Source organism: Erythrobacter sp. WG (assembly GCF_026586795.1).
In the GTDB taxonomy this organism is placed as follows: Bacteria; Pseudomonadota; Alphaproteobacteria; order Sphingomonadales; family Sphingomonadaceae; genus Erythrobacter.
In genome coordinates, this window is sequence record NZ_JAPFGY010000012.1 from 52587 (window position 1) to 94371 (window position 41785).

General features: G+C 67.6%; 35 protein-coding genes and 1 pseudogene (1 of these 36 running past the window's edge). 15 read left to right on the top strand and 21 right to left on the bottom strand.

All coding sequences use genetic code 11. The annotated features are described in order from the left end of the window. The 5 genes from OPU67_RS08130 to OPU67_RS08150 all read right to left on the bottom strand — a co-directional run. On the bottom strand, positions 1–449 hold the 5' portion of the coding sequence (locus OPU67_RS08130; RefSeq protein ID WP_267619036.1) for a 6-phosphogluconolactonase. Its footprint begins 166 nt before the window's first position; the window shows 449 of its 615 coding nt (coding positions 1–449); its start codon is at positions 447–449; its stop codon lies beyond the left edge, outside the window. A gap of 55 nt (positions 450–504) precedes the next feature. Beyond that, on the bottom strand, positions 505–987 hold the full coding sequence (locus tag OPU67_RS08135; protein ID WP_267619037.1) for a Dps family protein: 483 nt from the start codon (positions 985–987) through the stop codon (positions 505–507). Between the two features lie 123 nt (positions 988–1110). Beyond that, positions 1111–1674, bottom strand: a complete 564-nt coding sequence (locus OPU67_RS08140) for a hypothetical protein (RefSeq protein ID WP_267619038.1) — start codon at positions 1672–1674, stop codon at positions 1111–1113. A 14-nt stretch (positions 1675–1688) separates the two neighbouring features. Then, on the bottom strand, positions 1689–3053 hold the full coding sequence (locus tag OPU67_RS08145) for an alkaline phosphatase PhoX (RefSeq protein WP_267619039.1): 1365 nt from the start codon (positions 3051–3053) through the stop codon (positions 1689–1691). A gap of 10 nt (positions 3054–3063) precedes the next feature. Then, complete coding sequence (locus OPU67_RS08150; RefSeq protein ID WP_267619040.1) at positions 3064–4107, bottom strand: phytase; 1044 nt, start codon at positions 4105–4107, stop codon at positions 3064–3066. 144 nt (positions 4108–4251) lie between these two features. On the opposite strand from OPU67_RS08150, the gene OPU67_RS08155 reads away from it, so the two are divergent. The 5 genes from OPU67_RS08155 to OPU67_RS08175 all read left to right on the top strand — a co-directional run bounded on the left by OPU67_RS08155 (position 4252) and on the right by OPU67_RS08175 (position 10779). Then, positions 4252–5046: an SDR family oxidoreductase gene (locus OPU67_RS08155; protein WP_267619041.1), complete on the top strand. Its 795-nt coding sequence runs from the start codon at positions 4252–4254 to the stop codon at positions 5044–5046. A 338-nt stretch (positions 5047–5384) separates the two neighbouring features. Then, the gene (locus OPU67_RS08160; RefSeq protein WP_267619042.1) at positions 5385–6386 is read left to right on the top strand and encodes a DUF6733 family protein; all 1002 of its coding nucleotides are present in this window, start codon (positions 5385–5387) and stop codon (positions 6384–6386) included. Between the two features lie 311 nt (positions 6387–6697). Beyond that, entirely contained in the window at positions 6698–7672 is a 975-nt protein-coding gene (locus OPU67_RS08165; protein ID WP_267619043.1) for a TorF family putative porin, read from the top strand. Between the two features lie 129 nt (positions 7673–7801). Beyond that, entirely contained in the window at positions 7802–10066 is a 2265-nt protein-coding gene (locus tag OPU67_RS08170; RefSeq protein ID WP_267619044.1) for a penicillin acylase family protein, read from the top strand. Beyond that, on the top strand, positions 10063–10779 hold the full coding sequence (locus OPU67_RS08175) for a haloacid dehalogenase type II (protein WP_267619045.1): 717 nt from the start codon (positions 10063–10065) through the stop codon (positions 10777–10779). The genes OPU67_RS08170 and OPU67_RS08175 overlap by 4 nt, the downstream gene beginning before the upstream one ends. Before the next feature lie 38 nt (positions 10780–10817). On the opposite strand, the gene OPU67_RS08180 is transcribed toward OPU67_RS08175, so the two are convergent. Both OPU67_RS08180 and OPU67_RS08185 read right to left on the bottom strand, forming a co-directional pair. Further along, positions 10818–12188: a sensor histidine kinase gene (locus tag OPU67_RS08180; RefSeq protein ID WP_267619046.1), complete on the bottom strand. Its 1371-nt coding sequence runs from the start codon at positions 12186–12188 to the stop codon at positions 10818–10820. Next, a complete protein-coding gene (locus tag OPU67_RS08185) occupies positions 12185–12910 on the bottom strand; it encodes a response regulator (RefSeq protein WP_267619047.1) in 726 nt (241 codons plus the stop codon). Before OPU67_RS08185 ends, OPU67_RS08180 begins: the two co-directional genes overlap by 4 nt. Before the next feature lie 158 nt (positions 12911–13068). Between OPU67_RS08185 and OPU67_RS08190 the strand changes: the two genes are divergently transcribed. Genes OPU67_RS08190 through OPU67_RS08200 form a run of 3 tightly spaced genes read left to right on the top strand, consistent with a single transcriptional unit; the run spans position 13069 to position 16735 of the window. Further along, complete coding sequence (locus OPU67_RS08190; protein WP_267619048.1) at positions 13069–15729, top strand: TonB-dependent receptor domain-containing protein; 2661 nt, start codon at positions 13069–13071, stop codon at positions 15727–15729. A 59-nt stretch (positions 15730–15788) separates the two neighbouring features. Further along, positions 15789–16337, top strand: a complete 549-nt coding sequence (locus tag OPU67_RS08195) for an aspartyl protease family protein (protein ID WP_267619049.1) — start codon at positions 15789–15791, stop codon at positions 16335–16337. Continuing rightward, on the top strand, positions 16334–16735 hold the full coding sequence (locus OPU67_RS08200) for a hypothetical protein (RefSeq protein ID WP_267619050.1): 402 nt from the start codon (positions 16334–16336) through the stop codon (positions 16733–16735). The genes OPU67_RS08195 and OPU67_RS08200 overlap by 4 nt, the downstream gene beginning before the upstream one ends. A gap of 57 nt (positions 16736–16792) precedes the next feature. Here the strand turns inward: OPU67_RS08200 and OPU67_RS16375 are convergent. The 8 genes and pseudogenes from OPU67_RS16375 to OPU67_RS08235 form a co-directional block, all read right to left on the bottom strand. Beyond that, positions 16793–16936, bottom strand: a pseudogene (locus tag OPU67_RS16375) (DUF6538 domain-containing protein); the annotation flags it as partial. 1136 nt (positions 16937–18072) lie between these two features. After that, a complete protein-coding gene (locus tag OPU67_RS08205; protein ID WP_267619051.1) occupies positions 18073–19218 on the bottom strand; it encodes an ABC transporter permease in 1146 nt (381 codons plus the stop codon). Then, positions 19218–20369, bottom strand: coding sequence for an ABC transporter permease (locus tag OPU67_RS08210; RefSeq protein ID WP_267619052.1), 1152 nt, complete (start codon positions 20367–20369; stop codon positions 19218–19220). Before OPU67_RS08210 ends, OPU67_RS08205 begins: the two co-directional genes overlap by 1 nt. After that, positions 20366–21367, bottom strand: coding sequence for an HlyD family secretion protein (locus OPU67_RS08215; protein ID WP_267619053.1), 1002 nt, complete (start codon positions 21365–21367; stop codon positions 20366–20368). The genes OPU67_RS08210 and OPU67_RS08215 overlap by 4 nt, the downstream gene beginning before the upstream one ends. Continuing rightward, on the bottom strand, positions 21364–22647 hold the full coding sequence (locus tag OPU67_RS08220) for a TolC family protein (RefSeq protein ID WP_267619054.1): 1284 nt from the start codon (positions 22645–22647) through the stop codon (positions 21364–21366). Before OPU67_RS08220 ends, OPU67_RS08215 begins: the two co-directional genes overlap by 4 nt. A gap of 423 nt (positions 22648–23070) precedes the next feature. Next, the gene (locus OPU67_RS08225) at positions 23071–24156 is read right to left on the bottom strand and encodes a C45 family autoproteolytic acyltransferase/hydolase (RefSeq protein WP_267619055.1); all 1086 of its coding nucleotides are present in this window, start codon (positions 24154–24156) and stop codon (positions 23071–23073) included. A gap of 23 nt (positions 24157–24179) precedes the next feature. Continuing rightward, a complete protein-coding gene (locus tag OPU67_RS08230) occupies positions 24180–25361 on the bottom strand; it encodes a CobW family GTP-binding protein (RefSeq protein ID WP_267619056.1) in 1182 nt (393 codons plus the stop codon). 139 nt (positions 25362–25500) lie between these two features. After that, entirely contained in the window at positions 25501–26379 is an 879-nt protein-coding gene (locus OPU67_RS08235) for a LysR family transcriptional regulator (RefSeq protein ID WP_267619057.1), read from the bottom strand. Between the two features lie 278 nt (positions 26380–26657). Here OPU67_RS08235 and OPU67_RS08240 point away from each other — a divergent pair, with 278 nt between their 5' ends. The 3 genes from OPU67_RS08240 to OPU67_RS08250 all read left to right on the top strand — a co-directional run bounded on the left by OPU67_RS08240 (position 26658) and on the right by OPU67_RS08250 (position 28603). Then, on the top strand, positions 26658–27257 hold the full coding sequence (locus tag OPU67_RS08240; RefSeq protein ID WP_267619058.1) for a phosphoribosyl-AMP cyclohydrolase: 600 nt from the start codon (positions 26658–26660) through the stop codon (positions 27255–27257). A gap of 67 nt (positions 27258–27324) precedes the next feature. Continuing rightward, positions 27325–28287 (top strand): sodium-dependent bicarbonate transport family permease, encoded by a 963-nt coding sequence (locus OPU67_RS08245; RefSeq protein WP_267619059.1) that lies wholly within the window; start codon positions 27325–27327, stop codon positions 28285–28287. A 1-nt stretch (position 28288) separates the two neighbouring features. Beyond that, positions 28289–28603, top strand: coding sequence for a P-II family nitrogen regulator (locus tag OPU67_RS08250; protein WP_267619060.1), 315 nt, complete (start codon positions 28289–28291; stop codon positions 28601–28603). Between the two features lie 44 nt (positions 28604–28647). Here OPU67_RS08250 and OPU67_RS08255 read toward each other — a convergent pair whose 3' ends face one another. The 5 genes from OPU67_RS08255 to folE all read right to left on the bottom strand — a co-directional run bounded on the left by OPU67_RS08255 (position 28648) and on the right by folE (position 36416). Next, positions 28648–30738: an alpha/beta hydrolase family protein gene (locus tag OPU67_RS08255; protein ID WP_267619061.1), complete on the bottom strand. Its 2091-nt coding sequence runs from the start codon at positions 30736–30738 to the stop codon at positions 28648–28650. 46 nt (positions 30739–30784) lie between these two features. Beyond that, positions 30785–31459, bottom strand: a complete 675-nt coding sequence (locus OPU67_RS08260; RefSeq protein WP_267619070.1) for a superoxide dismutase — start codon at positions 31457–31459, stop codon at positions 30785–30787. A gap of 75 nt (positions 31460–31534) precedes the next feature. Further along, positions 31535–33652, bottom strand: coding sequence for a M3 family metallopeptidase (locus OPU67_RS08265; RefSeq protein ID WP_267619062.1), 2118 nt, complete (start codon positions 33650–33652; stop codon positions 31535–31537). Between the two features lie 54 nt (positions 33653–33706). Next, complete coding sequence (locus OPU67_RS08270) at positions 33707–35794, bottom strand: TonB-dependent receptor (protein ID WP_267619063.1); 2088 nt, start codon at positions 35792–35794, stop codon at positions 33707–33709. Between the two features lie 19 nt (positions 35795–35813). After that, positions 35814–36416: a GTP cyclohydrolase I FolE gene (gene folE, locus OPU67_RS08275; RefSeq protein ID WP_267619064.1), complete on the bottom strand. Its 603-nt coding sequence runs from the start codon at positions 36414–36416 to the stop codon at positions 35814–35816. A gap of 132 nt (positions 36417–36548) precedes the next feature. On the opposite strand from folE, the gene cysS reads away from it, so the two are divergent. Genes cysS through OPU67_RS08290 form a run of 3 tightly spaced genes read left to right on the top strand, consistent with a single transcriptional unit; the run spans position 36549 to position 39574 of the window. Further along, positions 36549–37946 carry a cysteine--tRNA ligase gene (cysS, locus tag OPU67_RS08280; protein ID WP_267619065.1) on the top strand — a complete coding sequence of 466 codons (1398 nt, stop codon included), beginning with the start codon at positions 36549–36551 and terminating at the stop codon, positions 37944–37946. Beyond that, complete coding sequence (gene hisI / locus OPU67_RS08285) at positions 37943–38428, top strand: phosphoribosyl-AMP cyclohydrolase (RefSeq protein ID WP_324255358.1); 486 nt, start codon at positions 37943–37945, stop codon at positions 38426–38428. Before cysS ends, hisI begins: the two co-directional genes overlap by 4 nt. Before the next feature lie 18 nt (positions 38429–38446). Next, entirely contained in the window at positions 38447–39574 is a 1128-nt protein-coding gene (locus tag OPU67_RS08290; protein ID WP_267619066.1) for an iron-containing alcohol dehydrogenase, read from the top strand. 6 nt (positions 39575–39580) lie between these two features. Here the strand turns inward: OPU67_RS08290 and OPU67_RS08295 are convergent, their stop codons facing one another. Beyond that, entirely contained in the window at positions 39581–40078 is a 498-nt protein-coding gene (locus tag OPU67_RS08295; RefSeq protein WP_267619067.1) for a Fur family transcriptional regulator, read from the bottom strand. 216 nt (positions 40079–40294) lie between these two features. Between OPU67_RS08295 and OPU67_RS08300 the strand changes: the two genes are divergently transcribed. Then, a complete protein-coding gene (locus tag OPU67_RS08300) occupies positions 40295–41359 on the top strand; it encodes a linear amide C-N hydrolase (RefSeq protein WP_267619068.1) in 1065 nt (354 codons plus the stop codon). The last annotated feature ends 426 nt before the right edge of the window (positions 41360–41785 follow it).

Consider the following 41785-nt stretch of genomic DNA (forward strand, 5'->3'; position numbering starts at 1 on the left):
GTCAGCGTGATGCGGTCGAAGGGCGCATGGGCGGGCAAGGGATCGGGGGTCAGGCGGCGCACCGCCCGGGCATCGCCGATCTGCGGATCGGTGTTGGGGAACAGCGAGGCGATGTGCCCGTCCGGTCCCATGCCGAGCCAGGTGAGCGCGAAATGCGGCGGATCGGCATCCTCGGCGAGCGCGACCACATCGGCGCCCTCGGGCGCAAGCAGCGCGCGGATCTTCCCCGTGTTCGAGGCCTCATGATCCTCGGGCACGATGCGGTCATCGTTCGGCCAGACCGCGCGGCCGATCCACTCCACCTCGCCGGTGGCGATCAGCGCCGAGAGGATGGGGAACGGGGTCGATCCGCCCGGGATGGTCACGGCGCCCGGAGCAACCAGGCGCCCCGCGAGCCAATCGGCGATGGCATCGACGCCCGCGCCCTCGATGATCGTGATGTCGGCCATGGCCTCGTGCATAGCAAACGGGCCGCTCCCGGCAACGGGAGCGGCCCGCGCGAGATCACTGTGCGTCGACGTGACGCTCGTTCAGGAACGAGCTCAACATCCACACGCGCTCTTCGGCGAAGTCGGTCCAGTCGTCGAGCAGACCGTCGGTGGCGTTGTCGCCCGCTTCCTCGGCGAGTTCCTTGAGCTTCTTGAGGCGAGTGATGACCTTGACGTTGTCGTCGCGCAGCTCGTTGATCATGTCCTCGGCCTTCAGCGCGGTGCTGTCCTGGTCCTTGATCTGGCTGTGCTTCGACACCGAGCCGACCGAGGTCAGCGTATCGCCGCCCTGCTTGCGCACGCGCTCGCCGATCACGTCGATCTGGCCCTGGATCTGGTCCGCCTGCTCGTCGAACAGCAGGTGCAGGTCGCGGAAGTGGCGACCGATGACGTGCCAGTGGAAGTTCTTGGTCTTGATGTAGAGCGCGAAGTGATCGGCAAGCAGGCCGTTGAGCTCGTCGATCAGCGCGGCCTTCGAATTGTCCTTGGTGTCTGCCATTACAGGTCTCCGTCAGGGGGTTGTTGAGAGGGTTCTTGATTCGCCGATATATCGTGGTTTGCGGGCCGCACGAACATGGGTTGGGGTCGCAAAAATCATGCTGTCCGTGATCGGCGGCGGCGATCAGACGGGCGCAAAGCGCGCGTCGAGCCCGACGAAGAGGCCCGCCACCAGCAGCAACGCGGCGAGCACGCGGCGCAGGGGGCGCAGAGGCCAGCGGGCGAGCCCCCCGGCGCCGAGCGCCCAGCCGACCGTCACCGCCCCTGCCCCGCCGAGCGCCCCGCCCAGTCCCGCTGCGACCGGCGCACCGCTCCATGCAGCAAGCGCGACGATGCCGAAGCGCGCGCCGTCGCCGATCTGGCGGGCGAGGAGGACGATCAGCACCGGGAACAGCGACCGCGTCGGCTCGCGCGGGGGCCTTGGCGCGAGGGGCCAGGCGAGCTCCACCGCCGCCGCCACGAGCGCGAAGGCGACGAGCATCTGCCGCGCCCGGCCCGGCAGCAGCGCGGCGAAAGCGGCGCCCGCCCAGGCCATCGCGGCAGCGGCAAGGCAGGCAGAGAGGATCGCCACCACAAGCAGCGCCCCGCTGCGCCCCAGCGCATCGGCCCAATGCGCCACCATCCACTGATCGCGCCCGCCGCTCGCCAGCGCGAGGACAAGCAGGAAGGCGAGCAGGAAGCCGTCCACCCGCGTGCCCGGCCTCAGGCCGTCCAGGGCCCGGTGATCGCCAGCGTCATGGCGGGCGAATAGACGTTGACGAACAGCCACTTGCCGTCGGGCGAGAAACACCCGCCGGCCAGCTCCGTCTGCGCCTTCAGCAGCGCGAGGGTGTAGGCGCGCCCGTCCGGGGTGATGCCGCGGATATGGTTCTCCTTCACCTCGGTGTACTGGTCCTCGCACACGATCAGGTGGCCGCTGGGGGCGACGGTGAGGTTGTCGCCGAAGTTGAACTGCTCGGTGCTCTCGCTCTCGAAGAACAGCTCGATGGTGTCGGGCTTGCCGGCCACCCCGGGGGAAAGCCTGAAGATCTGGCCGAGCTGCTTTGCCCCGCCGCTGGTGCAGCAGGCATAGACCTCGGCCTGCCCGCGCTTGATCCCCATGTGGAGCCCCTCGCCCCGCGCCACCAGCGCCGCGCCCTTGGCCGCGGCGCGCAGGCGCAGATCGTCCTGCGGGGCTTCGACATCGTCGCAATCGATCCACGAGACCCGGTAGGGCTTGCCCACCGGCATGGCGGGAGAGGTCCAGTTGCGGGTGTCCGCCAGCCCCTCGATCACCATCGCCTGCAACCGCCCGCCCTCGGCCAGCTTGCCGGGGGTGCGGGGGAGGAAGCGGTAGAGCACCGAATCGTCGCGGTCCTCGGTCATGTAGACGATGCCGGTAGCCGGATCGACGCAGGCGGCTTCATGGTTGAAGCGGCCCATCGCCTTCAGAGGCACCGGATCGACGAGGCCGCGCGCGCTCGCCGGAACCTCGAAGACCCAGCCGTGGTTCTGCTCGAGCCCCTCGCCGTAGCGCTGGCCGGGGCCGGTCGGCGCCTCCTCGCAGCTCAGCCAGCTGCCCCACGGGGTGACTCCGCCCGAACAGTTGCGGATCGTGCCCCCAAGGCTGCGGAACTGGCGCTTCACCGCAAGGCTCGCCGCGTCGAGGACGATGGTGGTGGTGCCGCCGGGCACTAAGACGCCGTCCTTCCTTCCGAAGCCCTTGGCAATCGGCCCGCCCGCGTCGTGCTGCGGCTGGAGCTCGTGGTTGCGCACCAGCGCCAGCTCGCCCCTGCCGAGGTCGAAGCAGCCCATCCCGTCGGCGCGGTCGGGCACGGTGCCGCCGTCGTCCATCCGGTCGCCGAGGCGCGAGAGGACGCGGTAGGTGAAGCCCTCGGGCAGGTCGATCAGCCCGGCCGGATCGGGCCGCAAGGGGCCGTATCCGGCGAAGCTGCCCGGCTTCGCCGGCGCGCGGGCAAGGCGGCCCTCGCCCGAGGTCATGCAGCCACTGGCGGCGAGCCCGGCAAAGGCGGAGGCGGTGGCGCCGAGGAAACGGCGGCGGTCGGGCGTGGGGAAGCGCTGGATCATGCCTGCGCCTCTAACGACCTTCGCCGAGCGCCGCCAGCACCTCGTCCCAGCGCACGAATTTGAAGTTCTGCGCGCGCGGGGCGTTCATCCCGTCCTGGGCGATGAACAGGCCGCCGGGAAAATCGGGGCCGAAGGCGCGGTTGTCGAGCTCGATCCCGTCGGTCTCCTCGACACTGCCGAAGGTGCCCGCAGCGATGCGGAAGCGGCCGACCGGCGTCATGCCCGGCAGGCGGAACAGCGCATAGGCGTTGTCCCCTTGCGAGGAGGCGACGAGGTAGCCGCCGTCGGCGCCCTCGGGCGCGAGCGCAAGGCCCTCGACATCGGCGACCAGCATCTTGTTGTCGACGCGCGCCACCATGCGCTTGGCGCCGCTGGTCATGTCGATCGCCCAGATCCCGGCGTCCTCCTCGCCGATGTAGAGCGTGCCCGTGCGCGGGTCGGCGACGCAGCCTTCGACCTGGGTCGGCACCTTGGCGAGCACGGTGGTCTGGCCGCTGGCATCGAATGCGCCATCGGCCTCAAGGATGCGGGTCCGATAGATGATACCCTCCTTGGGCGCGCTGAAGGCGATCACGCCGTCACTTCCCGCAGGCTTGACGAGGCAGATGCCGTAGCCCTCACCCGGGCCGACTGCGATCCTGCCCGCCTCGCTCAGCGTGCCCGTGGCCGGGTCAAGGAGGGCGATGAACAGCCGCACCATCGCAAGGTCGCTGCGGTCGCTTGCCACCACCAGCACGCGGCCATCGGCAAGGTCGACAAGATCGACATTGTTGAGGCCGGGCCCGGCGAGGAAGCTCTTCTGCGCGCCCTTCAGATCGTAGACGTAGAGCCCGCCCTTCTTGTCGGTGCCGACGATGAGGCTGGCGGCGGGATCGGCCGGATTGCGCCAGATCGCCGGGTCATCGGCGGCATCCTCGCGCGCGGTGCCGACCGGCGGGGTCTCGGCGACGGCGGTGACGGTCACGGCCGGATCGCCGGTGATCGCCGGCACCGTGGCGCAGGCGGCGGTCAGCCCGAGCGCGACGGGCGCGAGGCCGCGAAGGGATCGAATCATGTGTAACGGGCCCCCGTGGAGTTGCGTCGCCGCCGCCTAGGCATGGCGCATGACAGAAAGACGACACGCCGCATCGGACGGCTGGCACCGCGCGCGCGATGCGCCTAGCCTTGCGGCAAGGACCAACAGGGAGAGGAACGGGCGATGCGGATCGAGGCGGGCATGGCGGCGGTGGTCACCGGCGGGGCAAGCGGGCTCGGCAAGGCGAGCGCGGCGGCCTTCGCGGCAGCGGGCATGAAGGTCGCAATCTTCGACATCAACGACGAAGCGGGCGAGGCGCACGCGCGCGACATCGGCGGGACCTTCCACCATGTCGACATCATGGACGAGGCCAGCGTCGAGGCAGGTTTCGCCGCCGCGCGCGCCGCGCACGGGCAGGAGCGCGTGACGCTCCACTGCGCGATGGCGTCGCGCCGCGGCAAGACGGTCGGCTGGGACAAGGAGGCCGGCGCCTACAAGCGCCTTTCCACCGAGGACTATGCCTTCGGAGCCGAGGGCATTCTCATCGCAAGCTACCGGGTGGCGAGCATCTCGGCGCTGGGCATGGCCAACGCCGATCCGGTCAATGACGATGGCGAGCGGGGCTGCATCATCCTCACCGCCAGCGTCGCGGCGCAGGACGGGCAGATCGGGCAGGTGATCTATGGCAGCTGCAAGGCCGGGGTGAACGGCCTCGTCCTGCCGATGGCGCGCGATCTGATGGACCTCGGCATCCGGGTCAATTCGGTGATGCCGGGGATCTTCGCCACCCCGCTGATGCTGGGAATGAAGGACCGCAATCCCGCCATGTGGGCGCAATTGAACGCCAGCGTGCCCTTCCCCAAGCGCCTCGGCGAGCCCGAGGAGTTCGCCTCGCTGGTGCTCGAGATCGCGCGCAACAGCTACATCAACGGACACCAGTTCCGGCTGGACGGGGCGATCCGGATGCCGCCGAAATAGCGCACGCCGATGGGCGGACATAGCTGGCGCGATCACGCGCCAGGGCGGTGCCGGCACCGCCCCGGGGTGCGCCCGGACCTCGGAATTCCGACTTCTGTATCTAAGAATATTCTAAGGTTCATACCCTTGATGAAAGTAAATATGCAATAGTTGCATTTGTCTCCCGCGTGCAACACCAATGAAACAATGAGGTGCGCGCACAAACATTGGGAATTGTGCGATGTTCCCGTTCGTCTATTGGCTTTTGTTGCTATGCAACAGGCGCAGCGGAAACAATAGAACGGCCGGGCACAGCACGCAGGCGGAACGATCCCACCTCTCTTTCAGGAGCGTTCCATATGACCATTCGTTTTGCTTTCGCCGCTCCGGCGCTGACCCTGGGATGTGCCCTGTCGGCCCCCGCGCTCGCACAGGGACCGCAAAGCGCCGCGATCGATGCTGCGGCCACCAACATCGTGGTGACGGGTGCGGGCAAGAGCACCGGGGGCGATATCGCCACTCTCGACCTGACCAGCCCCGCCGCAGCCGCCAGCACTGCGGCGATTCCGGTCGGCAACGGAGCGGGCGCTGTCGATATCGGCGTGTCGAGCGTCGTCGCGGTGGCCGCTGCGGCAGCGGCGCAGGGCGCACCGCCAGCGCGCGACGAGCGGTTCTCCGTGGTGCTCAACCAGGACAGCTTCTTCGGCTTCTACCCCACCTTCAACGGCCTCATCCCGGTGAGCGAGAAGGTCGATTTCAGCTTCTACGGCATCATGTGGACGACCTCGGACTTCTCGAGCGCGACCGGCTTCGGCTCTGACCTGTGGACCGAGTTCGGCATCGGTGCGAACTTCTATGCCGCCGACGGCAAGCTCCAGATCAAGCCGCAGGTCGGCATCACCAACGGCGCGCTGCTGTCGCGCGGCAATCTCGGCCGCGGGCCGCGCAACACCACCACCACCCTCAATGGCGGCAACACCTTCGACGGCATCGTGCCCAGCCTCACCGTCAACTACAGCGACGACAAGTTCGAGGGCGAGTTCTACGCCGGCTACTACGCCGCGCTGCGCAACCGCTCCGAGAACGTCGGGGCGCTCGACTTCCTGCACACCTGGATCAACGCGGGCTACAAGTTCTCGAAGAACTTCTCGGCCGGCGGACACATAGAGTTCCTCGCCAACACCCGCGTCGACCTGCCGCGCGCGCGCGCCCCGAACGTCTACCAGTGGTTCGGACCCTATGTGCAGTTCTCCGCCAAGAACGGCTTCTTCGCCCGCTTCACCGGCGGCGTCGAGGAAGGTGGCGGCGCGGGCGGCAACCGGGGCGATTTCTACAAGCTCGCGGTCGGATTGTCGTTCTGACCCACTGACCCTGCGGCGCTGAAGGGGCGCTGTCGCCGGACATCGGCGGCAGCGCCCTTTTGCATGGGCATGAGGCGGACTGCGGCGGGGCGACAGACGCCTACGCAAAATCAAATATATCTATCTGCGACGTGTTGCAGCAATGTCACGCAACAAGATGATAATTTGCAGCGCTTCCACATTCACTTTGTGCGCGCAGCAGAGCTGGATGATCTTGCGGCCCGACGTGACGGGGACCCGATTCTATCGGAGAAGAAATCCTGCACGCCGCGCAGGTGGAACGATCCAAACCTCTTCATGGAGCGTTCCTTATGTTCATTCGTCTCGCCCCGGCCCTCTCGGTCGCCGCGCTCGCCACCTGCCTTGCCACTCCCGCTCTCGCGGCCGAGACAGACGCCGCGATTCCCGGCCCGGTCGATGCCACGGCGAACCCCGCCGACGGCGCGGAGGATACCGCCGCAGCGCCGCTCATCCGCGCGATCCCGCCGATCGATTACGACAAGGCCGCCCGCGCAGAGGACGCGGAGCCCGCCTTCACCGTCTCCGGTTCGGCGACGATCACCACCGACTACCGCTTCCGCGGGGTCTCGCAGAGCGACAACGGCTTTGCCGTGCAGGGCGGCCTCACCGTCTCGCACACCAGCGGCGCCTATGTCGGCCTGTGGGCCTCGAACCTCGCCGGCTGGGGCACCTTCGGCGGCCCCAATCTCGAGCTCGACCTGATCGGCGGCTTCAAGTTCCCGGTCGGGCAGGGCACCGCCGACGTCGGCCTCGTGTGGTACATGTACCCGGGCGGCGCGGCGACCACCGACTTTGCCGAGATCTACGCGAAGCTCTCGGGCGCTGTCGGACCGGTCTCGCTGACCGCCGGCGTCGCCTATGCGCCGCCGCAGGAAGCGCTCGGCAACGTCTACCCGACCGGCGCGCGCTTCGTCGCCGGCCGGCCGCGCAAGCCCGGCGATACCGAGCCCAACCTCTACCTCACCGGCGATGCGGTCTATGCCATCACCGACACGCCGGTGAGCCTCAAAGCGCATATCGGCTATTCGGACGGCAACCCGGGCCTCGGTCCCAACGGCACCAGCGTGGCCCCGACCGGCACCTATTTCGACTGGCTGCTCGGGGTCGACGTCACCCCGATCGAGCACCTCACCTTCTCGCTGGCCTATGTCGATACCGACATCAGCCGGGCGCAAAGCGCCTACCTGCTGCCCAACTTCGCGGCGCTCGACGGGGATTCGATCGCGGGCGCCACGGTGGTCTTCTCGGTCACCGCTGCGTTCTGATCGGCACCCGATCCATCGGGAGGGGCGCTCCGCCAGCCGGCGGGGCGCCCCTTTTCATTTGCCCCGCGCACCGATAGGTTTCGCTTCGCACACCCGAAAGGGGGCGAAGGGAGAGGGACGATCATGCGCATGGCAACACTCGCGGCGGCCACCGCCGCGCTGGCTCTTATGGCAGCGGCGGGGGCGGCGGCCGCCCCGCGCTATGCGGCGAGCATCACCCGCACCACCTACGGCATCCCCCATATCCAGGCAAAGGACTGGCGCGGCGTCGGCTACGGCGTCGCCTATGCCTATGCCGAGGACAATGTCTGCATGCTTGCCGAGGAATTCGCCACGGTCGCGGGCGAACGCTCGCGCTTCTGGGGCCCCGAAGGCACGGCGACGCTCGGCTTCGACACGGTCGACAACCTCTCCTCGGACGTGTTCTTCCGCGCCGTGGTGGATCTTGCGGCCCTGCGCGCAGGGATACCGAAGCAGCCCGCGCGCGTGCAGCAGCTCGTCGAAGGCTATGTCGCGGGCTACAACCGCTTCCTGAGGGACAAGGGCGATGCCGGCCTCCCCGCCGAATGCCGGGGCAAGCCCTGGGTGCGCCCGATCACGGCCGACGATTTCCTGCGGCTGAACGAGAAGCAGATCCTGCTGGCAAGTTCGCTCAACCTCGCCGCCCCCATCGCCAACGCCGCGCCCCCGGGCAAGGCGGCGCCCAAGGTGTCCCTCACCCTGCCCGATCCCAGGGAACTCGGCGTCGGCAGCAACGGCTGGGCGTTCGGCGGCGATGCGACCGCGAACGGGCGCGGCATGGTGATCGGCAACCCGCACTTCCCGTGGAAGGGCCCGAGCCGCTTCTGGCAGATGCATATCACCGGCCCCGACGGCTACAACGCGATGGGCGTCGGCATCGCCGGCACGCCGATCGTGACGCTGGGCTTCAACAAGGACGTCGCCTGGACCCACACCGTCACCGCCGCGCGGCACTTCACGCTGTTCCAGCTCGCGCTCGATCCGGCCGATCCGACCCGCTACATGATCGACGGGCAGAGCGAGGCGATGACCCCGGTGACCGTCACCGTGCCGATGCCCGATGGCGCCGCGCCGGTCACCCGCACGCTCTACACCACCCGCTTCGGCCCGGTCTTCACCGTGCCTGCGCGCGGCATCGCCTGGAGCGCGCAGACCGCTTTCGCCCTCAAGGACGCGAACCGCGGCAACCAGCGCGGGCTGGAGGCATGGCTGCGCATCGGCACGGCGAAGAACGTGGGCGAGGTGAAGACGGCGGTGAGCGAGACGCTCGGCATTCCCTGGGTCAACACCATCGCCGCCGACCGCTACGGCGACGCGCTCCATGCCGACGTCACCGCCGTCCCGAACGTATCGGCCGACAAGGCCAAGGCCTGCGCGACGCCGCTCTCGGGCCTGTTCGCCGAGCTTGCGGTGCTGCTCGACGGGAGCAAATCGGCCTGCGACTGGGACAATGCCCCCGGCACGCCCGCACCCGGCCTGATGCCCGCGAGCGACCAGGCGGCGACCACCGTGAGGAGCTGGCTCACCAACTCCAATGACAGCTACTGGATCAGCAACCCCGCCATGCCGCACCCGCGCTTGTCGCCGGTGCTGGGCGCGTGGGGCACGCCGCTGTCCTTGCGCACGCGGTCTAACTTTCTCGAGACCCCCGCAGCGCTCGGCGGGGGCAAGCTCGACCATGCACGGGCCGAAGCGCTCGCCTTCGCCAACAAGAGCCTCGCCGCCGACATGGCGGTGGAGCCGCTGCTGGCGCTGTGCGGCGGGGCTGCGGCGGGAAGCCCGGCGGCGCGCGGGTGCGCGGCGCTCACCGGGTGGGATCGCCGCTTCGAGAACGCAAGCCGCGGCGCGGCGCTGTTCCGCGCCTTCTGGAGCCGCGCGGCGCGGGTGCCGGGCCTGTGGAGCATACCCTTCGACCCCGCCGATCCGGTCAACACCCCCCGCGACCTTGCCACAGGCAAGGTGGGCGACAAGCTGCTCGCCGCGCTCGGCGAGGCGGTGGAGGAATTGGACAAGGCCGGGATCGCGCTGGGCGCCCCGTGGGGCGAGGTGCAGCGCTTCATGTCCGGCAACGCGGCGATACCGGTCCACGGCGGCCCCGGCGCGGCGGGCGTGCTCAACGTGATGGAATCGCTGCCCGCCCCCGCCGGCCTCGCCCCGCGCCACGGGACGAGCTACATCCAGGTGGTCGGCTTCGATGCGAAGGGGCCGGTGGCGGACGCGATCCTCAGCTATTCGCAGTCCACCGATCCCGCCTCGCCCCACCACGCCGACCAGACCCGCGCCTATGCCGAGAAGCGCTGGGCGCGCCTGCCCTTCACCCCGGCCGAGATCAGGGCGCAGGCGATCGGCAAGACCCGGCGCATCGCGGAGTGACCCTGCCGCAGGCGCTCGCCTTCGACGTATTCGGCACGGTGGTCGATTGGCGCACCGGCATCGCTCGGCAATCGGCCGGCTTCCTCGCCGAGGTGGGCCTCGGCGCACGCGATCCTGCCGCCTTCGCCGACGCGTGGCGCGCGCAATACCTCGCGGCGATGGCAGGGATGAGAGCATCGGGCCGCGCCTTCGTGCCGCTCGATGTGCTCCACCGCGAGATGCTCGAGACGGCCCTTCGCGATTGGGGCATCGATCCGGCTGCGTGCAAGGAGACGCTGCTCGCCGAGTGGACCCGCGCCTGGCACCGGCTCGATCCCTGGCCCGACGCGGTCGAGGGCCTGACCCGGCTCAAGGTGCGCTTTCCGATCGTCACCCTGTCGAACGGCAACGTCGCGCTGCTGATGAACATGGCCCGCCGCGCGGGCCTGCCGTGGGACGCGATCCTCGGCGCGGAGGTGAGCGGGGTCTACAAGCCCGATCCCCGCGCTTATCTCGCCACCGCCGAACTGCTGCAAATGGAGCCGGGCGCGCTGTGCCTCGTCGCCGCGCACCACAGCGATCTCGCCGCCGCGCGCGCCTCGGGGCTACTTGCCGCCCATGTCGCGCGCCCGCACGAATATGGCGGCGCCCCGGCGCCCGACGCGCATCACAGGCAGGCATGGGACTGGTCGGCGACGAGCCTCACCGACCTCGCAGACCAGCTCGGCTGCTGAGCTGAGGCCGCCGCCGGGACGAGGCGGTCATGGCGGGCTCATGCCAGCGGCAGGCGCAGGGTGGCGATGGTTCCGCCGCCGGGTGCATCGCCAAGGACGAAGCTGCCGCGCTGCTGCACGGCAAAGTCGCGCACGATGCTCAGCCCCAGACCCGCCCCGCCCGTGTCGCGGTTGCGCGAGCCTTCGCCGCGTTCGAAAGGGCGCATCAGCCGCTCGCGCTCGGCAGCCGGAATGCCCGGCCCTGCATCCTCGACCGAGATCAGCACATCGGTTCCCGCCAGCGCGGTCGTGACCGTCCCGCCGCCGGCATAGGCGATGGCGTTGCGCAGGAGGTTCTCGATCGCCCGGCGCAGGGCCGGTTCCGGCACGCGCACCTGCGCATCCGCGCCGGGCGCCAGACGGAGGCCCCGCGTTCCGGCATTCATCTCCTCGACGATCAGTGCAAGGACGGAGCGCACATCGACGAGCGCGGCAGGCGCGGCGGCATCGCGGGCGAAGTCGAGCACCTCGCCGATCATCGCCTGCATCCGCTCGACATCGTGGACCATCCGCGACCGTTGCGGTTCCGGCACGCCCTCGATGCGAAGGCGCAGGCCCGTCAGCGGGGTGCGCAGATCGTGCGCGATGGCGGTGAGCATCCGGGCGCGCTCGCTCGCCTCGTCGGCGAGGCGTTGCTGCATCGCGGCGATTGCAGCCGCGGCCTCGCGCAGTTCGCGCGGCCCCTCCTGCGGGATCGGCGCAGCAGCATTGCCGAGCGCCCCCGCCAGCGCCCGGAAGGGGCGCGTCAGCCGCCGGGCATAGAACCACGCCAGCGGCGTCAGCAGCAGCAGGCTGACGAACAGCGCGATGAGAATGCTGCGTTGCCATCCGCCCAGAAACGGCAAGGCAGGCTGCACCACCAGCCAGCGACCGTCGGCCTGCCTGAGGCTCGCCGCATAGGCCGGCAGCGGCAGATCGAGCAGCACGTGGCGAAAGGCCCCGGTCGCAGCGCCGGCTTCGACCACCTGAAGCTTCGCCGTATCGCGCTCGCGCAAGACAATTGTGCCGGGCAGCCCCTTGCCGAACATCCGCTCCGCCTCTGCCCTCGGCATGGTGCGGACACTGAGCGCGACCGATGGTGCCGCATCGAGCCGGGTCGCACGCACATCCCGGGCAGGTCTGCCGATTTCGGCGGCCAGCAGGTTTTCGATCAAGGGGATGCGTGGCCCATCGGGCGGTGCGGCGGCGATGCGCCGTTCGAAGCCGGGCGCCGGCGCGCGCAGCGCCATGATCGCCTCGGATGCAACGGTCCGCGTTGCCGGGGGCGGCGGCGCGGCGAGCACGATGACGGCCGTCGCCGCGACGCTGAGCGCTGCGACCGCGATGCCGAACCCGCCGATCGAAACCAGGGCGCTGGGCGTGCGCTTCACAGGCGCTGGACCGCCGGGAGGAACCGGTAACCGGCGCCGCGCACGGTCTCGATCAGCGGGGCCGGATCGGCATTGGCGAGCTTGCGGCGAAGCCGGCTCACGGCGATGTCGATGGCGCGGTCGTAGGGGGCGGCATCGACCCCGCGCGCCAGATCGAGCAGCACGTCGCGCGAGAGGATGCGTCCGGGCCGCCGGGCGAAAGCGGCGAGCAGCGCGTGCTCGCCCTCGGTCAGCACCAGCGCGCGGCCGGCGGGATCGCGCAGGTGCCGCTGCTCGATGTCGAACCGCCACCCGGCGAAAGTCAGCGCGTCGCCGCTGCCGCCGGACTGTGCCGCTCGCTCGGCCACCGGTCGGCGCAGCAGTGCGCGCACCCTAGCCAGCAACTCGCGCGGCTCGAAGGGCTTGGTCATGTAGTCCCACGCGCCGACCTCCAGCCCGACGATCCGGTCGGTCACCGCATCGAGCGCGCTCAGCATCAGGATCGGCGTGCCGCCGGCGCCGAGCCGTCGGCACAGCGACAGCCCGTCCTCGCCCGGCATCATCACGTCGAGCACGATGAGATCCGCAGGCGCTGCCGCCAGGGCACGGTCGCACGCCGCGGCGTTCTCGGCTGCCTGCACGGCAAAGCCATGCATCCCCAGGAAATCGGCGATCGCATCGCGGATGCTCGCATCGTCATCGACCACGAGGATGGTCGGCAGGGAATCGGTCCGGGAAGTCATGGCAGCAGCAGATAGCCGGGCTTTGTAGCATTACCGTATCACGGTCCGATACAAGCGCGCCATCCGGTCGATACGCAAGGCTGCTTGTGTCCCCGCCAGGTTTGCGAACTTGGAGGAACCCGGTGACAGGAAAGTGGTTTGGCCTTGCTGCAGGGCTATTGGCGAGCACAGCGCCCGGCGCGCTGGCGGCGCAATCGGCCGAGGAGACCGACGCGCCGCCCGCGGCGCGCGAGGCACGCGATGCACAGGCCGGCGCAGCGCCGGCCGCGCCGCCCAAGCGCGTCATCTACGGCGCCGATGGCAAGCCGCTGCCGCCCGAACTCGCCCGGCAGGTCGAGGAGCGGCTGAAGGATCAGTTGCCCCCCGCTGGTAGCCCCGGCGCCAGCGGCGCGCAGCCATCGGTCCGGGTGCAGACCATCGACGGCAAGCCGCTGCCGCCCGAGCTTGCCCGCAAACTGCTCGAACAATATGGCGACGCGCTCCCCCCCGAGGCGCGCCAGGCTGCGCTCGAGGCGGCCGGCGCGGCGCCTGCGGCCGACGGGGCGCCCGCCGGCGGCGGGGCGGAGGCGGCAAAGGATGCGCCGCCCAGGTCCGACGGCATCGTCGTTTCCGGCGAGCGCCCGCGCGGGTCGGTGAACAGCGACATCCCGCCCGAACGCAGCTTCAGCCAGCTCGATATCCGCGCGTTCGGGGCGGAGAACATCGGCGCGCTCTTGGACACCATCGCCCCCCAGACCGCCAGCAACCGCGGCCGGGGTGACGCCCCGCCGGTGACGCTGCTCAACGGGCGGCGCGTGTCCGATTTTTCCGAGATCGCGCGCATCCCCTCCGAAGCGATCGAGCGGATGGAGATTTTCCCGGAGGAACTGGCGCTGCAATATGGCTACCGTGCGGACCAGAAGGTGGTGAACATCGTCACCTTCCCCCGCTATCGGGCCCGCGTCGGTCAGGCCGGCCTGCTCCTCCCGAGCGAAGGTGGGCGCGAGACCGGCAGCGCCAATGCCGATTACCTCAGGATCGCGGGCGACACGCGCATCGCGCTGGGGGCGACCTATTCGCGCGCCGACCGCCTGCTCGAAAGCGAGCGCGATGTCGAGCAGTTCGCGGGCGCGCCCGAGCTGGGCAGGGTGCGGACCCTGCTGCCCGACAACGAGCGCTTCGGCGTCAACGGCGTTCTGAGCGGCCATGTGTTCAAGGATGTCGCGGCAACCCTCAACGGCCGTGTCGACGTCAGCCGCAACGACAGCCTGCTCGGCCTTGCCGGGGACCGCATCCTGCGGCGCGACAGCGATCAGACCCTGGTCCATGTCGGCACCACCTTCGGCGGACGGTGGGGGCGCTGGCAGTGGACGGCGCTCGGCAATTTCGACCGGACCGAGGGCGAGGTGCTGACCGATGCCGCACGTGCGCTGTCCCCGCGCGACGCGGCGCTATCGACCGACACGGTGTTCAATGCCGACCTCCTCGCGTCCGGGCCGCTCGCCACGCTGCCGGCGGGACCGCTGTCGGCGAGCGTGCGGGTCGGAGGCGAATTCCGCGATTTCACGGGCCGGGCGAGCTTCGGCGGCACCACCACGCTGGCCGATCTGTCCCGCGACCGTGGGGGCGTGCAGGCAGACGTCTCCATCCCGCTCGCCAGCAGCACCGCGGAAAAGGCGTCGCCCATCGGGAACCTGACGGTGAATGCCAATGTCGCTTACGACCGGCTGTCGGATGCGGGGACGCTGTGGACCTATGGCTACGGCCTCAACTGGGCGCCGTCCAAGGCCATCGGCCTTGTCGCCTCGTTCACCCGCGAAGAGGGCGCGCCGAGCCTTGAACAGCTGGGTGGTCCGGTGGTGGTCACGCCCAACCTGCGCACCTTCGACTTCGTCCGCCGCGAGGTGGTCGACCTGACCCGCATCACCGGCGGCAACCCCGGCCTTGTCAACGACGATCGCCGACTGCTCCGCCTCGGCGTGACGCTGCGGCCGCTCGCCAGGACCGACTTCAGCATCAGCGCCGATTACGTGCGCAGCCGCACCGACAACGCGATCGCGCCGTTCCCGATCGTCACCTCGCAGATCGCGGCCGCTTTCCCCGAGCGGTTCACCCGCGATGCTGCGGGCCGCTTGCAGCAGATCGACGCGCGCGCGGTCAACTTTGCCGAGGCGCGCCAGCAGGAGCTGCGCTGGGGCGTCAATTTCACCCGGCCGCTCGGCAAGGTGCCCGAATATCTGCGCGACGCGCGGGTCAAGGTCGTGACCAGCGAAGCCGAGGTGAAGCGGCTGTTCCCCAATGCCGCGCTGATCCGCCCAGAGCCCGGCAGCGCGACCGCGCAGGGTGCGGCTAACCTCACCAGCCGCGTTTACGTGAGCCTCTACCACAACTGGGTTCTGGAGGACGACATCGCCTTGCGCCGCGGCGGGCCGCGGCTCGATCTGCTGGATGGCGGCGCGGTCGATTTCCTCGGCGGCCGGCGGCGGCACGAAGTCGACTTCCAGGCCGGGGCCTTCAAGGGCGGCTGGGGCGCGCGGCTATCGGCCAACTGGCGCAGCGCGACCGCCGTGCGCGATCCGGCGCAGCCGGCCAGCGACCTGCGGTTTGACGATTATGCGATCGTCAGTCTCAACCTGTTCGCCAACCTTTCCGAAGCCATCGGGGGAAAACAGCCGCCGCAATGGCTGAGAGGCGCGCGCGTGTCGCTGGGGGTCACAAACCTGTTCAACACCCGGCCCAAGGTGCGCGGCGCGGCCGGCGCGGTGCCGCTGAGCTACCAGCCGGCCTATCTCGACCCGCTGGGCCGCATCTTCAGCTTCAGCCTGCGCAAGATGTTCTGACCGCCCGCGCCCGCCGGCGATCGCGCTCTTCCCCACCCGTTCTCGTTAAAGGAAACACCATGCACACGTTCATCAGGGCAGCTGCCGCCCTTGCCATCGTGCTGTCCGCCCCCGCTCCTGCCGCACCGCCGCAAGCGGACAAGGTCCGCGCGTTTCTCGGCGAGCAGGGCTTCACCGCCTTCAAGCTCACCAAACTGCCGACCGGCCATGAAACGATCACCGTCACCGTCAACGGCCAGTCCGGCACCTTCGTGCTCGATTCCGGCGCCGGCCGGACCGTGGTGCGGCACGACCGGCTGGCGAAGTTCGGCCTCGCACCGGCGACCGGCACGCAGGAAGGCGCGGGCGCGGGCGGCGGCATCGCGATCACGAGCCATCCGATCACCAGCTTCGCTCTCGATGGCCGGGCCGTCCCGCTTCCGGCCGTCTACGCAACCAATCTCGACAGCGTCGCCACGCGCCTCAAGGCGGCCACGGGCGTCGAGATCGACGGGGTCGTGGGGCAGGACGTGCTCAGCGGCTACGCGGCCATCATCAACATCGGATCGAGCGAACTCTACCTCAAGCTTCCCGCAAACCGAGACCAACCCCAAGGAACAAGCAAATGATCAAACGCCCACTCGCCATCCTTATGGCCATCGGCATCGCGGCCTCTGCCGCATTGGGGCACAGCGTCGCCGCAGCATCGGCCAGCGCGCCGACGCTCGGAGACTGGCTTGCCCGCGACAGTGCTTTGAGGGCAAGCAGCGCCGGCGCCCCGCAAGGCGACAGGCTCAAGGCCTTGCATCAGGACATCGTCCGGGCGCTGGTGGCTGCCCAGGCGGCCGATGAAGCCGATCGCGCGGCAGGCCGTGCGCCCGCGTCGTGCAAGCCGAAGACGGGCTCCAGCCAGCTGACGGCCGACGACATCGGCAAGTGGCTGCGCACCAGGCCGCCCGCCGAGCACCGGCTGCCGCTCGCCGACATCATGAAGACATTCCTGCGCGAACGTCTGCAGTGCCAATGAGGTGATCCATCCGCTGGCGCGGCCGGCAATCGGGCGCGCCGGCGCGGTTGCGGCCAGCCGCCGGACGAAGCGACGTGCCTCGAGAGGGTCGGATGTGCCCAACGCAATGCTCATAGGACGACTACATTTGCAGACGGCAGGCTTTCTTCGCCGAAAATGATACCGGGCTCCGCGGCGCAGGAGATAGCCGTGCTGGCCGATGTCAGCGGACCCCCGGGCCGAATGCGTTCGGCAAGTGAGAAGCCGCGTGAGAAGCTATGGGTGAAGGCGAGCGCATTACCGCCTACTGAATGGCGGTCTTCTGCGGGTTTTTCAGGATTATGGAGCGGGTGAAGGGAAGCCAACCGTCGACACAATGTCCTGATAGATAGTATTAATTTTTGTACCACGGCTTTCAATGGCCCCCAGGTGAGCCCCTGTATGAGCCGGATGCCTGTGGAAAACGTGGGACAATGTGGGTCAGATTTGAACTCACGGCCTTCCAATCAGGTTCGAATGATTGAAGATCTGAAAATGTATAATTATTTCAGTGATATATTGATCAGTTCATCTGATCCGATTGGTCAGTCAGATTTGATTGAGAAGATGCCGAGCGCACATTGCGACATTTTCTATATTAATTTCATAGCAACACCATGGCGCCCGGTCGCGTAGGGTGTGCTCACTGTTCCCAACTGCGGGTCCGGTTTCGATGCCTCTGACGCTTTCAGCTAGGAGCTCAAAGACATTTGCCCAGAACGGAGCCTCCGGCAGGCTGGGTTGCAAAACCTGGATCGGGTTCTGGCGGCTTAACGGCACACAATTTGTCAGCCATTGGCCGCCTGCCGAATGGATCGCTTGCGGGGTGCGCGCCACAGCAGCCCGATCAGCCAGACGAGAACGGCGGTTCCCGCCCCAGACTTGGTCGTTCCCGGTGCCGGAGTTGATTGTCTGGATTAGCCAGAAACCGCCATTCCGGCTTTAGGATCGCGCTCATGGCTGGAAGTGGGTGGGGAGCGGAATGGCCCCTCATTTAGGCATTGGCACATGTGTAACTGGGGGTCTGAAGTTCAAGGCGGTACCCAGCATCGTGCCGGTGATTACGAAATGCACTGGCATCCCCGGCTCAGCATGTCCCTACTGGTCGCGGTGCGCAGTGACCGCTTGTGAGAGCTGCGGCAGGGGCAGTTAGCGCTCGACCTGCGGCCCGGCATCCAGCAGCGCTTGCGCTGCCAGGCTGACACGAACAAGCGCGCTATGGGCGGCGAGTAGAACGGCAAGGCGTGAGCGCAGGGATCATCCTCTCAAAGAGAACCGCACTCTGTTCTATCGAAGTCCGTCGCTTGCCGGCCGCGTTGTCAGGCACCGGCCTGCCGCGATCCGGCCAGGAACGGTGAGCGCAGGGGCTGCGGAGAGGTCCACTTCCAGAATGCGAGCGCGCCGAACGCCAGTGCCAGCACGGCGAGGTTCGCCAGCGCTCCGGCGTAATCGGCCAATGTCCCGCCCATCTGGTTGAGCCCCACCATCACTTCCAGCCCCGGTGTGGTGGGGAACAGGCGAGCCAACCACACTAGCGGCTGTGGGGTTGCGGCCGCAGGCCAGGTCAGGCCCGACAGGAAGAACAGCGGCAGCGAGATGCCGAGGCCCAGCTGCAGAGGCCGCTCGCGGGTGCGGAACAAGCTGGCCAGCAGCAGCACCAGCGCAGCAGTGGCGGCGACGAACAGGCTTGCCCCTGCCAGCACCTGCCACAGGGGCGCAGCGCCGCGCGGATAGTCCTGCCACCAGAACACGAAGCCTGCAAACCAGCACACCTGCGCCATGGCAATCGTGCTGGCGGCCAGCCCCAGCCCGGCGAACTGCGCCGGTGTCACACTGAGCGGCGCGCCGAGCCTTTCCCTCGCAGTCCCCGCCAGCAGCGCAAGGCCAAGCAGCAGCGACTGGTGCACGATGATGAAGGCGACCCCGGGAAACACCGCCGCGCCATAGCCTTCGCGGGTGTTGAACAGCGGGCGAGTGACGAGGTTCAGAGCAGGCGGCGCGGCCGGGCCAGCGGCGCGGGCCTGATCGAAGGCCGCCTCGCGCGCGGTGCTGGCGAGCGCCGCCCCGATTCCGGTGAGGGCACTCGAGGAGCGCAGCAGATGCGCCCCGCTCCCCACCAGCATCACCTCGCCGCTGCGCCCCTCAGCGATGGCGCGGGCATAGCCTTCGGGGATGATCACGGCAGCACTTGCCTTGTCCGCCGCCAGCCAGCTCTCCGCCTCGCGCGCCGAGGTGAGGCTTGCCACCAGTTGCACCTGACTGACGGAGGCGGTGCGGCGCACCAGATCGCGGCTTGCCCCGCTGCGATCGAGATCGACCACCACCACCGGCGCATCGACCACCAGCTCGCCCGAATAGGCGCTGGGATAGAGCACAGCGTAGAGGATCGGCGCGCCGAACAGCAGTAGGGCCGCCGCGCGATCAGCGAAGATTGCAGCGAACACCGCGCGGAAAGCCGCCCACATCAGCGCCTCCCCCAATCTTGCGGACGCTCAGCCGCGCGCAAATAGAGCCACATGCCGGGCACCGCCGTGACGACCGCGATGAGGCCAAGCGGCATCAGCGGCGCTGCGGCGGCTGCCGCAGGCGCACCGGTGATCCAGTCCATCGCCAGCAACCGCGCGAAGTGGGTAAAGGGCAGCACCTCCGCCCATACCCGCGCAAATCCGCTTGCCTGATCGACCGGAAAGATGGCGCCTGCAAAGGCAAAGGACGCGCCGGCATAAAGCCCGGTCAGCGACAGACTCTGGCTCATGCAGCGGGTGAGGCCGAGCAGTAGCAGCGAGACCCCCGCATAGGCGGCGAACATGGCGAAATAGCCCGCCATCAGCAACAGTGGCCCGCCTGCCATCGCCCAGCCGCGAAAGCCTGCCAGATAGGCCGTCATCATCGCTCCCCATGCCATGAAGGCCAGCACATAAAGCGCGGCTTTGCCTGCCAGCGCTGCGCGATCGGGCTGCCACGCGGCAACCGTCGCATCGCGCAATTCGCGCCCGAAAGCGCTCACCACCGCCAGCATGAACAGGATATGCAACAGCGCCGGATGCAGTAGGCTCACCAATTGCTGTTCCTGACTGGCGGGCGCGTTAAAGGCGATCACCGATGTCACCTTGACCGGCGCTGGCCTCACGCTGCCCGGCGGCGAGACTGCGGCGATCTGCTCGACCGCCTCGCGCGCATTGGCCGCGGCGATGATCGCGGCCATGTCGCGCTGGATGGTCGAGGAGGCCGCCGAATGCGCTGCGTTGACGTAGAGCGTGATCTGGCCCTGCCCCGCAAAGGCGCGCCGGGTTGCCTCGGGCGGGACCAGCACGATCGCCTCGACCGCGCCGGCGCGGGCAAGGGCTTCGGCCTCGCCCATGTCGGTGACGGTGGAGGCGAGCCGCAGCCCCGGTGCGCCCTCGATGCGGATCGCGATGTCGCGCGACAGGGCGCTGCGCTCGGCATCGACCAGCGCCACCGGCAGATCGCGCACCACCCCGGCGGACAATTGCCACGCAATCAACCCGCACAGGACCAAGGGTAGCCAGGTCAGCAGCGCCAGATCCCACGGGTTGCGCGCCAGGAACGCAGCCTCGCGCCGGAAACTCTTCCCGAGGCGCCGCGCGAAGCTCATTGCGGCCAGTCGAACAGGACCGACATGCCAGGTCGCAGGCCCTTGATCGGCTTGACCGGTGCGAGGCGCACTTCGAAGCCCTTGATGTCGAACCCGCTCGATTGGCGGGTTGCGCGCCACGTGGCGTAATCGCCCGCAGGCGCCATGAAAGTAACGCGGAAACGCGCGCTGGCACCCTTGAGCGCCGGAATGGTGCCGGTGACTTCGCTGCCCGGCGCAATCCCGGCCAGCTGATTTTCGCGCAGGGTCAGCGTGACCCAAGTGCGCTGTATCTCGGTCACGTACATGATAGGAAATCCCGCGCCGACGAGTTCGCCCGGCTGTGCCAGCCTGCGGCCGACTTCGCCCCTGGCGGGCGCGAACACCGTCGTTTCAGCCAGCGCGGCAGCGACTTCGGCGGCGGCACCGCGTGCCTGACTGGCCTGTGCTTCGGCAGCGCGCCTGTCTTCGCGGCGGGCCCCTTCGCGCGCCGTGTCATATTGTGCACGCGCCGCGCGGGCTGCTTGATCGGCTGCGATCAAGTTGGTGCGCGCCTCGTCGCGCTTTTGGCCCGGCACCACGCCCTCTTCAGCCAGCCGGTTGATCCGCTCGAAGGTCACGCGCGCCAGATCGGCCGCAGCCGCCGCGCGCAGCCATTGCGCTTCAGCGGCGGCGATCTCGGTGGCCCGGGAGCCCGCCTCGGCTTTGCTGGCCTGCGCTTCGGCTGCGTCGACCACGGCGCTGACCTGCGCCTCTTTGGCGCGCGCTTCGGGGCTGTCGATGGTGGCGAGCAATTGCCCTGCTTCGACCATCTGCCCTTCCTCGACATGGATCTGCGCGAGTCTGCCGGTGACCTTGCTGGCGACCCGCAATTCGCGCGCATCGACCAGCCCCTGCACCTGATCGGGCGCAGGCCGCCAAGCGAGCCACAGGCCCAGCGCCAAGACCCCAACGACGGCCAGAGCCAGAGCCAACGTGACGGAAAACTTGCGGCCCGCTTGCGCCGATGAGTCGTTCATTGGCCGCCTCCAGCTGCCACGAGATAATCAGGCAACCGCTCCATCTGGCCGCTCGATTCCATCAGACTGATCAGGGCATCGACATATTCATAGGCCGCCAGCGCCTGCTCGACCCGCGCGCTGGCAGCGACGAGCTCGGCGTCGGTGACATCACGGCTGGTGCCCTGCAATTCGCGGAAGGACAGTCGCGCGACCCGCAGCGATTCGTCCGCAGCTGCAATGCTGCGGGCATAGAGTGCGTGCCGCCTTCGCGCGGTTTCCGCCCGGCTGTGCGCGATCCTCACGCCCGCTTCGATCTGGTTGCGCGCCTCGCGCGCCCCTGCGCTCGCCTGCGCCTCTGTCTCACGCGCGGCGGACAGCTGGCTGCGGCGACCCAGTCCGCTGGCAAGCTTGAACTTGATCCCCACACCCATGATGAAATCGGGGTCGGTCAGCAGCGTGTTCTGACGATCGAGATTGTATTGCGCGAGCGCATAGACGTTCGGGCGCAGCTGCGCGGCTTCCGACTTTACGCCTGCGCCTGCCAGCGTGACGCTCGCATCCAGGCGCCTGATCGCGGGATGGTTGGCGAGGGCCGAATCGACAAATGCCTCGACCGGCGGCAGCGCAGCCTCGCGCACGGCCAGCGGTGTTGCCAGCTTTGTCGGTGCCTCCAGACGCAACAGACTCATGACGGCAATCTCGGCGGCAGCGAGATCGCCATCAGCCTTTTCAAATTCGCGCTTTGCCTGCTCAAGGGCGGCCTCAGCCTGCAACCGCTGAGCGCGGGCGATCTGCTGCTCTCGTTCAAGCGCGCGGGCATCGGCGACCAGCTGCTCCATCCGCACTACAACATCGCGACGCACGTCGCGCGCCTCGGCTGCGAGTTGCCGCGCGAAATAGGCGCGCGCGACCTGTGCCAGCCCCTTGGCAGTCGTCTCGGTCCGGGCAGCTTCCTCGATGGCGAGTTTGCTCGCCGCACCAGTGCGAGCCGCGTCCATCTGGCCGCCGGCATAGATCGGCATGGTCGCGGTGATGATCGGGCGACGCACCAGTTCGCGGATGCGGAATTGCAGCGGGTCAACCAGTCCGAAAGCCGCACCGACATCCGCGAGCGGGCCGAGCGGGAGGAACAGCGTCTTCTGGAAGTCGAGCAGCTGGGCTTCGATTTCGACTTCGGGCCGCCCGATGGTGCGGGTCGCCTTGTAGCGCAAGGCCGCAGCGCGCACGGCGGCATCGGCGGCCTCAATCTCGTCGGATTGCTCGAGATAGCGCTGCTGTGCCTCGTCGTATGTCAGCATGCCGGGGCTGTCGGCCAGAGCGGCAGAGCTCGCTGTGCCGACAATCACCCACAACGCCAATCGCCACCACCCTGCCATTGCATACCCCTGAGCATTCTTAATGCCGGCTTGCCAAATCACCGCTGCAAATCTGCTTGCCGAGAGCCGTTGCGCAAGGCGAAGGCAGGCTTGTCGCGCCACCATGTCCTGCGACGCCTGGCCCCTTTGGTCATATCAGATTTCCTTTGCAGGTCGACACTGCGAAAGGGCCCGGGCCGAGGCGCGATCCGGGTACAGATGGCGGCCGAAGCACAGGCACCATGCCTGACCGTCAGGGCGCCTGACCCAGAGCCAGTCATTCCTGCTTGCCAAATGGAGCGGCTGGGTCTGCAAGATGCCGGCATTCCCGAAAGTCTGCAGTCGGCCCCTTCACCCGGTCTGCTTTCAGTCATTCCCGGTGAAAGACAGTCGCGCCCAGACCCCGCGATCAGCCGGTCCCCGGCAGGCCCAGAATTCGCGCTCGGCCGGATTGCAGACCACCACGGCATTGGTGGTCGCGCCCGATTGGTCCTCGGCAAACCGGTTGATGCTGAGCCATCCGTCCCCGCGATCCGCGAACAACGCCTTGAGACTTGCGAGCGTGTGCTGGCCAGAGGCCGCCAGCAAGGCCTCGGCCCGCGCCATGCGCGCGTGCGTGCTCGGCGAAAGGTCGGTTTCGCGGGCGATGTTGGCGGGGAAGAGACAGTGGTTGGCACGGGCCAGCGGGCCGCTGTCGGTTGATCGCAGGAATGCGGATTGCGGCGTTCGCTCCCACTCCACCGCGCCATGGCTGCCGCCGATCCAATAGGAATGGGCGCCGGCCACGGGCGCGTGCTCCACGATCGCGCTGGCCGCCGCCAGCGTCGGCTGCGCCAGTGCGCGGTGCAGCACCGACAGGTAGGGCACGCCCACCTGCGCGCCGCGGGTCTTGAGATTGGTGGTGCCGACCGCGACCCCGTGGGCGTTCATGCCCATCAGGGTCTGACACCCGGCGCAGGTCACTGTCCACGTTTCCGGGCCGTCATCAGGCAGGCGGTGGAGCGCGATGACATAGTCGACATCCGGCCCGTTGAGGTCCCAGGTCTGGCCCTGCAGCGCGGTGCCCGTGGCGGTGATGGCAGGCGGCAGCAGCGCAGCGGTGCACCCTTCATCTTCCACCACCAGCGGATCGCCCGGTAGAACAATAATGTCGCGCACGTCGGTCATGTTGGCGGTGGTGAACAGCACCACGGGATCGATCCCCGCTCCCTCGGCAATCCCGCAATGCTCGGCATGGCCGGCCGGATCGAAGGCGCGCGCCGCTTCGAGGCAGGCTGCGCCCGACGCAAACAGGGGCTCGGTGCCGGTGTGCCCGCGCTCGTCAAGATAGGTCTCCACCGCAGCGATCCGGTCAGCCACGAAGGCGCCGATGAGGTCGCGGAAATGCTGGCCATACTGGCGCCCCATCGCCTCGGGAGTGCCGCGCACGGTGAATTGCGGCAGGTCGAGCATCGGCGGTGGTGATACCGGCGCGGTCAAAGGGCGTGCGCCGCCAAATCGAACCCCGGATCGCCCGGCAGCAACAGCGAACTGCCCGAACCGGGCCCCGGACCCTGCACTGTGCCCTTGGGACCGGACAGGCGATAATCCTTCACCGATTGGGTCATTATCGCCAGCGTGTCACGCAGCATGGCCTCGTCCACGCCGCGGGTGATGAACACCATGCGGGTGCGGCGGTCGTCGGACGGCCAGGCGTCCAGCATCACTGGCGGGTGGAAGATCTGCTGGACACCGTGCAGCACCATCGGCTTGTCGAGATCGGCGATGTTGACGATCCCCTTGACCCGCAGCACGTCCGGCCCCTTGAGCATCATCAGGGTGTGCAGCCAGAAATCGAACGCCTCGGCATCGAGCGGTTCGTCGAAGGTCAGGCACACGGCATGAATCCGGTCATCATGACGGTTGATGTCGTGGTGGTCATGGTCATGGTCATGGTCATGATGGTGGTGGTGATCGTGACCTTGCGCATAGGCCTCGGCATTGAGCCAGCGCTGCACGTCGTGAGACTTGGTCTCGGGGTTCCACAGCCCGACATCAAGCAGCCGCGCAGGCTCCACCACGCCGCCCAGCGTGCGGATGATCGGGGCGGCGGGATTGAGCGCGCGCAGCCGGGCCTCGATCGCCGCGATGTCCTCGGCGCTGGCGAGATCGGTCTTGGTCAGCAGCAACCGGTCCGCGACCGCCGCCTGCTTGCGCGATTCCTCCTGGGTATCGAGCGTCGCCATCCCGTTGACGGCATCGACCGCCGTCACCACTCCATCGATGCGATAGAGCGTCACCAGCCGCTCGTCGGTCATCAGCGTGTGGAGGATCGGGGCGGGGTCAGCAAGGCCCGTGGTCTCGATCACCACCCGGTCAAACCAGCACATCCCGCCCCGGGCAAAGCGCCAGGGTGCATCGCGCAAGGTGCGCACCAGATCGCCCCTGATCGTGCAGCACAGGCACCCGCTCGACATTTCGACCACCACATCCTCCTGGCTCACGCTCATGAGATCATGGTCGATCCCAACCGCGCCGAATTCGTTGATGATCACCAGCGTCTTGGCCAGCGCCGGATCGCGCACGAGGTGGTTGAGGATCGTGGTCTTGCCCGCGCCGAGAAAGCCGGTGAGCAAAGTGACGGGGATTTGCGATTGATGTGCGAAAAGGGCGCTCATGCGGGGGCCTTTCAGGCGCTGACCGGTACAGCTGACCGGGGCGCGCTGCGGGGATGATCGGGGCTGAGATAGTCGTGCCGACTTTATGTTATACTATATCATTATTCCGCAGCGAGCCAAGCCCTGATCAGCCCGAATTTCAGGACGGCGTGCGTGCCTCGGGCATCGCTGTCAGGCGGCCCTCGACATGGCGGGCAAAGGCTTCCACCGCACCGGTCATCCGCGCCGAGGTGAGCAGGCAGATCGCCGCTTCGGGCACTGCCGGCCAACTCGCGTCCACCACCGCCAGATCGGGCGGCAGACGGCGCTCCGGCAAGATGCTCCACCCCAGCCCTGCGCGCACCGCCGCAATCTGCCCGGTCTCGCTGGGCGAGGCATAGACGACATCGGGGATGTGCCCGGCTTGTGCCAGCGCCTCAAGCGCCCTTGCACGATAGACGCAAGGGGCAGGAGCGAGCACCAGCGGCACGGTCTGACCATGCGTGATCGCTTGCGCCCGGGGCGGGCCGACCCAGCACAGCGCCTCGCGCCGCAGCAGCCGCGCGCCTGCCATGATCCGTTCGGGGTCCTGCTTGATGAGGATGAGATCGAAGGCCCCTTCCTCGAACTGCTGGGTCAGATGCAGCGTCAGATCGCAGCGCACATGCAGCCGCACGCGCGGATGCGCGGCGGCGAAATCAGCAAGGATTGCGGGCAAGTCGGCACTGGCGATGTCCTCCGGGCAGCCGAGGCGCACGTCGCCAGCGACATCCTCCTCCTCGCGAAAGCGCGCCGCGAGCGCGGCGGCGGCATCGACCACCGCCTGCGCATGGGGAACCAACCGCTCGCCCGCGGCGGTCAGCACGACCTGCCGCGTGGTCCGTTCGAACAGGGTCACGCCGAGCATCGTCTCCAGCCGCCGCACCTGCGCCGAGATCGCCGACTGGCTGCGGTGAACGCGCGCGGCGGTGCGGGTGAAGCTGCCGGTTTCGGCCAGATCGAGAAAGGTCTCAAGCAGCGGCACATCGAGCGGGAGCATGGGCCAAAGAGTGCGGGGATGAGCTGTAACAATCAAGCCGATTAATCATCGACATTGATAAATCGGTGCAGTTTTTTGCGTTTCCCCGGCAAAACTGACCGCGTCTATATGCGTCCCTGCTTGGAAACGGTTCCAGGCATCCTTCCAACCCTGCCTGCCCGCCTGCCCGCCTGCCCCTGATCACCGCACACCGCGCCGCCTGACGGGCCCTCGCCCGTCAGCACGCACGCCTGCGCGCCGGGGCATGTCCGGGCACCCTGATACAAAGGATGTGCACTATGACCGCTCTTGCCCGCACCCGCCCGCTGATCGCCGCGCTGGCTCTGCCGCTGATCGCGCTGGCGAGCCCCTCGCTGGCCAAGCCCGCCAAGTCTGCCGCGCCCGTTGCCGCCGCGCCCGCACAGCCCTGCATCAGCGAACGCGAAGTGGTCGATGCGCAGAAGGCCTGGGGCGAGGGCATCGTCGCGATCGGCAAGACCTACCGCGAGGGCGGGGACTACACTGCCGCTGCGGCCGCCCACATCAACCGCTTCTATGGCTATGACCTCAGCCTGGTGCTGTTCAAGCCGACCCTCGCCTCGGTCGACCAGTTCCGCACCTCGTTCGATTCGGCCCTGTCCTATTTCGTCGGCGGCAACCCCTCCTTCCCAGAGGACAAGGGCTTCGCGATCAAGCCGTGGACCAAGGTGCGCTGGAAGAACTACGGGATCGTCAACAACAGCTGCAACATGGCCGTCGCCATGGGCAACTACTGGTTCACCCCGGCCGATGGCGGCGCGGATACGAAGGTTGAATACAGCTTCGCCTATGTGCGCGGGGAGCAGGGTGACCTCAAGATCGTCGTTCACCATTCGTCGGTGCCGTTCAACCCGAACTGAGCCGCGCGGCCAATCAACCATGGGGGCACTTCCATGATCTTCACTTCTTGTATCGGGGGGCTGCACCATGGCTGTTGACGCCCTGTTCCAGCCGGTTGTGCTGTTCTTCCTGCTCGGCTCGCTGGCGGCCTTCGCCCGGTCCGACCTTGCCGTGCCCGAGGCCGTGGCCAAGACCATCGCGCTCTATCTGATGATGTCGATCGGCCTGCGCGGCGGGGGGGAGGTGGCGCATAGCGGCCTCACCGGCGCCATGCTGATTGCCGGGGGCTGCGGGCTGGCTTTGAGCTTCCTGCTGCCGCTACCCGCCTTCTGGGCGCTGCGCACCCTGGGCCGGCTCGACCGCACCAATGCCGCTGCCGTTGCGGCGCATTACGGATCGGTCAGCGTCGTCACCTTCGCCGCCGGGTCCGAAGTGCTGCGCGCCATCGGCATGGCGCCGGCGGGCTTCATGGTCGCGGTGTTGGCGCTGATGGAAACCCCGGCGGTGCTCACCGGTCTGCTGCTCGCCAAGCGGGGGCAGGGTGATGCCCTCGCCGCGCGCGGGGGGCTGCTTCACGAGACTTTCTTCAACGGATCGGTGGTGCTGCTGGTCGGCAGTTTCATCATCGGCGTGATCGCGGGTGAGAAGGGCTTTGCCCCGATCGCTCCGGTCTTCGACACGCTGTTCAAGGGGATGCTGTGCATTTTCCTGCTCGACATGGGGCTCGTCGCAGCACGGCGGCTGATGGATCGGCGCGCCCTTTCGCTGCGCACCGCTGCACTGGCCATCGCCCTGCCTGTCGCCAACGGGACGCTCGGCGCATCGCTCGGCGTTGTCGCCGGGCTCGATGCAGGATCGGCGGCGGCGCTTGCCATTCTGGCGGGCAGCGCAAGCTATATCGCGGTGCCCGCAGTGATGCGCCTTGCCTTGCCCGAGGCCAATCCGGGGCTCTATCTGGGCATGAGCCTGGCCGTCACCTTCCCCTTCAACCTGACCATCGGCATCCCCTATTACGCCTGGGTTGCCAGCCAATTGCACGGGATGATCTGACATGACCGAAACCATCATCCGCCGCCGCGTCGAAGTGCTGGCCGACGAGCCGCTGATCCCCGCGATCGAGCGGATCGCCGCCAGCGCAGGGATTGAGCACTACACCCTGCTGCCGACCCTAGGCGGCATGGGCCACTCAGGGCGCTGGCGCGACGACCAGATCTCCGGGGCGACCGCCAAGGTGATGTTCATGGCTGTGACCAGCGAGGAGGGGACAGACCGGCTGACCGACCTGCTCAGTCCGCTGCTCGCCACCCATCACCTGATCCTGCTGGTCAGCAATGTTGAAGTGATCCGCCCGCAACGCTTTGACTGACCGACATGAAGACCTGAGCGCCGCGGGCCGTCACGCCATGGCGCTCAGGGCTGCGGCACAGCCGGGTTGCCCGCATCGTACTTCTTGAACCAGGCGAGGATCGCCGCCGCCTTGGCCGCGCTTTGCGATGGCCGCGCGGCGATCCCGCCGTGGCTGGCGCCCGGCACCTTTACCAGCGCGGTCGGCACGCCGCGCAGCCGCAGCGCGGTGTAAAATTGCTCCGCCTCGCTCACCGGGGTGCGGTAATCCTCGGAACCCACCACCACCAGCGTCGGCGTGGTGACATTGCCGACCAGCGAGAGCGGGGATTGCTTCCAGTAGAGATCCGGGTTCTCCCAGGGCTGCGCACCCAGCCAATAGCGCCCGAAGAAGGCCGGATTGTCCGCGGTCAGGACCTGCGTCGTCCAGTTGATTACCGGCTTCTGCGTCACCGCCGCCTTGAACCGGCCCGTCTTGCCGACGATCCAGCTGGTCAGCACCCCGCCGCCCGATCCGCCCGTGACGAACAGCGCGTCAGGGTCAGCCACGCCTTCGGCAATCGCGGCATCGACGATGCTGATGAGATCGTCATAGTCATTGCCGGGATAGGCCTTGTCGATGCGGTTGGCGAAATCCTCGCCATAGGAGGTCGAGCCGCGCGGATTGGCCGAGAGGACGGCATAGCCGGCTGCGGCGAACAGCTGATTGTCGCTGGCGAAGTGCGGGCCATAGGCGGCGAAGGGCCCGCCGTGGATTTCGAGGATGAGCGGCACGCGCTGACCCGGGGTGTAGCCGGGCGGCAAGGTCAGCCAGCCTTCGATCGGCAGGCCGTCATGGCTCGATCTGGCGGTGATCTTGCGCACCGCGCCCATCGTCTTGACTGCCTTCAGCGCAGCGTTGAGATCGGTCAGCGCACGGGACTTGCCGCCACCCGCCGCCAGCATCAACTCTGCCGGAAAGGTCGGCGCGCCGCCGGTGAAGGCCAGCGCATCCGTCGCCGCGACCGAAAAGCTGCCCCCGGTATAGGGCCGATCGAACCCGCCGCCCGTCAGCCCCTGAACAACATCGCGGATCGTGCCGTCGAGCCCGATCCGCGCCACCCGCGTCTCGCCGCTGATGTCGTATTGGGCATAGATGCCCTTGCCATCGGCATCCCACGCGATCCCCGCCGGGCTGAAGCCCCAGTCCGCCGTCAGATTGCGTAAAGCACTGCCATCGGGGGCCATCACGTAGAGATCATCGTCCTCGTAAGCCCGCCCGGCATCGTCGAAGCCGAGGAACGCGATCAGCGTGCCATCGGGCGAGACCGCCGGGCTGTGATCGGGGCCGTTGCGGCTGGTCAGCGCGCGCATCTGCCCGCTGGCGATATCGAGCGCGTGGATCTCGCCATCGACGGGATCGCTCTGCCAGTCAGGCTTGCGATTGGCGCCGAAAAACAGCGTCTTGCCGTCCTTCGAAAAGGCGAGCTCGCCGCCGTCGTGATACTCGCCAAAGGTCAGCTGCCGCGCTGCGCCGCCGGTGGCGGGGATCATGAACAGCTTTTCGAACCCCGGCTTCAAATAGCCCGCCCCGTCGGCGCGGTAGGCGAGCAGGTCATAGACCTCCAGCGGCTCGGCCCACTGGGCGCCTTCTGGCTTGCCATCGGGGGCCTTGCCGAGCTTCAGCCCCTCGCCCTCGACCAGCATGGAATAGGCGATCTGCGTGCCATCGGGCGACCAGGTGATGCCGGAGGGACTATTGGGCAGGCCCGTCAGCCGCACCGTCTCGCCGCCCTTCACCCACTTGACCCACAGCTGCGCGCCCCCGGCTGCGGTCGCAACATAGGCCAGCCGCGTGCCATCGGGTGACCAGCGCGGGGCAAAGGCATCGCCCTCGCCGCTGGTGCCAGCCAAGGGGAGCTGTTCGCCGGTGCGGGTGTCGACCAACCAGATGGAACGGCGGGCGCGGTCGGTCATGATGTCATTGCTCACCCGGACATAGGCGATGGCCGTGCCATCCGGGCTGATCTGCGGGTCGCTTGCCATCGACAGATCGAACAGATCCTTCGTGGTGAAGCGGGCCTCGGGTCCGGCGGTGGGGGCGCCAGCCTCCTGCGCCAGCGCCCCATGCGCCCAGCCCGCCATCAGCGCGGCTGCTGCCAGAAGTCCTGCCCTCATTGACTTTTCCCTTTCATCCCGGCTTGCCTTGCCATCCTGTGCGGTATCAGCGCGAGGCCGCGGCGTAACGCACCGAGACCTTGCCCCAATCAACCACCTGCCACCACCCGTCGAGATAGTCGCCGCGGCGGTTCTGCCACTTGAGGTAATAGGCGTGCTCCCACACGTCATTGCCCAGAAGCGGCACACCCTTGACTTCGGCTGCGTCCATCAGCGGGTTGTCCTGATTGGGGGTCGAGGTGATCGCGAGCTTGCCGTCCGCGCCCACGATCAGCCACACCCAGCCCGATCCGAACCGCGCTGTGCCGGCCGCCTTGAACGCTGCCTTGAACTTGTCCATTCCCCCGAACTGCGCGTCGATGGCAGCCGCGAGCTGGGGCGAGATCGCGCCCGGCTGCCCTACCGGCGCCATGGTTTGCCAGAAGAAGGTGTGGTTCCAGTGCCCGCCAGCATTGTTGCGGATCGCCGCCGGGAGCGTGCCCGCGCGCGCCACCAGCTGTTCGAGCGGCACCCCTGCGAGCGCCGGATCGGCTGCAACCGCCTTGTTGAGGTTGTCGACATAGGCCTGATGATGCTTGCCGTGGTGGATCCGCATCGTCTCGGCATCGATCACCGGCTCGAGCGCCTCGGGAGCATAGGGCAAGGGCGCGAGCGTGAAGGCGGCGGGCGCAGGCGCAGCAGTCTGCGCCTCGGCGGCGGGTGCCAGCCACAGCGGAGCCATTGCCGCTGCCAGCGCTGCACAGGTCAGCAGCACAGATCGCACTTGGGTCATCGGATCATTCCTTCCTTCGGCACATTATCTCAGCCCGCGATTTGCAAGCAGCGCGTCCGCATTGGGGAGACGGCCGCGAAACGCGATATAACTTTCAGCAGGATCGCGCGTATTTCCCTTTGCCAGCACCTCGCGCCGCAGCTTTGCCGCCAGCGCCGGATCGAACAGATTGCCGGTCTCCTTGAAGGCCTCGAACCCGTCGGCATCCATCGCCTCGGCCCAGCTGTAGGCGTAATAGCCCGCCGAATAGCCGCCATCGAAGATGTGGCTGAAATGCGCGAGGCGGTGGCGCATCCCCACCGCCCCCGGCACGCCCAACGCGGCAAGGCGCTGCTTCTCCCACAGGGTCGCATCGAAGCCTTCGGGCACGGCTGTCATCCGGTGCAGTTCCATGTCGAGGATCGCCGAGGAGATCTGCTGCACCGTCAGGAAACCCTGATTGAAAGTGCGCGATTCGAGGAGGGCGGCCAGCATCGGTTCGGGGATCGGCTCGCCCGCGGCATTCTTGGCATGGGCGCGCAGGATCGAAGGCTCGCTGATCCAGTGCTCGTGGATCTGCGAGGGCAGTTCGACAAAGTCGCGCGTGACCGACGTGCCCGACAGGCTGGGATAGCGCACCTGGCTGAACAGCCCGTGCAGCGCATGGCCGAATTCGTGGAACAGCGTGGTCGCATCATCAAGGCTGATCTCGGCCCGCTCGCCCGGCGCAGGCGGGGTGAAGTTGCAATTGTTCACCACCACCGCCTTGTAGCCCAAGAGTTCGCTCTGATCGCGCAAGCTGTTCATCCACGCGCCGGGCCGCTTCGTCGGGCGCGCGAACCAATCGGCAAAGAACAGGCCGACCACGGTGCCATCGGCCTCGCGGATCTCCCAGGCCTTCACCCCTTCGGCATAGACAGGCAGATCGGGGCGGGCCACGAACTGGATGCCATAGAGTCGCCCGGTGGTCTCCATCAGCGCGGCCACCATCCCATCGAGCGGGAAGTATTGCTTCAGCTCGGCCTCATCGAGATTGTAGCGCCGGGCGCGTTCCTTCTCGGCATAGTAGCGCCAGTCCCACGCTTCGATCGTGGTGATGCCGTCGGCCGCTGCCAGCTTTTCGAGTGCAGCCTGCTCTTCCCTCGCGCGTTCGAGCGAAGGGCGATAGATCTGCATCAGCAGGTCCATCGCCGCATCCGGGGTCTTGGCCATGCTGTCTTCAAGCACGAAATCGGCATGGGTCTTGGCGCCCATCAGCCCGGCACGCTCGATCCTGAGTTCCAGCATCCTGCGGATGATCGCAGCGGTGTTGTTGTCATTGGCATTGGCCCCGCGATTGTCGAAGGCCTTGAACACCTTCTCGCGCGCGGCGCGGTTGGTGGCGGTGGTGAGGAACGGCTCGACCGCCGAGCGGGTCGCGGTGATGAGATAACCCTGCTGGCCAGCGGCCTCGGCAGCCTTGGCGGCGGCGGCTTTGGCGCTGGCGGGAATGCCGGCCATCTCGGCCTCGGTCAGGATCACGCTGCTCGCCTTCTGGTCAGCCAGCAGCTTTTGCCCGAAGGCAACGCCCAGTCTGGACATCTCGGCATTGATTTCGGCCACCCGCGCGCGCTGTTCGGGGCCAAGCGCTGCGCCCGCGCGCACGAAGCGGCGGTGGGTTTCTTCGAGCAGGCGGGTCTGTTCGGGGGTGAGGCCAAGGCTCGCGCGCTGGCGATGGACCGCATCGACCCGCGCAAACAGCGCCGGATCGAGCATTATGGCGTTGCTGAAATCGGTCAGCATTGCCGAGATCGGCTCTTCCGCAGCCTGGATCTCCGGCGTCGCATCCGCGCCCGCGACATTGAAGAAGGCTGCGGAAATCGCCTGATAGCGCAGTCCCGCCCGCTCCAGCGCCTCGATCGTGTTGGCAAAGGTCGGGGCGCTGCGCACCCGGGTGATCGCCGCAATCTCGGCGCGCGCCTCAGCCAGCGCCTCGGTCAGGGCTGGCTCGTAATCGGCCGGCTGGATAGTGCCATAGGGCGGAACGCCCTGCGGATCGGTGATCCAGTTGCCCAGCAAGGGGTTGGCACGCGCCGGGGCGCTGGCGGTGGTCTGGGCATGCGCGGTCATGGTGGGCACAGCTAGCGCGAGGGTGCTGGCCGCGGCAAGGATCAGGTGACGCATGAGGATGTTTCCTTGTTTGGATGAGTGAGGCGAAGTGGGTGAGCTCGCAGGGCCTTACAGCCGCCAGCGCAGCGAAAGTCGCAGGTCGCGGCCCGCCATCGGGGCGAAATCCTTGAGCAGGCTGGCATGGCGGCGGGCTTCGACGTCGAACAGGTTGGTCGCCTGAAGCGACAGGTTGAGGCCGGGGAAGCGCTCGACAAAGGGCTGCCAGTCGAGGCTGAGATTGACCAGCGTGAAGGCATCGGTCGGCGTCTCCAGCGTGACGATCCGGCGCTGGGCGAAAACATGCTCGACCTCGGCCCGAGCCGTGACGGTGCTCGCAGCCGCGGCGATATCGGCAAGGATGCGGGCGGGGGGGATGCGCGGCGCGGGGCCCTCACCGGTGATGTTGACCCGCACCAGATCGGCGACCAGCGAGGTGCTGATGTCGAACGGCCCGGCCGTGCCAAGCTCGGCCCCCGCATCCAGTTCCAGCCCCCACAGCCGCGCCCGATCGCTGACAAAGCGGAATTCGGGCAGGCCTTCGTTGAGGTTGCCGGTTTCGATCTGGTAGATGAAGTTGGAAAAGCGCGTGGCATAGGCGCTCAGCTCCAGCCGCCAGCCATCGCCCTTGCCGCGCAGCCCGATCTCACCCCCCGTGCCGCGCTCGATCGCGAGCGTGGGATCGCCGATCTCGAAGGCCTGAGTGCCGACATGGGGGCCATTGGCGAGCAGTTCCTCGGCCGCCGGGGGGCGCGCGGTGGTCGACAGCGTGCCGACCAGCCGCCAGTCCCCGGCCACCCGCCACACCGCGCCAAGCGAGCCGGAGACTTTGCTGAAGCTGCGGTCGAAGTTGCGGGTGGGCGAAGTGATCCGGCGATGATCGTAGCGCAGCCCGGCCTCGATCCGCAGCGGCCCGGCTTCGAGTTCCTGTACCGCGAACAGGCCGAATTCCTCGGTCAGGTTGGGCGGGACGAAGGCCTCCTCGCCAATCGCCGAGAAATCGCGGCGCACGAATTGCCCGCCGAGTGCGCCGCTCCAGCTCCCCTGCCGGGCCTGCACCGCCTCAACCCGCACCTCGAGGCCCTTGTTGGCGAAGCGGGTACCGGCATCGTCGGGGTCCGCGCCGCCTTCGACATGGGCATAATCGGCATAGCCGCCGCGCAGGTTGAGCCGCTCGAAGAAGCCGCCGCCCAGCCCGATGCTGCCGCGCAGATCGAACCGGGTCTGGCGCGCATCGAGGAATACCTCCTCGGGCGCCCCGCCGCCGGTGAGATCGAAGCGCGGGGGCACGGCATATTCGGTTTCGAGATGGCTGATCGCCGCGCCGAGCGTGTCTTCGCCCGAAATCCACGCGATCCCGGCCGTGGCGATCTGCTGGCTCGCGTCGCTGTTGGGGATGCGCCCGCGCCGCTGCGCCAGCGCGCGCACCGCCGGATCGGGGCTGGCCGCCGCGCGGGCGCGCAGAGTGGGCGAAAGGATGAAGCCGCCGGTTCTGAGGTCGCCGGTGTCGAGCCAATTGCCGCCCACCCGCAATGCGATCTCGGGCGCAAGGCGCGCGGTGATCCCGGCGGCCAGGTTGCGCTCCTTGGCCGCAGTCGCGGCCCCCGCGACGATGTCTGCCGCAACCGGCGCATCCGGAACGCTGGTCGGCACCCGGCCATCGAGCACGTTGACCACGCCCCCGATCGCCGAAGGGCCAAAGCGCAGCGCGGCAGGCCCGCGCACCACCTCGATCCGCTCGGCGGTCAGCGGGTCGATCGCCACAGCATGATCGGCCGAGGTGTTGGAGACGTCGAACGCCCCGATCCCGTCGGTCAGCACCCGCACTCGTTCCCCCGTCAGCCCGCGCAGCACCGGACGCGAGGCATTGGGGCCGAAGGTCGCGGCCGACACGCCGGGGACGCGGGTGATGGTATCGCCGATCTGCGGGCGGGCGCTGCGCAGCAGATCGGCGCCCTGAAGGATCGTCACCGGCGAGGCGACGTCGATCCGCTCGCGTGCGATGGTGGTGGAAACGACGATCTCGCTGACAGCGTCGTCGCTCCCCGGCCGGGGTTGTTCGCCCTCAACCTCAACCTCTGCCTCGGGAGCAGTGTCGGCGAGCGCGGGCGTGCCGCCCAGTATTGTCCCGACGAGCCACAGGGCACCCAGTCCCGCCATCCTGCGCGCCGCCATCGGATCAGGCCGGCATCGCGAGCAGTTGCAGGAATTCGGCGCGGGTTACCGGATTGTCGCGGAACTCGCCCAGCATCCGGGAAGTGGTCATCTGCACCCCCGGCTTCTTGATCCCGCGGGTGGTCATGCACTGATGCGCGGCCTGAATCACCACCGCCACCCCGCGCGGGCAGAGCGCGTCGTTGATCGCATCGGCAATCTGGCCGGTCAGCGTTTCCTGGATCTGAAGCCGCTTGGCGTAGGCTTCGACCACCCGCGCCAGCTTGGAAATGCCGACCACGCGCCCGGCGGGCAGATAGGCAACATGCACCTTGCCGATGATCGGCACCATGTGATGCTCGCAATGCGATTCAAGCCGGATATCCCGCAGCATCACGATTTCATCATAGTGGTTGGTTTCCTCGAATGTGGTCTCCAGCATCAGGCGGGGGTCTTCGTCATAACCGCCGAAGAACTCCTCATAGGAGCGCACCACCCGGTCGGGCGTGCCGAGCAGGCCCTCGCGGTCCGGATCGTCGCCTGCCCATTCGATCAGGCAGCGCACGGCCTCCTCAGCCTCTTTCCGGGTGCGGCGACGGATGCGGGAAATGGGTTCGGGAGCGTTCATGGACTGGCTTTCGGGAGAGTGAAGAAAAACGGCTCGACGTGATGATATAAAATCACATAAAGGGAAAGCGCTATTCGTCGGATTGTTCCGGCCTCTCATCGACAGGCTGGCCGCCGACCTGAAGGACCATCAATGCGCGATCTGGTGTTTCACAATACGCTCGGCGGCGAGCGGCAGAGCTTTCGTCCGGCCGATCCGGGCCATGTGACGATCTATGTCTGCGGGCCGACTGTCTATGATTATGCCCACCTCGGCAATGCCCGGCCCGCGGTCGTGTTCGACGTGCTGGTGCGCCTCCTGCGGCGCCGGTTTGCCCGTGTGACCTATGCGCGCAATATCACCGACATCGACGATAAGATCAACGCGCGCGCAGCGCAGATGGGCGTGTCGATCGACACTATCACTGCCCGCTTTGCCGACGCCTATGCCGAGGACATGGCCGCAATCGGCTGCGCTTCGCCAGATGTGACCCCGCGCGTCACCGAGCATGTGCCTGAGATCATCGACTTCATCGCTCGCCTGATCGCGCGCGGCCACGCCTATGCGGCCGAGAGCCATGTGCTGTTCCACGTGCCCTCCTTTGCCGAATATGGCCGTCTGTCGGGCCGCTCGCTCGAAGACATGATCGCAGGCGCGCGGGTTGAAGTCGCCCCGTTCAAGCGCCATCCGGCGGACTTCGTGCTGTGGAAGCCTTCCGGCCCTGACCTCCCTGGCTGGGATAGCCCGTGGGGGCGCGGGCGACCGGGCTGGCACATCGAATGCTCGGCCATGATCGAAAGCCATCTCGGACACTCGATCGACATTCATGGCGGCGGGGCGGACCTGATCTTCCCGCACCACGAGAACGAAATCGCGCAGGGCACCGCCGCCCATAACGGGGCGTGCTATGCCGGGCTGTGGATGCACAACGGCATGGTCACGGTTGAAGGCCAGAAGATGGCCAAGTCTGCGGGCAACATGCTGACCGTGCGCGAGGCGCTTGACCGCTATCCGGCCGAGGCCTTGCGGCTGGTGCTGCTGTCGGCCCACTACCGCCAGCCGGTCGACTGGTCGCAGACCGCGGCCGAACGCGCGGTGGCGACGCTTGACCGGCTTTATGGCCTGCTTGGCGATGCCGGGGATGAGGCGATCGAGGCCGATCCTTCCGATCTTGCCGCAATCGAAGCGGCGCTGACGGATGATCTCGCCTTCCCCCGCGCGCTCGCCGCGCTGGCACAGCTGGCGACGGGGATCCGGCAAGCGGCCGATCCGCTCCGGCGGCGGCAATTGCAGGCGGCCCTGCGGGCAGGCGGCGATATGCTCGGGCTGCTCAACAATCCCGAAGAATGGCGCGAGCAGCGCGCCCGCATGGCCGCAGCCGCGCCGCGCGATCCCCCCGACCACGCCCGGATCGAGGCCGCGATCGCCGCGCGCAACGCCGCCCGCGCGCGCCGCGACTGGGCGGCCGCCGATGCGATCCGCGCCGAGCTGACCGCGCTTGGCGTGACCCTCACCGATCAGTCTGACACCACCACATGGACCCGCCAATGACCCCCGAGAGCCTGCATTTTGCCGTGCGCGAAAACGCCCCGATGATCGAGCTGGGCGATCAGCTCGCCCCGCGCTTCGATGCTGCCGGACTGATCCCGGTGATCACCTGCGAGGCGGAGACGGGCGCGGTGCTGATGCTCGGCCACATGAGCCCCGAGGCGCTGCGCCTGACGCTCACGACCGGCGAGGTGCATTATTTCTCCCGCACCCGCAAGGCGCTGTGGCGCAAGGGCGAACACAGCGGCTTTGTGCATCGGCTGGTCGAACTCAGGGTCGATGATGATCAGGACTGCCTGCTCGCCCGCGTCGCGCTGGAAGGGCCGGGATCGTGCCATGTCGGCTTCTATTCGTGCTTCTACCGCGCGGTTGACCGCGATGCGCTCGCCCCCGATGCCATCGTGCCGCTGCGCCGGATCGAAGACGAGGCTGCCTTCGATGCCGAAACGGTCTATGCGGGCCTGCCCAATCCGACCCTCATCTGAAACCGGGAACCTAAGATCGTGGCGCTGCTGACCTATCTCACCACCAATCACTTCGATTTCGGCGCGATCGCCAAGCTTGCCCCGGAGGCGGCGCGGTTTGGCATCACGCGCCCGCTCATCGCCACCGACGCAGGCGTGCGCGCGGCGGGGCTGCTCGACAAGGTGCTGGAGGCGCTGGGGCCGGTGGAGGCGGTGACAGTCTATGACCAGACCCCCGGCAACCCGACCGAGCGGGCGGTGCTGGAAGCGCTGGCGCTTTACGAGAGCGAGGGGTGCAACGGGGTGATCTGCCTTGGCGGCGGATCACCGATGGATCTGGGCAAGGCTGTCGCGCTGCTGGCGCGCTGCGGCGGGCCGCTGGCGCAGTATGATCCGCTCGCCGGCGGGCGCGGCAAGGCGACCGACATCGCCCCGCTGATCGCCATTCCCACTACCTCGGGCACGGGAAGCGAGGTCTCGCTCGGCTTTGTCATCATCATGGAGGACGGGCGCAAGCTGACCTTTGCCAGCCCGCTGTTCATCCCCAAGGTGGCGATCTGCGACCCTGACCTGACGCTCGGCCTGCCCGCGATGCTGACCGCGGCGACCGGGATGGACGCGATCACCCACTGCATCGAGGCCTTCCTCACCCCCACCGTCAACCCGCCTGCCGAGGGCGTGGCGCTCGATGGGCTGCGGCGGGGCTGGCGCCATATCGAGCGGGCGGTGGCCGACGGCGCTGATCGGGAAGCGCGCTGGGAGATGATGATGGCTTCGACCGAGGGCGCCTATGCCTTCGTCAAGGGACTGGGCGCGGTCCATGCGATGAGCCATGCCGCCGGGCGGATCGAGGCGCTGCGGCTCCACCACGGCACGCTGAATGCGCTGTTCCTGCCGGCCGTGCTGCGCTTCAACGCGGCGGCCTGCGGCGAGAAATATGCCCGGCTGCGCGAAGCGATGGGCCTTGGCGCCGGGGCGGATCTGGCCGATGCCGTGGCGACGATGAACCAGCGGATCGGGATCCCTTCCGGCCTTGCGGCGATGGGCGTTACCGACGATCACATGCCGGGCATTGTCGAATATGCCCAGAAGGACCTGGCGGCCCTGTCCAACCCAGTGCGCGCCGGGGCCGACGACTACGCGGCGATGGTGGCTGCGACGATGTAGCAGGCCTCAGGCCGGGCCTTTGCCGGTTTCGTCGCAGGCCTGGCAGATCCCGGTGACTTCCATGACCTTGCGCAGCGCCCGGAAATGCGCCGCTCTGGTCTGGACATCGACAGCCTCCTCGATTGCGCTGGCCTCGACCGCCTCAACCGCGCCGCAGCCTTCGCACATGAGCAGGACCCCGCCCGCGCCTGCCGCCGGGTCCGCGAGGCAATAGGCCTGCCGGCTTTCCACCCGTCGCACCACGGCGCAGTCCATCAGCACATCAAGCACGCGGTACACACTGTTGGGCGCGACCGTCTTGCCGAGTGCGCTGCCAAGCCTGGCGGCGATCTCGTAGGCGCCAAGCGGCTGGGCAGAGCCGGCAATCTCGCGCAGAACGGCTTCGCGGAAAGGGGTGAGGCAGGTGCCGTGAGCAGCGAACTGCGCAGCCGCTCGCGCGCGCTGCTGCTCCCAGGCTTCTCCTATTTCAAGGTCAACGCCTTGATAACCCGAAAGATTCGCCATTGAGCCCGATCCGTTTGGTGCCGGGGCAACCAAGCCTTCGGGGTAAACCATTACCCGCAGACCGGCTGCGCCTTGGGCAGATTACTTTGCAATCAGTGATATGTCACGATATAACACAACGTGATCGTAGTGACCGTTCTTGCAGGATTTTTTGCTGTTGCTGCTATGTCTGGGTGCAACCTGCGATTTCTGGGCAGAAGCGAGATGGAGATGTGCATGAAGAATGCTCTTAAGGCCGGCGCCTTTCTGGCAGCCACGATGGCGCTCGTCGCAGCACCTGTGATCGCCGAAGCATGCACCCGTGCAGTCTATCAGGGGCCTGAAGGCCGCGTCCTCACCGGGCGCAGCATGGACTGGAAAATGCCGATGGTCAGCAACCTGTGGGCCTTCCCGCGCGGGATCGCGCGCGACGGGGCTGCGGGCCCGCGTTCGGTGCGATGGAATGCGAAGTACGGGAGCCTTGCTGTCTCGGGCTATGACATCGCCACGGCTGATGGGATGAACGAGGCAGGACTGGTGGTGAACCTGCTTTGGGAAGTCGAAGCAACCTATCCCGAGGACGACGGCAAGACGCCGATGATCTCGCTTTCGGTTTTCCCGCAATACCTGCTTGATCGCTACGCCAGCGTGGCTGAAGCGGTTGCCGATCTTGCGGCCAATCCGGTGCTGGTGCAAGGCGGCGAAGTCCCGGTTGGCCCCCCGGGCAAAGCCGCGACGGTGCATGTCTCGATCTCCGATGCAAGCGGCGACAGCGCCATCATCGAATTCGTCAAGGGCAAGATGGTCGTGCATCACAGCCGCGAATATCAGGTGATGACGAACGAACCGACGTTCGAGCGCCAGCTGGCCATCCGTGAATATTGGAAAGGTGTTAACCCGCGCGAATTCCTACCCGGAACGGTGCGTGCCACCGATCGTTTCGTGCGGGCGAGCTTCTATATCAACGCGGTGGAACAGACCGCTGATCCGCGCCGCGCGGCGGCTTCGGTGTTCAGCGTGATCCGGCACGTCTCGGTGCCCTGGGGCTTTTCGATTGCCGATGCGCCCAATCTCTCAACGACACGTTGGCGGGTGGTGGCTGACCATAAGGACCGGCGCTACTATGTCGAATCCGTGAACTCGCCGAGCGTGTTCTGGGTGGATCTCGACAAGCTGGACTTCAGGCCAAGCGCACGGGTGAAGAAGCTCGACCTCGGTATGGACATGGAGCGGGTGCTGTCGGGCGAGACGTCGGCGCAATTCACGCCTGCCGATGCTTTCCGTTTTCAGCCGGCTGATTGAGGCGCAGCCCTTGCTCTGGCCAGAAAGGCGAAGAATGGGGCCTCGTCGGTGGCAAGTCCCAGCCGCCGGAAGCCCCCACTCCGCTTTCGGGAGCGGGCAGGAGGCGTGGACATGATTGTAACGGGCCGGGATGACGGTTGGGGCGCAATCGGTTTGAGTGCAGAATTCCGGCCTTTCCCAGGCGTCGCCCCATAGCTGACTGGCCGGTATTGGCGAAGACAGTCACTCGGCATACCGTCTGGGAGCGACTGCAAAGTCCCAGAGCCGGCAATTCAGACGTGACGGTGCCCTGCACGGGGCAATCCCGAGGCTAATACCAAAGCGCATTGATCATGACCCATGCGCCCATTGCCGCATGCCGATGGACATGATGCGCCACGGCTGATTGACGAGGTTGTTCCAGGCGAAGCAGCAGTGGTCGACGAT

Coding starts and splice junctions, on each gene's coding strand:
- OPU67_RS08145 (WP_267619039.1), bottom strand. CDS start 3,053: ATGATCCAGCGCTTCCCCACGCCCGACCGCCGCCGTTTCCTCGGCGCC.
- hisI (WP_324255358.1), top strand. CDS start 37,943: ATGACCCCCGAGAGCCTGCATTTTGCCGTGCGCGAAAACGCCCCGATG.
- OPU67_RS08215 (WP_267619053.1), bottom strand. CDS start 21,367: ATGAACGACTCATCGGCGCAAGCGGGCCGCAAGTTTTCCGTCACGTTG.
- OPU67_RS08270 (WP_267619063.1), bottom strand. CDS start 35,794: ATGGCGGGACTGGGTGCCCTGTGGCTCGTCGGGACAATACTGGGCGGC.
- OPU67_RS08225 (WP_267619055.1), bottom strand. CDS start 24,156: ATGCTCGACCTGCCGCAATTCACCGTGCGCGGCACTCCCGAGGCGATG.
- OPU67_RS08265 (WP_267619062.1), bottom strand. CDS start 33,652: ATGCGTCACCTGATCCTTGCCGCGGCCAGCACCCTCGCGCTAGCTGTG.
- OPU67_RS08135 (WP_267619037.1), bottom strand. CDS start 987: ATGGCAGACACCAAGGACAATTCGAAGGCCGCGCTGATCGACGAGCTC.
- OPU67_RS08295 (WP_267619067.1), bottom strand. CDS start 40,078: ATGGCGAATCTTTCGGGTTATCAAGGCGTTGACCTTGAAATAGGAGAA.
- OPU67_RS08250 (WP_267619060.1), top strand. CDS start 28,289: ATGACCGAAACCATCATCCGCCGCCGCGTCGAAGTGCTGGCCGACGAG.
- folE (WP_267619064.1), bottom strand. CDS start 36,416: ATGAACGCTCCCGAACCCATTTCCCGCATCCGTCGCCGCACCCGGAAA.
- OPU67_RS08195 (WP_267619049.1), top strand. CDS start 15,789: ATGCACACGTTCATCAGGGCAGCTGCCGCCCTTGCCATCGTGCTGTCC.
- OPU67_RS08160 (WP_267619042.1), top strand. CDS start 5,385: ATGACCATTCGTTTTGCTTTCGCCGCTCCGGCGCTGACCCTGGGATGT.
- OPU67_RS08220 (WP_267619054.1), bottom strand. CDS start 22,647: ATGCTGACATACGACGAGGCACAGCAGCGCTATCTCGAGCAATCCGAC.
- OPU67_RS08170 (WP_267619044.1), top strand. CDS start 7,802: ATGGCAACACTCGCGGCGGCCACCGCCGCGCTGGCTCTTATGGCAGCG.
- OPU67_RS08300 (WP_267619068.1), top strand. CDS start 40,295: ATGAAGAATGCTCTTAAGGCCGGCGCCTTTCTGGCAGCCACGATGGCG.
- OPU67_RS08155 (WP_267619041.1), top strand. CDS start 4,252: ATGCGGATCGAGGCGGGCATGGCGGCGGTGGTCACCGGCGGGGCAAGC.
- OPU67_RS08240 (WP_267619058.1), top strand. CDS start 26,658: ATGACCGCTCTTGCCCGCACCCGCCCGCTGATCGCCGCGCTGGCTCTG.
- OPU67_RS08210 (WP_267619052.1), bottom strand. CDS start 20,369: ATGAGCTTCGCGCGGCGCCTCGGGAAGAGTTTCCGGCGCGAGGCTGCG.
- OPU67_RS08245 (WP_267619059.1), top strand. CDS start 27,325: ATGGCTGTTGACGCCCTGTTCCAGCCGGTTGTGCTGTTCTTCCTGCTC.
- OPU67_RS08230 (WP_267619056.1), bottom strand. CDS start 25,361: ATGAGCGCCCTTTTCGCACATCAATCGCAAATCCCCGTCACTTTGCTC.
- cysS (WP_267619065.1), top strand. CDS start 36,549: ATGCGCGATCTGGTGTTTCACAATACGCTCGGCGGCGAGCGGCAGAGC.
- OPU67_RS08260 (WP_267619070.1), bottom strand. CDS start 31,459: ATGGCTCCGCTGTGGCTGGCACCCGCCGCCGAGGCGCAGACTGCTGCG.
- OPU67_RS08150 (WP_267619040.1), bottom strand. CDS start 4,107: ATGATTCGATCCCTTCGCGGCCTCGCGCCCGTCGCGCTCGGGCTGACC.
- OPU67_RS08205 (WP_267619051.1), bottom strand. CDS start 19,218: ATGTGGGCGGCTTTCCGCGCGGTGTTCGCTGCAATCTTCGCTGATCGC.
- OPU67_RS08200 (WP_267619050.1), top strand. CDS start 16,334: ATGATCAAACGCCCACTCGCCATCCTTATGGCCATCGGCATCGCGGCC.
- OPU67_RS08235 (WP_267619057.1), bottom strand. CDS start 26,379: ATGCTCCCGCTCGATGTGCCGCTGCTTGAGACCTTTCTCGATCTGGCC.
- OPU67_RS08185 (WP_267619047.1), bottom strand. CDS start 12,910: ATGACTTCCCGGACCGATTCCCTGCCGACCATCCTCGTGGTCGATGAC.
- OPU67_RS08255 (WP_267619061.1), bottom strand. CDS start 30,738: ATGAGGGCAGGACTTCTGGCAGCAGCCGCGCTGATGGCGGGCTGGGCG.
- OPU67_RS08165 (WP_267619043.1), top strand. CDS start 6,698: ATGTTCATTCGTCTCGCCCCGGCCCTCTCGGTCGCCGCGCTCGCCACC.